Annotated in this window: 64 protein-coding genes and 2 other annotated features; all 64 genes read right to left on the minus strand. The window is 41.7% G+C overall.

Features of this window, described 5'->3' with window-relative positions; genetic code table 11:
• Positions 1–301: 301 nt before the first annotated feature.
• Positions 302–1,048, minus strand: a complete 747-nt coding sequence (gene truA / locus IE222_RS20005) for a tRNA pseudouridine(38-40) synthase TruA (RefSeq protein ID WP_191275914.1) — start codon at positions 1,046–1,048, stop codon at positions 302–304.
• Between the two features lie 11 nt (positions 1,049–1,059).
• The gene (locus tag IE222_RS20010; protein WP_191275916.1) at positions 1,060–1,857 is read right to left on the minus strand and encodes an energy-coupling factor transporter transmembrane component T family protein; all 798 of its coding nucleotides are present in this window, start codon (positions 1,855–1,857) and stop codon (positions 1,060–1,062) included.
• Positions 1,854–2,723, minus strand: coding sequence for an energy-coupling factor ABC transporter ATP-binding protein (locus IE222_RS20015; RefSeq protein ID WP_191275918.1), 870 nt, complete (start codon positions 2,721–2,723; stop codon positions 1,854–1,856). Before IE222_RS20015 ends, IE222_RS20010 begins: the two co-directional genes overlap by 4 nt.
• On the minus strand, positions 2,699–3,538 hold the full coding sequence (locus tag IE222_RS20020; RefSeq protein ID WP_191275920.1) for an energy-coupling factor ABC transporter ATP-binding protein: 840 nt from the start codon (positions 3,536–3,538) through the stop codon (positions 2,699–2,701). The genes IE222_RS20015 and IE222_RS20020 overlap by 25 nt, the downstream gene beginning before the upstream one ends.
• Positions 3,539–3,982: 444 nt before the next feature.
• Positions 3,983–4,345 carry a 50S ribosomal protein L17 gene (rplQ, locus tag IE222_RS20025; RefSeq protein WP_191275922.1) on the minus strand — a complete coding sequence of 121 codons (363 nt, stop codon included), beginning with the start codon at positions 4,343–4,345 and terminating at the stop codon, positions 3,983–3,985.
• Between the two features lie 52 nt (positions 4,346–4,397).
• Positions 4,398–5,342 carry a DNA-directed RNA polymerase subunit alpha gene (locus IE222_RS20030; protein ID WP_191275924.1) on the minus strand — a complete coding sequence of 315 codons (945 nt, stop codon included), beginning with the start codon at positions 5,340–5,342 and terminating at the stop codon, positions 4,398–4,400.
• A 177-nt stretch (positions 5,343–5,519) separates the two neighbouring features.
• A complete protein-coding gene (gene rpsK / locus IE222_RS20035; RefSeq protein ID WP_191275926.1) occupies positions 5,520–5,909 on the minus strand; it encodes a 30S ribosomal protein S11 in 390 nt (129 codons plus the stop codon).
• A gap of 22 nt (positions 5,910–5,931) precedes the next feature.
• Complete coding sequence (rpsM, locus tag IE222_RS20040; RefSeq protein ID WP_191275928.1) at positions 5,932–6,297, minus strand: 30S ribosomal protein S13; 366 nt, start codon at positions 6,295–6,297, stop codon at positions 5,932–5,934.
• Positions 6,298–6,321: 24 nt separating this feature from the next.
• The gene (rpmJ, locus tag IE222_RS20045) at positions 6,322–6,435 is read right to left on the minus strand and encodes a 50S ribosomal protein L36 (protein WP_000868344.1); all 114 of its coding nucleotides are present in this window, start codon (positions 6,433–6,435) and stop codon (positions 6,322–6,324) included.
• Between the two features lie 36 nt (positions 6,436–6,471).
• Positions 6,472–6,690, minus strand: coding sequence for a translation initiation factor IF-1 (infA, locus tag IE222_RS20050; protein ID WP_007085268.1), 219 nt, complete (start codon positions 6,688–6,690; stop codon positions 6,472–6,474).
• Positions 6,691–6,963: 273 nt separating this feature from the next.
• Entirely contained in the window at positions 6,964–7,614 is a 651-nt protein-coding gene (locus tag IE222_RS20055) for an adenylate kinase (protein WP_191275930.1), read from the minus strand.
• A 77-nt stretch (positions 7,615–7,691) separates the two neighbouring features.
• Positions 7,692–8,987, minus strand: a complete 1,296-nt coding sequence (secY, locus tag IE222_RS20060) for a preprotein translocase subunit SecY (protein WP_191275932.1) — start codon at positions 8,985–8,987, stop codon at positions 7,692–7,694.
• Positions 8,987–9,427, minus strand: a complete 441-nt coding sequence (gene rplO, locus IE222_RS20065; RefSeq protein ID WP_191275933.1) for a 50S ribosomal protein L15 — start codon at positions 9,425–9,427, stop codon at positions 8,987–8,989. Before rplO ends, secY begins: the two co-directional genes overlap by 1 nt.
• A 32-nt stretch (positions 9,428–9,459) precedes the next feature.
• Positions 9,460–9,642 (minus strand): 50S ribosomal protein L30, encoded by a 183-nt coding sequence (gene rpmD / locus IE222_RS20070; RefSeq protein ID WP_191275935.1) that lies wholly within the window; start codon positions 9,640–9,642, stop codon positions 9,460–9,462.
• 14 nt (positions 9,643–9,656) lie between these two features.
• On the minus strand, positions 9,657–10,157 hold the full coding sequence (rpsE, locus tag IE222_RS20075; RefSeq protein ID WP_191275937.1) for a 30S ribosomal protein S5: 501 nt from the start codon (positions 10,155–10,157) through the stop codon (positions 9,657–9,659).
• Positions 10,158–10,182: 25 nt separating this feature from the next.
• Positions 10,183–10,545: a 50S ribosomal protein L18 gene (gene rplR / locus IE222_RS20080; RefSeq protein WP_191275939.1), complete on the minus strand. Its 363-nt coding sequence runs from the start codon at positions 10,543–10,545 to the stop codon at positions 10,183–10,185.
• Positions 10,546–10,577: 32 nt separating this feature from the next.
• Positions 10,578–11,114 carry a 50S ribosomal protein L6 gene (gene rplF / locus IE222_RS20085; protein ID WP_191275941.1) on the minus strand — a complete coding sequence of 179 codons (537 nt, stop codon included), beginning with the start codon at positions 11,112–11,114 and terminating at the stop codon, positions 10,578–10,580.
• A 32-nt stretch (positions 11,115–11,146) separates the two neighbouring features.
• Positions 11,147–11,545, minus strand: a complete 399-nt coding sequence (gene rpsH / locus IE222_RS20090) for a 30S ribosomal protein S8 (protein ID WP_191275943.1) — start codon at positions 11,543–11,545, stop codon at positions 11,147–11,149.
• Between the two features lie 30 nt (positions 11,546–11,575).
• Positions 11,576–11,761, minus strand: a complete 186-nt coding sequence (rpsN, locus tag IE222_RS20095) for a 30S ribosomal protein S14 (RefSeq protein WP_001085700.1) — start codon at positions 11,759–11,761, stop codon at positions 11,576–11,578.
• Positions 11,762–11,785: 24 nt separating this feature from the next.
• Positions 11,786–12,325, minus strand: coding sequence for a 50S ribosomal protein L5 (rplE, locus tag IE222_RS20100; RefSeq protein ID WP_191275945.1), 540 nt, complete (start codon positions 12,323–12,325; stop codon positions 11,786–11,788).
• A 26-nt stretch (positions 12,326–12,351) separates the two neighbouring features.
• Positions 12,352–12,660, minus strand: a complete 309-nt coding sequence (rplX, locus tag IE222_RS20105) for a 50S ribosomal protein L24 (protein WP_191275946.1) — start codon at positions 12,658–12,660, stop codon at positions 12,352–12,354.
• Positions 12,661–12,695: 35 nt separating this feature from the next.
• Positions 12,696–13,064, minus strand: a complete 369-nt coding sequence (rplN, locus tag IE222_RS20110) for a 50S ribosomal protein L14 (RefSeq protein ID WP_191275949.1) — start codon at positions 13,062–13,064, stop codon at positions 12,696–12,698.
• A gap of 38 nt (positions 13,065–13,102) precedes the next feature.
• Positions 13,103–13,366 carry a 30S ribosomal protein S17 gene (gene rpsQ / locus IE222_RS20115; RefSeq protein ID WP_009336589.1) on the minus strand — a complete coding sequence of 88 codons (264 nt, stop codon included), beginning with the start codon at positions 13,364–13,366 and terminating at the stop codon, positions 13,103–13,105.
• 23 nt (positions 13,367–13,389) lie between these two features.
• Positions 13,390–13,590 carry a 50S ribosomal protein L29 gene (rpmC, locus tag IE222_RS20120; protein ID WP_191275951.1) on the minus strand — a complete coding sequence of 67 codons (201 nt, stop codon included), beginning with the start codon at positions 13,588–13,590 and terminating at the stop codon, positions 13,390–13,392.
• Positions 13,580–14,014: a 50S ribosomal protein L16 gene (gene rplP, locus IE222_RS20125; RefSeq protein WP_127484416.1), complete on the minus strand. Its 435-nt coding sequence runs from the start codon at positions 14,012–14,014 to the stop codon at positions 13,580–13,582. The genes rpmC and rplP overlap by 11 nt, the downstream gene beginning before the upstream one ends.
• Before the next feature lies 1 nt (position 14,015).
• Entirely contained in the window at positions 14,016–14,672 is a 657-nt protein-coding gene (gene rpsC / locus IE222_RS20130; RefSeq protein ID WP_191275953.1) for a 30S ribosomal protein S3, read from the minus strand.
• Positions 14,673–14,675: 3 nt separating this feature from the next.
• The gene (gene rplV, locus IE222_RS20135; RefSeq protein WP_042453964.1) at positions 14,676–15,017 is read right to left on the minus strand and encodes a 50S ribosomal protein L22; all 342 of its coding nucleotides are present in this window, start codon (positions 15,015–15,017) and stop codon (positions 14,676–14,678) included.
• 17 nt (positions 15,018–15,034) lie between these two features.
• Positions 15,035–15,313 (minus strand): 30S ribosomal protein S19, encoded by a 279-nt coding sequence (gene rpsS, locus IE222_RS20140; protein ID WP_191275954.1) that lies wholly within the window; start codon positions 15,311–15,313, stop codon positions 15,035–15,037.
• A 60-nt stretch (positions 15,314–15,373) separates the two neighbouring features.
• A complete protein-coding gene (rplB, locus tag IE222_RS20145) occupies positions 15,374–16,204 on the minus strand; it encodes a 50S ribosomal protein L2 (RefSeq protein ID WP_191275956.1) in 831 nt (276 codons plus the stop codon).
• A 28-nt stretch (positions 16,205–16,232) separates the two neighbouring features.
• Positions 16,233–16,517: a 50S ribosomal protein L23 gene (gene rplW, locus IE222_RS20150; RefSeq protein ID WP_240009790.1), complete on the minus strand. Its 285-nt coding sequence runs from the start codon at positions 16,515–16,517 to the stop codon at positions 16,233–16,235.
• On the minus strand, positions 16,517–17,140 hold the full coding sequence (gene rplD, locus IE222_RS20155; protein WP_191275958.1) for a 50S ribosomal protein L4: 624 nt from the start codon (positions 17,138–17,140) through the stop codon (positions 16,517–16,519). The genes rplW and rplD overlap by 1 nt, the downstream gene beginning before the upstream one ends.
• Positions 17,141–17,168: 28 nt before the next feature.
• Positions 17,169–17,795, minus strand: coding sequence for a 50S ribosomal protein L3 (gene rplC, locus IE222_RS20160; RefSeq protein ID WP_191275960.1), 627 nt, complete (start codon positions 17,793–17,795; stop codon positions 17,169–17,171).
• A 38-nt stretch (positions 17,796–17,833) separates the two neighbouring features.
• Positions 17,834–18,142 (minus strand): 30S ribosomal protein S10, encoded by a 309-nt coding sequence (rpsJ, locus tag IE222_RS20165; protein WP_007085291.1) that lies wholly within the window; start codon positions 18,140–18,142, stop codon positions 17,834–17,836.
• Between the two features lie 377 nt (positions 18,143–18,519).
• Entirely contained in the window at positions 18,520–19,707 is a 1,188-nt protein-coding gene (gene tuf, locus IE222_RS20170) for an elongation factor Tu (protein WP_191275962.1), read from the minus strand.
• A 132-nt stretch (positions 19,708–19,839) separates the two neighbouring features.
• The gene (gene fusA / locus IE222_RS20175) at positions 19,840–21,921 is read right to left on the minus strand and encodes an elongation factor G (RefSeq protein WP_191275964.1); all 2,082 of its coding nucleotides are present in this window, start codon (positions 21,919–21,921) and stop codon (positions 19,840–19,842) included.
• Positions 21,922–21,969: 48 nt separating this feature from the next.
• Positions 21,970–22,440: a 30S ribosomal protein S7 gene (gene rpsG / locus IE222_RS20180; RefSeq protein ID WP_191275965.1), complete on the minus strand. Its 471-nt coding sequence runs from the start codon at positions 22,438–22,440 to the stop codon at positions 21,970–21,972.
• A gap of 39 nt (positions 22,441–22,479) precedes the next feature.
• A complete protein-coding gene (gene rpsL / locus IE222_RS20185) occupies positions 22,480–22,902 on the minus strand; it encodes a 30S ribosomal protein S12 (protein ID WP_191275966.1) in 423 nt (140 codons plus the stop codon).
• A gap of 103 nt (positions 22,903–23,005) precedes the next feature.
• Positions 23,006–23,254: a 50S ribosomal protein L7ae-like protein gene (locus IE222_RS20190; protein WP_191275967.1), complete on the minus strand. Its 249-nt coding sequence runs from the start codon at positions 23,252–23,254 to the stop codon at positions 23,006–23,008.
• 138 nt (positions 23,255–23,392) lie between these two features.
• A complete protein-coding gene (gene rpoC, locus IE222_RS20195) occupies positions 23,393–26,992 on the minus strand; it encodes a DNA-directed RNA polymerase subunit beta' (protein WP_191275968.1) in 3,600 nt (1,199 codons plus the stop codon).
• Between the two features lie 158 nt (positions 26,993–27,150).
• Positions 27,151–30,711 carry a DNA-directed RNA polymerase subunit beta gene (gene rpoB / locus IE222_RS20200; RefSeq protein ID WP_191275969.1) on the minus strand — a complete coding sequence of 1,187 codons (3,561 nt, stop codon included), beginning with the start codon at positions 30,709–30,711 and terminating at the stop codon, positions 27,151–27,153.
• Positions 30,712–30,960: 249 nt separating this feature from the next.
• Positions 30,961–31,566: a class I SAM-dependent methyltransferase gene (locus IE222_RS20205; RefSeq protein WP_191275970.1), complete on the minus strand. Its 606-nt coding sequence runs from the start codon at positions 31,564–31,566 to the stop codon at positions 30,961–30,963.
• A 96-nt stretch (positions 31,567–31,662) separates the two neighbouring features.
• Positions 31,663–32,025: a 50S ribosomal protein L7/L12 gene (gene rplL, locus IE222_RS20210; protein ID WP_191275971.1), complete on the minus strand. Its 363-nt coding sequence runs from the start codon at positions 32,023–32,025 to the stop codon at positions 31,663–31,665.
• Positions 32,026–32,082: 57 nt separating this feature from the next.
• Complete coding sequence (gene rplJ, locus IE222_RS20215; RefSeq protein WP_191275972.1) at positions 32,083–32,583, minus strand: 50S ribosomal protein L10; 501 nt, start codon at positions 32,581–32,583, stop codon at positions 32,083–32,085.
• Between the two features lie 33 nt (positions 32,584–32,616).
• Positions 32,617–32,761, minus strand: a sequence feature (ribosomal protein L10 leader region).
• 64 nt (positions 32,762–32,825) lie between these two features.
• Complete coding sequence (rplA, locus tag IE222_RS20220; RefSeq protein WP_191275973.1) at positions 32,826–33,515, minus strand: 50S ribosomal protein L1; 690 nt, start codon at positions 33,513–33,515, stop codon at positions 32,826–32,828.
• Between the two features lie 114 nt (positions 33,516–33,629).
• Positions 33,630–34,055, minus strand: coding sequence for a 50S ribosomal protein L11 (rplK, locus tag IE222_RS20225; RefSeq protein ID WP_042353722.1), 426 nt, complete (start codon positions 34,053–34,055; stop codon positions 33,630–33,632).
• 204 nt (positions 34,056–34,259) lie between these two features.
• Positions 34,260–34,793 carry a transcription termination/antitermination protein NusG gene (gene nusG, locus IE222_RS20230; protein WP_191275975.1) on the minus strand — a complete coding sequence of 178 codons (534 nt, stop codon included), beginning with the start codon at positions 34,791–34,793 and terminating at the stop codon, positions 34,260–34,262.
• A 221-nt stretch (positions 34,794–35,014) separates the two neighbouring features.
• Positions 35,015–35,197: a preprotein translocase subunit SecE gene (gene secE, locus IE222_RS20235; protein WP_191275977.1), complete on the minus strand. Its 183-nt coding sequence runs from the start codon at positions 35,195–35,197 to the stop codon at positions 35,015–35,017.
• Between the two features lie 47 nt (positions 35,198–35,244).
• On the minus strand, positions 35,245–35,391 hold the full coding sequence (rpmG, locus tag IE222_RS20240; RefSeq protein ID WP_191275979.1) for a 50S ribosomal protein L33: 147 nt from the start codon (positions 35,389–35,391) through the stop codon (positions 35,245–35,247).
• An 82-nt stretch (positions 35,392–35,473) separates the two neighbouring features.
• Complete coding sequence (gene sigH, locus IE222_RS20245; RefSeq protein WP_240009791.1) at positions 35,474–36,124, minus strand: RNA polymerase sporulation sigma factor SigH; 651 nt, start codon at positions 36,122–36,124, stop codon at positions 35,474–35,476.
• Between the two features lie 69 nt (positions 36,125–36,193).
• Positions 36,194–36,703: an NYN domain-containing protein gene (locus IE222_RS20250; protein ID WP_191275981.1), complete on the minus strand. Its 510-nt coding sequence runs from the start codon at positions 36,701–36,703 to the stop codon at positions 36,194–36,196.
• A 4-nt stretch (positions 36,704–36,707) separates the two neighbouring features.
• Positions 36,708–37,451 (minus strand): 23S rRNA (guanosine(2251)-2'-O)-methyltransferase RlmB, encoded by a 744-nt coding sequence (gene rlmB, locus IE222_RS20255; RefSeq protein WP_191275984.1) that lies wholly within the window; start codon positions 37,449–37,451, stop codon positions 36,708–36,710.
• Positions 37,448–37,876, minus strand: a complete 429-nt coding sequence (locus IE222_RS20260; protein WP_191275986.1) for a Mini-ribonuclease 3 — start codon at positions 37,874–37,876, stop codon at positions 37,448–37,450. Before IE222_RS20260 ends, rlmB begins: the two co-directional genes overlap by 4 nt.
• Positions 37,877–37,879: 3 nt before the next feature.
• Entirely contained in the window at positions 37,880–39,277 is a 1,398-nt protein-coding gene (gene cysS, locus IE222_RS20265) for a cysteine--tRNA ligase (protein WP_191275987.1), read from the minus strand.
• A complete protein-coding gene (cysE, locus tag IE222_RS20270) occupies positions 39,258–39,926 on the minus strand; it encodes a serine O-acetyltransferase (RefSeq protein ID WP_191275988.1) in 669 nt (222 codons plus the stop codon). The genes cysS and cysE overlap by 20 nt, the downstream gene beginning before the upstream one ends.
• Before the next feature lie 113 nt (positions 39,927–40,039).
• Positions 40,040–40,298: a binding site (T-box leader), on the minus strand.
• Positions 40,299–40,345: 47 nt separating this feature from the next.
• Complete coding sequence (gltX, locus tag IE222_RS20275; RefSeq protein ID WP_191275989.1) at positions 40,346–41,803, minus strand: glutamate--tRNA ligase; 1,458 nt, start codon at positions 41,801–41,803, stop codon at positions 40,346–40,348.
• 71 nt (positions 41,804–41,874) lie between these two features.
• Positions 41,875–42,357 carry a 2-C-methyl-D-erythritol 2,4-cyclodiphosphate synthase gene (gene ispF / locus IE222_RS20280; protein WP_191275990.1) on the minus strand — a complete coding sequence of 161 codons (483 nt, stop codon included), beginning with the start codon at positions 42,355–42,357 and terminating at the stop codon, positions 41,875–41,877.
• Between the two features lie 3 nt (positions 42,358–42,360).
• Positions 42,361–43,047: a 2-C-methyl-D-erythritol 4-phosphate cytidylyltransferase gene (gene ispD, locus IE222_RS20285; protein ID WP_191275991.1), complete on the minus strand. Its 687-nt coding sequence runs from the start codon at positions 43,045–43,047 to the stop codon at positions 42,361–42,363.
• Positions 43,048–43,070: 23 nt separating this feature from the next.
• Complete coding sequence (locus tag IE222_RS20290) at positions 43,071–44,159, minus strand: PIN/TRAM domain-containing protein (protein ID WP_191275992.1); 1,089 nt, start codon at positions 44,157–44,159, stop codon at positions 43,071–43,073.
• A 204-nt stretch (positions 44,160–44,363) separates the two neighbouring features.
• Entirely contained in the window at positions 44,364–45,437 is a 1,074-nt protein-coding gene (gene disA / locus IE222_RS20295) for a DNA integrity scanning diadenylate cyclase DisA (RefSeq protein WP_191275993.1), read from the minus strand.
• Positions 45,438–45,440: 3 nt separating this feature from the next.
• Complete coding sequence (gene radA / locus IE222_RS20300) at positions 45,441–46,820, minus strand: DNA repair protein RadA (RefSeq protein WP_191275995.1); 1,380 nt, start codon at positions 46,818–46,820, stop codon at positions 45,441–45,443.
• Between the two features lie 130 nt (positions 46,821–46,950).
• Positions 46,951–49,395 (minus strand): ATP-dependent protease ATP-binding subunit ClpC, encoded by a 2,445-nt coding sequence (gene clpC, locus IE222_RS20305; RefSeq protein ID WP_191275996.1) that lies wholly within the window; start codon positions 49,393–49,395, stop codon positions 46,951–46,953.
• 5 nt (positions 49,396–49,400) lie between these two features.
• The gene (mcsB, locus tag IE222_RS20310; RefSeq protein ID WP_191275998.1) at positions 49,401–50,486 is read right to left on the minus strand and encodes a protein-arginine kinase McsB; all 1,086 of its coding nucleotides are present in this window, start codon (positions 50,484–50,486) and stop codon (positions 49,401–49,403) included.
• Between the two features lie 2 nt (positions 50,487–50,488).
• Positions 50,489–51,037 carry a protein-arginine kinase activator protein McsA gene (mcsA, locus tag IE222_RS20315; RefSeq protein ID WP_191276000.1) on the minus strand — a complete coding sequence of 183 codons (549 nt, stop codon included), beginning with the start codon at positions 51,035–51,037 and terminating at the stop codon, positions 50,489–50,491.
• Between the two features lie 67 nt (positions 51,038–51,104).
• On the minus strand, positions 51,105–51,566 hold the full coding sequence (locus tag IE222_RS20320; RefSeq protein ID WP_191276002.1) for a CtsR family transcriptional regulator: 462 nt from the start codon (positions 51,564–51,566) through the stop codon (positions 51,105–51,107).
• Between the last annotated feature and the right edge of the window lie 249 nt (positions 51,567–51,815).

The raw sequence follows: 51,815 nt of genomic DNA on the forward strand, positions 1-51,815 counted from the left end.
ATACCTCTTATTGGCTACCGTGGGATCATTTTTTTCCCTCGCTCGGGCGCCAATACCTCTTATTGGCTACCGAAGGACCTTTTTTTCCGCTCGCTCGGGCGCTAATAACCTGTATTGGCTACCGAGAGACCTCTTTTTCCACTCGCTCGGGCGCCAATAACCTGTATTGGCTGCCGAGGGACCGGTTTTTCCACCTGCCCGGGCGCCAATAACCTATATTGGCTACCGTAGCACTGTACTTCCATTTTTCCAAGCGTCAATAAGCGATTATCACTAGATTCCAGCAACTCATGAACCAAATTCACTTATCGTAAAACACTTCCCACAAATACAACCCATGTGCGGGTGCGGTTTTTCCGGCAAAACGACGGTCTTTCTTCTCCAAAATTTCAGCCATTTCCTGAGGATGACGATCGCCAGAGCCGACTTCTAGCAGCGTTCCTGTCAAAATACGAACCATATTATACAAAAAGCCATTCCCTACGAATCGAATCGTCAGAAAATCCTCATCCAGCAAAAAATCAATGGTTTCTATTGTCCGGACCTTGTCAGCCACCTCCGTCTTTGCAGAGCAAAAACTTGTAAAGTCCAGCGGCCGGCCAACCAAATATTGGCTTGCTGCTTGCATTGCCTCAAGATCCAAAGTATAGGGGTAACGGTAGGCGTACCGGCGAACAAACGGGTCCCGCCTCTTCGACAAAAGCAGACGGTAGCGATACTCTTTCCCTTCTGCATCAAATCGGGCATGAAACGACTCGCTCACCTTTTCAACAATAAGAATGGAAAGATCCTCCGGAAGCAGTGCATTCAGAGCGGTCACCCACTTCTCTTCTGGAATCGCAAGCGGTGAATCAAAATGAATTACCTGCCCTATCGCATGAACACCGGCATCTGTTCTGCCAGAAGCCGTCACTTTCACTTCATGGCCCTTATGCATCTTTGCTAAAACAGCTTCTAGAACAGACTGAACTGTCCGCTTGTTAGGCTGGATCTGATAACCGGCAAACTCGGTGCCATCATACGTAATGATTGCTTTATACCTTTGCATAATTCTCTCCATTAGGACCGAAATAAGATTAATAGAACGGTGATGATTGCCAAAAAGACAAGCTGCAGGGTATCAACCATTTTCCAGCTTAACTGCCGGTATTTAGTCCTGCCCTCACCGCCGCGGTACCCACGTGCTTCCATTGCAATTGCCAGTTCTTCCGCGCGCTTAAACGAGCTGACAAATAGCGGTATTAACAATGGGATGATAGCCTTAATCCGTTCCTTTACTGGGCCGCTGGCAAACTCAACACCTCTGGCAATTTGCGCTTTCATAATTTTATCGGTTTCCTGCATCAGCGTTGGAATAAACCGTAGTGATATGGACATCATTAATGCCATTTCATGTACAGGAAAACGGACTTTTTTTAACGGCCCCAAAAGGGTTTCTAGTCCATCTGTAATTTCAATCGGCGTCGTTGTTAGTGTTAACAGCGACGTCATTAAGATTAGAAAGAAAAAGCGGAAGGAAATATAAAAGCCCATTTTCATTCCTTCTTCATATATTTTCAACGGTCCTAAATGAAACAAGACTGTTCCTTCCCTTGTAAAAAATATCTGCAGAAGAAATGTGAAAATTACCAGCCATAAGACCGGCTTCAACCCTCCATATAAAAAGCGAGCTGGGATCCTGGATAAACCAATCATGAAAAAAGTATAAATTCCAATAATTGCATAAGTCTGCCAATTGTTAGCAAGAAAAATAACACATACGAACAAGAAAATAATCGTCAGTTTTGATCGTGGATCCATTTTATGAACGAGCGAATCTGCAGGGACATAGCGGCCGAAAATCATTTTTTCCATCATAATCTGACACCTCGCTTTAACTTGTTAGCGAAGGCAGAAGATAATTGCTCAATCGATAGATAGATTTGCTCAAAATTCATGCCCCATTTTTCCTCAAGCTTCAGTTGGAAACGAACAACCTCGGGAACATCTAACCCCATTTGTACCAATTCTCCAGGTGAAGAAAAAATTTCTTCGGGTGTTCCCTTTTTAGCGACCTTGCCATGCTGCATGATAACGATTTGGTCTGCATACCTTGCGGCGTCTTCCATGCTATGGGTAACAAGAATGGTAGATAATTGTCTTTCCTGGTGAAGCTGATAAAACATATCCATGATTTCCTTGCGGCCGCGGGGGTCTAGACCAGCCGTGGGCTCATCAAGGACAATGACATCCGGTTCCATAGCTAACACCCCGGCAATCGCCACCCGGCGCATTTGACCACCTGATAAATCAAATGGCGACTTTTCTAAAATTTCTTCAGCTAGTCCTACTTGCTTTAGAGCAACACGTGCACGCTTTTTTGCATCCGCTTCAGTAACACCAAAATTCATCGGTCCGAAAATAATGTCTTTCTCAACTGTTTCTTCAAACAATTGGTGCTCAGGAAACTGAAATACAATGCCAACCCGTTGACGTACCTTGCGTAAATCTTTATTTTTTTGATGTGCTTTAATTTCTTTATCGCCAATGGCTACAGTGCCCTCCGAAGGGACGAGCAAAGCATTTAAATGCTGTAAGACAGTTGACTTGCCGGATCCGGTATGACCAATTATCGCCAAATAAGTGCCGGAAGGAATATCAATGGAAACATCCTGGATAGCCAATCGTTCAAACGGTGTGTTTGCCTGATAGCGGTAATCTACATGCGAGAGCGATATGTCCATAACTCTGTCACCAACTCTTCTTCCGATAAATAGTGCTTGGATAGTTGAATACCTTCTGCCCGAAATGCCTTTGCCATTTTTACCGAGAAGGGGATATCCAACCCCAGCTGTACCAATTGCTCATCCATTGAAAAAATTTCATCAGGGGTACCTTCGCGAAATACTTCGCCTTTATTCATAACAATAATCCGGTCAGCTTTTGCAGCCTCTTCTAAATCATGGGTGATCGAAATGACAGTCAGCGACTTCTCATCCTTTAAGGTTCTGACTGTTTCTAATACCTCTTCTCGGCCTCTAGGGTCAAGCATCGATGTTGCCTCATCTAAAATAATGATTGCGGGTCTTAGCGCCAAGACGCTGGCAATGGCGACACGCTGCTTTTGTCCGCCAGATAGATGGTGGGGCTCTTGATGCAGAAACTGTTCCATTTTAACTTTTTTTAAAGAATCTTCAACCCTCTGGACCATCTCAAGCCTAGGAATGCCCATATTTTCTAAACCAAAAGCCACATCATCCTGGACTGTGGTTCCAACGAACTGATTATCAGGGTTTTGAAAAACCATGCCAATCTTACTGCGAATATCCCAAATAGTTTCCTCTTGGAGTTTCATTCCGCAAACAGTAATTTCTCCATCCTTCGGAAATTGTAGCCCATTTAATAATTTGGCCATTGTCGATTTCCCTGACCCATTATGCCCGACAATTGCAAGCCACTCCCCATCGTAAATATCAAAGGAAACATGATTTAAGGCATTTCGCTCCTGACCATCGTATTGAAACGTCACCCCTTTAAGTGACACAATCGGCGTTTTCATCGAAGTTTCTCCCCCCTAAACTAATCTCTACTATACTAAACTCTATTTAGATACAAAAAAAGCCTGCACCTCTTCCCAGGGCAGTGCTTCGAACACTTTAACTATTATTTAATAAGCTAATTGAAATGGGAGAGGTGCATGAGCTAGACGAGTCACAAAAAAGGAAACAATCCTTTCTTCCCAAAGATTGAGTCTAAGCTGAGAAGGCCCCAGAGATATGGAGTTGCGCTCATCGTAACACTCTTTTTGGCTTGCTTCACAATTTGTTTAAGAGGAGTGTGCGCAGAGCTAAGCTTTCCAATATTCAAGACTGAGAATCAATAATTCCCACTATACCTGAATATTCAGATTCACTCTTGCAGTGCTCTGCCCCAGTACAACAAAAGGGCAAAGAACAAGTTTGTTCTAAACTGTCCAGCGCCCTTGTTGTCTGTTTAGTCCATATTAAACTAACTCGATAATTACCATTGGAGCACCATCGCCGCGGCGTGGTCCAAGTTTCATGATACGAGTATAACCGCCTTGACGTTCTTGATAACGTGGTGCAATATCAGCGAATAGTTTTTGAAGTGCATCTTGGCCATTCTCTGCGTTTGCTACTTCGTTACGTACGTATGCAGCTGCTTGACGGCGAGCATGAAGGTCACCGCGTTTTCCTAAAGTAATCATCTTTTCAACTGTAGAGCGAAGTTCTTTCGCACGTGTTTCAGTTGTTTGGATGCGCTCATTGATAATTAAATCAGTTGTTAAATCACGCAGCATTGCTTTTCTCTGTGCGCTTGTACGTCCTAGCTTTCTGTATGCCATGAAGGGTTCCCTCCTTTGTTGAAGTCATTAAAACGGATTGCTCTAGTAAAGCCTAGTCGTCTTTACGTAAGCCTAATCCAAGCTCTTCTAGTTTTGCCTTCACTTCTTCGAGTGATTTGCGGCCTAAGTTACGTACTTTCATCATATCTTCTTCAGTTTTATTGGCTAATTCCTGAACAGTATTAATGCCAGCACGTTTTAAACAGTTATAAGAACGAACAGAAAGGTCAAGTTCTTCAATTGTCATTTCTAGAACTTTTTCTTTTTGGTCTTCTTCTTTTTCAATCATGATTTCAGCATTTTGTGCTTCATCAGTTAGACCAACGAAGATATTTAAATGCTCCGTCAAGATTTTTGAACCAAGAGCAATTGCTTCTTTTGGTCCAGTACTTCCGTCTGTCCAAACATCAAGTGTCAGCTTATCGAAATTAGATAATTGACCTACACGAGTATTTTCTACCTGATATGAAACACGGGAAACCGGCGTATAAATGGAATCAATCGGAATTACACCAATTGGCTGGTCCTCACGCTTATTTTGATCAGCAGGAGTATAGCCGCGTCCGCGCTTCGCAGTTAAACGCATACGTAGATGTCCATTGGATGCTAAGGTTGCAATATGCTGATCGGGATTTAATATCTCCACATCACTGTCGTGAGTAATGTTACCAGCAGTAATTGGGCCTGCACCTTGGATATCAATTTCTAATGTTTTTTCCTCGTCAGAATAGATTTTTAACGCAATCTTCTTGATGTTTAAAATAATGGATGTTACATCCTCTACGACGCCTTCAATTGTTGAGAACTCATGAAGTACCCCATCGACCTGAATCGCAGTAACAGCGGCACCTGGCAGTGAAGATAGTAGGATACGACGTAAGGAGTTACCCAAAGTGGTACCATATCCACGCTCTAGTGGCTCTACGACGAACTTACCGTATTTGGCATCATCGCTGATCTCAACCGTTTCGATTTTTGGTTTTTCTATTTCGATCATCAATTAACCCTCCTTCAAAACGTCGAAACCTCAATTAGACGTTCGCTAATCGAAATTCCCCCATGTACATGTTCCCGTTTTGTGCACAACAACTGGAATAAATCTTCTGTATAAACTTCAAATAAATTCATATCATATCCCATTATAGACGGATGATACAAATTCTATACAGAAAAATTACACGCGGCGACGTTTAGGCGGACGGCAGCCGTTATGAGGAACAGGAGTAACATCTTTAATGGCTGTTACTTCAAGACCAGCAGCTTGAAGAGCACGAATAGCAGCTTCACGACCAGCACCAGGTCCCTTAACAGTAACTTCTAAAGTTTTCATTCCATGTTCCATAGATGTCTTAGCAGCAGTTTCTGCAGCCATTTGTGCAGCAAATGGAGTAGACTTACGAGAGCCTTTAAATCCAAGAGCACCTGCACTTGACCATGAAATAGCATTACCATGAACATCAGTGATTGTTACAATTGTATTGTTGAAAGTTGAACGGATATGTGCAATCCCAGCTTCAATATTCTTTTTAACACGGCGTTTACGTGTATTTGTTTTACGTGCCATTTACTTTAACCTCCTTTGCCGATTACTTCTTCTTGTTCGCAACAGTCTTACGAGGACCTTTGCGTGTACGAGCGTTGTTTTTCGTATTTTGTCCACGAACCGGTAAACCACGGCGATGGCGCAATCCACGATAGCATCCGATTTCCATTAGACGCTTAATGTTAAGGGAAACTTCACGGCGAAGATCACCTTCAACCTTTAATTTGTCAATGATATCACGGATTTTATTAAGTTCGTCTTCAGTTAAGTCACGCACACGAGTATCTTCAGAAACGCCAGCTTCTGCCAAGATCTTTTGTGCTGTATTTTTACCAATACCATAAATGTAAGTTAATGAGATTACTACACGTTTTTCACGTGGAACATCTACACCAGCAATACGTGCCATTAAAATGTGCACCTCCCTCGAGTCTTATCCTTGTTTTTGTTTATGTTTAGGGTTTTCACAGATAACCATAACTTTACCGCGTCTACGGATAACTTTGCACTTTTCGCAGATCGGTTTAACAGATGGTCTTACTTTCATTATCCTAACCTCCTTAGTAGTACGGAGTGCAAGCAATTATTTAAACCGGTACGTAATTCTTCCGCGAGTTAAGTCATATGGAGAAAGCTCAACAGTAACTTTATCGCCCGGAAGAATACGAATGAAATGCATTCGGATTTTCCCTGATACATGAGCTAGCACTGTATGACCATTTTCTAATTCTACCTTAAACATCGCATTTGGCAAAGTTTCAATAACTTTACCTTCAATTTCAATAACATCATCTTTGGCCATCGGTCCCGTCTCCCTTCTCTTTCAAAAATAGTAATCATAATAAAGCGGTCTTCTCGTTCGTACGATGTTAGCAACCTTATGATTTTAACATATTGTACTTCTATTGTCCTCAACTAAATTTTACAAATTGAGGATTTAGCGTCCACATGTCATTCTTTCCCAACTCTCGGTCCTACATACTCAGTACAATAGAAAAGCCTTTTGCTTTTACATACTCTTGAATCTTAAGGGAGATCATCGAGAGTCGCATGCCAGTAGCCTTGGGGTTAGACATTATCTAATAACCCTTAGCAATTCTTCAATATCAGCAAATACCTTTTCAATATGCTGCTGACCATCAATTGTGCGTAAATATCCTTTAGTTTCATAGAAAGTAAGTAATGGTTCTTGCTGCTTGATATTGACATCTAGTCTGTTCTGAACAGTGTCTGCATTATCATCTGCTCTTTGATAGAGCTCACCGCCGCAGCGATCGCATACACCCTCTTTTGCAGGAGGGTTAAATACAAGATGATATGTTGATCCACAGTCTTTACAGATTCGGCGTCCAGTCAAACGCTCCATTAAAATACTTTTATCAACATTGATATTAATAACATAATCAATTTTTTTGTTCAGCTCTTCTAAAAGAGTTTCCAACGCTTCTGCTTGAGGTACTGTTCTAGGAAAGCCGTCTAATAGGAATCCTTGCTGACAGTCTTCCTTGCTTAAACGTTCACGGACAATTCCGATGGTTACTTCATCAGGAACTAATTCACCTTTATCCATGAATGATTTGGCTTGTAATCCTAGTTCTGTTCCCTCTTTCATCGCTGCACGGAACATATCTCCAGTTGAGATATGAGGGATGCCGTATTTCTCGACGATTTGTTCTGCCTGAGTACCTTTACCGGCACCTGGAAGCCCCATTAATACTAAATTCACACGTGTTCCCCCTCGTGCTTTAAAATAGGTTTTCGGGGTCCCCATAAAGTGGGAGGGGGCCCCCTCCGTAAAACCTTTTACTTAATAAAACCTTTATAATGACGTTTAACTAATTGTGCTTCAAGCTGCTTATACGTCTCTAGTGCAACACCAACAACGATGAGCAAGCTAGTTCCCCCAATTTGTGCGGATTGCGGTAGATTCGCTATTTTAATAAAGAAAACAGGAAGTACTGAAATAACCGTAAGGAAAATGGCACCAATAAATGTTAAACGATATAAGACGCGAGTTAAATATTCCTGCGTGCTCTTACCTGGGCGAATACCCGGGATATAACCGCTTTGCTTTTGTAAGTTTTCCGCTGCTTGTTCAGGGTTAACTTGAATAAAGGCATAAAAATAAGTAAACGCGATAATTAGTGCTGCATAAATGATCATCCCAATTGGATGAGAATAATCGAACACTTTCATAATCCAAAGCGTTACATCATTTTGTGGAAAAAACGATGCAATCGTTCTTGGCGTTACAATAAAGGAAACAGCAAAGATTACAGGAATAACACCGGCTGCGTTAACCTTTAACGGCATGTGCGTTGATTGACCACCAACTGGGTTACGTCCAGCAACTACGCGTTTCGCATATTGAATCGGAATTTTACGAGTTGCCTGTTGGATGAAAATAACACCCACCACAATCGCGAGAACCGCCAGCAAGATTAATGCAACGGTAACGATGCGTAAAAATAAGGCTTCACCCGCATTTTCAAACTGTTGAACATAAATTTGGTTAACAACTGTTGGGATCCCTGCGACGATACCAGCAAAGATAATGATAGAAATACCATTTCCAACACCTTTAGCCGTAATTTGTTCCCCTAACCACATTAAGAAAGCTGTACCTGCAGTCAGTACAACCGCGATTAATAAATAGGTAGTTATACCTGGGTTTTCAATTAACTGGCCGCTTGCTAAGTTGTTAAAACCGTAGGACATTCCTAATGCTTGAATAAATCCAAGCACTACAGTGAAGTAACGGGTAATTTGGGCTATCTTACGACGGCCTGATTCCCCTTGCTTGGACCATTCAGTGAATTTCGGTACAACATCCATTTGCAAAAGCTGGATAATAATTGATGCAGTAATATACGGCATAATCCCCATCGCAAAGATGGAGAATTGCTTTAATGCACCACCGCCAAATGTATTTAAAATCCCAAATACACTTAGCTTATCCTGATTTGCAAGAACCTCCGCATTAACATTTGGTACTGGAATAAACGTACCTAGTCGAAAAACGACTAACATTAAAAGGGTGAATATGATCTTACGTCGTATATCACCCACGCGCATAAAATTGGAGATTGTCTGGAACATTAGATCACCTCAGTAGATCCACCAGCAGCTTCGATTGCTTCCTTAGCAGCAGAGGAGAATTTGTGAGCTTTTACAGTCAACTTTTTCTCTACGTTCCCTTTGGCAAGAATCTTAATTCCTGACTTTTCGTTACTTACAACACCAGTTTCGATCAGAAGTTCTGGAGTAACTTCTGTACCTTCTTCAAAACGGTTTAAAGCATCAAGGTTCACAATGGCAAACTCTTTACGGCTAATGTTGGTAAATCCGCGTTTTGGTAAACGACGCATTAAAGGTGTTTGACCACCTTCGAATCCAACACGTACACCACCGCCAGAACGAGCTTTTTGACCCTTATGACCTTTACCGGCAGTTTTACCATTACCTGAACCAATACCGCGTCCTTTACGTTTACGCTCTAGACGGGAACCTTCAGCAGGCTTTAATTCATGAAGTTTCATATCGGCACCTCCTTATGAAAGAAAACAATTGATTACTGTTCTTTAACTGTTACAAGGTGAGCAACTTTATTAATCATACCGCGAATAGCAGCATTATCTTGTTGCTCAACTGTTTGATTTAATTTACGTAAACCAAGCGCTTCAACTGTTTTGCGTTGATCTTGCGGACGACCAATAACGCTTTTGCTGAGGGTAATTACAAGTTTATTTGCCATTTGATTTCCCCCCCTTATCCTAACAGTTCTTCTACTGATTTACCACGTAATTTAGCTACGTCTTCAGCACGTTTTAATTGTGTTAAACCTTCAACGGTAGCACGAATGACGTTAATTGGAGTATTTGTTCCAAGAGATTTAGAAAGGATATCCTGAATCCCAGATAGTTCAAGAACCGCACGAACTGGGCCACCTGCGATAACTCCTGTACCTTCTGCAGCAGGTTTAAGCAGGATTTCACCAGCACCAAAGCGTCCAATTACTTCGTGAGGAACAGTTGTTCCAACCATTGGTACTTCAATTAGATTTTTCTTGGCATCTTCAATTGCCTTACGAATTGCATCAGGTACTTCCTGTGCTTTACCGGTACCGAAACCGACATGGCCGTTTCTGTCTCCGACTACAACAAGAGCAGAGAAACGGAAACGACGTCCACCTTTTACAACCTTCGCAACACGGTTAACCGTAACTACACGTTCTTCTAGTTCAAGCTTGTTTGGATCAATACGACGCATTATTCTTTATTCCCTCCTTTGTCTATTAAAATTGTAGTCCATTTTCACGAGCCGCATCAGCTAATGCTTGAATACGTCCATGGTATAGGTATCCTCCACGGTCAAAGACGATAGAAGAAACCCCTTTTTCCACCGCACGTTTCGCAACTAATTCGCCAACCGCTTTAGCTGCCTCAAGATTGCTTGAAGACTCAAGGTTAAGTTCTTTATCTAGTGTAGAAGCACTTGCTAAAGTAACTCCTTTTATGTCATCGATAACCTGTGCATAAATATGCTTGTTTGAACGAAACACATTTAGACGTGGACGAGCAGAGGTTCCGCTAAGTTTCGCACGAACACGAGCATGTCTCTTACGGCGAACAGCGTTTTTATCTTGCTTCGTAATCATTTACGTCACTCCTTTCGTTTACCTATGCGGCATTACTTACCTGTTTTACCTTCTTTGCGACGAACAAATTCGCCTTCGTAACGAATTCCTTTGCCTTTATATGGCTCTGGAGGACGAACCCCGCGAATGTTAGCTGCTAATGCACCAACACGTTCCTTGTCAGTACCTTTTACTGTAACCTTTGTATTGGCAGGTACTTCAATTTCAATACCTTCCTCAGGTTCGATCTCAACTGGATGAGAATAGCCGACATTCAATACAAGCTTCTTACCTTGTTTTTGAGCACGGTATCCTACCCCGATAAGTTCTAAATTTTTCTCAAATCCTTTAGAAACACCTTCCACCATGTTTGCTAAAAGAGCACGAGTTGTACCGTGTAATGTACGGTGTTCTTTCGACTCTGATGGACGAGTAACTGTAATAACATTTTCTTCGATAGTAATATTGATTTCCGGATTAAAAGAACGTGAAAGTTCGCCTTTCGGTCCTTTAACAGTAACATCACCGTTGTTAACAGTAACTGTTACACCTGCTGGAATTTCAATAGGTTTTTTCCCTACGCGAGACATTTAGTGCACCTCCATTCATTCAAAAACTCTTCTTACCAAACGTAAGCTAATACTTCGCCGCCGATTTGTTTCGCACGAGCTTCTTTATCCGTTACAACACCTGTTGATGTTGATACTAATGCAATACCAAGACCGTTTAGGACACGTGGCACCTCATTTGATTTTGCATAAACACGTAGTCCAGGCTTGCTAATGCGTTTTAAGCCAGTAATAACACGTTCGTTATTTGCACCGTACTTTAAGAAGATACGGATAATACCTTGCTTATTGTCATCGATGAATTCTACATCACGTACGAAACCTTCACGCTTTAAGATTTCAGCGATTTCCTTTTTGATATTAGAAGCAGGTACTTCTAACTTTTCGTGACGCACCATATTCGCGTTACGAATACGAGTAAGCATATCAGCAATAGGATCTGTCATGACCATTATTTTTACCTCCTTCCACAACCTCTAGTTTTACCAGCTAGCTTTTTTTACACCAGGAATTTGTCCTTTGTATGCTAATTCACGGAAACAAATACGGCAAAGCTTAAATTTGCGATATACAGAGTGTGGACGTCCGCAACGTTCGCAGCGAGTGTACTCTTGTACTTTAAATTTAGGCGTGCGTTTTTGTTTCGCAATCATTGACTTTTTAGCCACGTTTTCGCCTCCCTTATTTAGCGATTACTTTTGGAATGGCATTCCAATTTGAGTTAAGAGCTCACGAGCTTCTTCATCAGTGTTAGCAGTTGTTACGATAACGATATCCATACCACGAACTTTGCTTACTTTATCGTAATCAATTTCAGGGAAGATTAGCTGCTCTTTAATACCTAATGTGTAGTTACCGCGACCGTCGAAAGCTTTTTTAGAAACTCCACGGAAGTCACGAACACGTGGTAAAGAAACGGAAACTAATTTATCCAAGAATTGGTACATGCGTTCGCCGCGAAGCGTAACTTTTGCACCGATTGGCATTCCTTCACGGAGACGGAAACCAGCGATTGATTTTTTAGCACGAGTGATAAGCGGCTTTTGACCAGTGATGATAGCTAGTTCTTCGACAGCATTGTCAAGAGCCTTCGCATTTTGAACTGCGTCGCCAATACCCATGTTGATAACGATTTTTTCAATCTTTGGTACTTGCATAACTGATTTATAATTAAACTTGCTCACAAGAGCTGGAGTAATTTCTTTTACATATTTGTCTTTTAGGCGGTTCATTTAGTGTACCTCCCTTCTTTTTTAAACTATTTATCTAAAACTTCACCGGATTTTGCTACGCGTACTTTTTTGCCATCAACCGTTTTGTAACCTACACGAGTTGGGTTACCAGACTTAGGATCGATAGGCATTACGTTTGATACATGAATTGGTGCCTCAAAGCTGAAGATTCCGCCTTGTGGATTCGCTTGAGAAGGTTTTGAATGTTTCTTCACGATGTTAACACCTTCTACTAAAACGCGGTTATCTTTTGGATAAGCAGATAGGACTACACCTGTTTTGCCTTTATCCTTACCAGAGATGACTCTGACTTTATCACCCTTTTTCACATGCATCTGTAAGCACCTCCTTAAAGGCAATTTAATTTATATTATAGAACTTCTGGAGCTAAAGAAATGATTTTCATAAAGTTGCTATCGCGAAGTTCGCGGGCAACTGGTCCAAAGATACGAGTGCCGCGAGGACCCTTATCGTCTTTGATAATGACACAAGCGTTTTCGTCGAAGCGAATGTAAGAACCATCTGGACGGCGTACACCGCTCTTAGTGCGAACTACAACAGCTTTAACAACGTCACCTTTTTTAACAACGCCACCTGGTGTTGCTTGTTTTACTGTGCAAACGATAATATCACCGATATTAGCAGTTTTGCGGCCAGAACCACCAAGAACTTTAATAGTAAGTACCTCACGAGCACCGGAGTTGTCAGCAACTTTTAAACGTGATTCTTGTTGAATCATGTGTGTAACCTCCCTTCGGAAAAGCGATATCCGAACAATTAAATAATAACTGCTTTTTCTACTACTTCAACTAAACGGAAGCGCTTTGTAGCTGAAAGCGGGCGAGTTTCCATAATACGGACGATATCGCCAGTTTTTGCTTGATTTTGCTCATCATGAGCTTTGAACTTTTTAGAGTACTTAACGCGTTTACCGTAAAGTGGATGCTTTTTGTATGTCTCGACAAGAACAGTAACAGTCTTATCCATTTTGTCGGAAACTACGCGTCCAGTGTAAACCTTGCGTTGGTTACGTTCACTCATTATTGTGAACCTCCTCTCGGATTTTACTTGTTAAAGCTGATTTCTCTTTCACGAACTACAGTCTTCATGCGAGCAATCGCTTTGCGTACTTCACGAATGCGAGCTGTATTTTCAAGTTGTCCAGTCGCCAATTGAAAGCGAAGGTTGAAAAGCTCTTCTTTTAAGGATTTAACTTTTTGTTCAATTTCAGCAGTGGTTAGGTCACGAATTTCATTAGCTTTCATTTGATTCACCACCAATTTCTTCACGTTTTACAAACTTACATTTTACAGGAAGTTTGTGTGATGCTAGACGAAGAGCTTCACGTGCGATTTCTTCAGAAACGCCCGCAATTTCAAACATAATTTTCCCAGGCTTAACAACAGCTACCCATCCTTCTGGAGCACCTTTACCGGAACCCATCCGCACTTCTAGAGGCTTAGCAGTGTAAGGCTTATGAGGGAAAATTTTAATCCAAACTTTACCGCCACGTTTCATGTAACGAGTCATCGCAATACGAGCAGCTTCGATTTGACGGTTAGTGATCCATGAAGCTTCTGTAGCTTGTAAACCGAATTCACCGAATGTTACTTCAGTACCGCCTTTTGCGTTACCACGCATTTTACCACGATGTTGACGACGGAATTTTACGCGTTTTGGCAATAACATATTATTTGCCTCCTTCCTCAGTTTTCTTCTTAGTAGGAAGGACCTCTCCACGATAGATCCATACTTTTACACCAAGCTTACCATAAGTAGTGTCAGCTTCAGCTGTAGCATAGTCAATGTCAGCGCGAAGTGTATGAAGTGGAACTGTTCCTTCGCTGTAGTGTTCTGCACGAGCGATATCAGCACCGCCAAGACGTCCAGATACCATTGTTTTAATACCTTTCGCACCGGCACGCATAGCACGTTGGATTGCTTGCTTTTGTGCACGACGGAATGATACACGGTTTTCTAATTGACGAGCAATGTTTTCTGCAACTAATTTTGCATCAACATCAGCTTTTTTAATTTCAAGGATATTGATGTGTACGCGTTTGCCAGTAAGTTGATTTAACGCCTTACGAAGGGCTTCAACTTCTGTACCGCCTTTACCGATAACCATACCAGGCTTAGCAGTATGGACTGTTACGTTCACACGGTTTGCAGCACGTTCGATTTCAACTTTAGAAACAGAAGCATCTTTTAAACGCTTCGTGATATATTCACGAACTTTAATGTCTTCGTGTAAAAGTTCAGCAAAGTCTTTGCCTGCGTACCATTTAGATTCCCAGTCACGGATGATCCCAATACGCAAACCGACAGGATTTACTTTTTGACCCACAGATTATCCCTCCTTCTTCTCTGATAAAACGATTGTGATGTGGCTTGTGCGTTTGTTAATTTGGCTAGCACGGCCCATTGCGCGAGGACGGAAACGTTTCAATGTTGGTCCTTCATCAACGAATGCTTGAGCAACAACTAGATTATTAACGTCCATTTCATAGTTATGCTCAGCATTGGCCATAGCAGATTTTAATACTTTTTCTACGATTGGAGAAGCCGCCTTCGGAGTGAGATTCAAAATGGCTACTGCTTCACCAACTTGCTTTCCTCGGATTAAATCAACGACTAAACGTGCTTTACGAGGAGCAATACGAACTGTTCTTGCAACAGCTTTAGCTTGCATTAGGATGCCCTCCTCTCTTAACGTCTTGTTTTCTTATCATCAGCGGCGTGACCTTTGTAAGTACGAGATGGAGCGAATTCTCCAAGCTTGTGACCTACCATGTCTTCCGTAACATATACAGGCACATGTTTACGGCCATCATAAACGGCGATCGTGTGACCGATAAATTGTGGGAATATCGTTGAACGGCGAGACCAAGTTTTAATAACTTGTTTCTTTTCCGTTTCATTTAACTTTTCGACTTTAACCATTAAATGATCATCAACAAATGGTCCTTTTTTTAAGCTGCGACCCATGAATGAACCTCCCTTCGTGATTGGTCTACGGTCCTTAACTTGAACCGTAGTTCAATCCCGTTATTTTTTGCGACGACGAATAATAAGTTTATCTGACTTGTTTTTCTTCTTACGAGTTTTGTAACCAAGAGTTGGTTTGCCCCAAGGAGTCATTGGAGACTTACGTCCGATTGGTGAACGTCCTTCACCACCACCGTGTGGGTGATCGTTAGGGTTCATAACAGATCCACGAACAGTTGGGCGTTTGCCTAACCAACGAGAACGACCTGCTTTACCAATGTGAACTAATTCATGCTGCTCGTTACCAACTTGACCGATAGAAGCACGGCACTCAGCTAAGATCATACGAACTTCGCCAGAAGTTAAACGAACTAGAACATATTTGCCTTCTTTACCAAGCACTTGAGCGCTTGTACCTGCAGAACGGACTAATTGTCCACCCTTACCTGGTTTTAATTCAATGTTGTGTACTACAGTACCAACTGGAATGTTTGCTAGTGGAAGAGCATTCCCCACTTTAATGTCAGCCTCAGGACCAGACATAACTTCCATTCCAACTTCTAAATTTTTTGGAGCTAAGATATAACGCTTTTCTCCATCAGCATAATTGATTAATGCAATATTTGCAGAACGATTTGGATCGTACTCGATAGTGGCAACGCGTCCTGGAATGCCATCTTTATTGCGTTTAAAATCAATAATACGATATTGACGCTTATGGCCGCCACCTTGATGACGAACAGTTAACTTACCTTGGTTGTTTCGGCCGCCCTTTTTGCTAAGTGGTGCCAAAAGGGATTTTTCCGGAGTGCTGGTTGTAATTTCTTCGAAACTTAAAACGGACATTCCGCGACGACCATTCGAGGTAGGTTTGTACTTTTTAATCGCCATTTTATTTCCCTCCTCTTCTTGTTAGTTTTTATGATTCAAAGTATTCGATTTCTTTGCTGTCAGCAGTTAGCTTAACGATAGCTTTACGGCGTTTGTTAGTATAACCGCCAAATTTGCCCATGCGCTTAAATTTACCTTTGTAGTTCATGATGTTAACTTTTTCAACTTCAACGCCAAAGATTTCTTGAACGGCATCTTTAACTTGAGTTTTATTAGCTCTCACATCAACTTCAAAAGTATATTTCTTTTCAGCCATTAGGTCAGTAGAACGTTCAGTGATAACGGGGCGCTTAATGATATCGCGTGCATCCATTATGCAAGCACCTCCTCTACTTTTTCAACCGCTGCTTTAGTCATGATTAATTTATCATGATTTACAACATCTAGTACGTTGATTCCTTCAGCTGTTACGACTGTTACTCCTGGGATGTTACGTGCAGATAATGCTACGTTTTCATCTAGGTCAGCTGTAACGATTAATGCTTTTTTCTCAACAGAAAGACCGTTTAAAACAGCTTTGAAATCTTTTGTTTTTGGAGCTTCTAACGCTAAGCTTTCTAATACTAAAATATTTTCATCTAATACTTTAGAAGATAATGCTGATTTGATTGCTAAGCGACGAACCTTTTTAGGTAATTTATAGCTATAGCTGCGTGGTTGTGGACCGAATACAGTACCACCTCCGCGCCATTGTGGTGAACGGATTGACCCTTGACGAGCACGGCCAGTTCCTTTTTGGCGCCACGGCTTGCGACCACCGCCTGCAACTTCTGAACGGTTTTTAACTTTATGAGTTCCTTGACGTAATGAAGCTCTTTGCATAACAATTGCTTCAAATAATACGTGTTGGTTTGGTTCAATACCAAAAACGGATTCGTTTAACTCGATATCGCCAACTTGTGAACCGCTTTGGTTAAATAATGTTACTTTCGGCATTCTTTGTTCCTCCTTTCTTATGAAATCGTTATGCCTTTACCGCACCTTTGATTTTTAGTAATGCTTTTTTCGCACCTGGTACATTACCTTTGATTAATAACAAGTTGCGTTCTGCATCAACCTTAACGATTTCAAGGTTTTGAACAGTAACTTGTTCTCCGCCCATGCGTCCTGGTAATAATTTACCTTTGAATACACGGTTTGGAGCAACTGGTCCCATTGAACCAGGACGACGATGATAACGAGAACCGTGAGCCATTGGGCCGCGTGATTGTCCGTGGCGCTTGATAGAACCTTGGAAACCTTTACCCTTTGAAATTCCTGTTACATCTACTAAATCGCCTGCTGCGAAAATATCTACTTTGACTTCTTGACCAACTTCATAGCTTGCTAAGTCGTCCCCGCGGAATTCGCGAATGAAGCGCTTAGGAGCAGTATTCGCTTTTGCAACATGTCCTTTTTCTGGTTTGTTAGCTAGCTTTTCACGCTTATCTTCGAAGCCAAGTTGAATGGATTCATAACCATCGTTTTCAACAGATTTCTTTTGAAGGACAACGTTTGGAGCTATCTCAACTACAGTTACAGGAATTAAGTTGCCGTTCTCTGCAAATACTTGAGTCATACCAATCTTTCTTCCTAAGATTCCTTTGGTCATTTCAGTCACACCTCCTAATTTAATTAACATTTATTTGATTAAAGTTTGATTTCAATATCTACACCAGATGGTAAATCTAAACGCATTAATGCATCAACTGTTTGTGGAGTTGGATTCACAATGTCGATTAGACGCTTATGTGTCCGCATTTCAAATTGCTCACGAGAATCTTTGTACTTGTGAACCGCACGAAGAATCGTGTAAACAGATTTTTCAGTCGGAAGCGGAATCGGACCTGATACTGCAGCACCTGAACGTTTTGCTGTTTCTACAATCTTTTCAGCGGATTGATCAAGAATTCTGTGATCATATGCTTTTAAGCGGATACGAATTTTTTGTTTTGCCATTATTTTCCCTCCTTTATTCGCCTATTTTAAAAATAGACATTCTCCGTGAGAATTTCCCTAACACAGCGCCATGGCAAAGCGGCCGGGTGTGTCAGCAACCTCCCACATCATCGCAGTCAAAGACCAACATTGTCTATTATACATAAAACATAAAGCAAACGCAACAATTAATTTGTTTTTTCTCTTTATGTCCTGAACACTTTTATAATTATAGCGGCTGCATTTTTGAATTTCAACACATATCATTAATATCCAACAATCTACCAATTTAACCCCGGTATATAAACAAGGATATATAATAGAAGAAAAATATATTTATGCAGTAAAAAAAGCAGCTGGATCGTCACCCAGCTGCTTTTTAATTATCTAAGTAATAATTACTCAGCAATAGTTGTGATTGAACCTGAACCAACAGTACGTCCGCCTTCACGGATAGAGAACTTTGTACCTTCTTCGATTGCAACTGGAGCGATTAGCTCAACAGTCATTTCGATGTGGTCACCAGGCATTACCATTTCAGTACCTTCTGGAAGGTGGATAATTCCAGTGATATCAGAAGTACGGAAATAGAATTGTGGACGATAGTTTGAGAAGAATGGAGTATGACGTCCACCTTCTTCTTTAGATAATACGTAAACTTGTGCTTTGAACTTTGTGTGTGGAGTGATTGATTTTGGCTTAGCCAAAACTTGTCCACGCTCGATTTCTTCACGAGATACACCACGAAGTAGGGCACCAATGTTGTCACCAGCTTCTGCATAGTCAAGAAGCTTACGGAACATTTCTACACCTGTTACAGTAGTAGATTTTGGCTCTTCAGTGAAACCAACGATTTCAATTACGTCACCGACTTTAACTTGTCCACGCTCTACACGGCCAGTAGCAACTGTACCACGACCAGTGATTGAGAATACGTCCTCAACTGGCATCATGAATGGCTTTTCAGTGTCACGAGTTGGATTTGGAATGTACTCATCAACAGCAGCCATAAGTTCAAGGATTTTTTCTTCCCATTGAGCTTCGCCTTCTAATGCTTTAAGAGCAGAACCTTTGATAACTGGAGTGTCATCGCCAGGGAAATCGTACTCAGAAAGAAGGTCACGAACTTCCATTTCTACTAATTCAAGTAATTCTTCGTCATCAACCATGTCACACTTGTTCATGAATACAACAAGGTATGGCACGCCTACCTGACGAGAAAGAAGAATGTGCTCACGAGTTTGTGGCATTGGGCCGTCAGCAGCAGATACTACAAGGATACCACCGTCCATTTGAGCAGCACCAGTGATCATGTTTTTAACGTAGTCAGCGTGTCCTGGGCAGTCAACGTGTGCATAGTGACGATTAGCAGTTTCGTACTCTACGTGAGAAGTAGAGATTGTGATTCCACGCTCTTTTTCTTCTGGAGCGTTATCGATTTGATCATATCCGCGTGCTTCAGCACCACCAGCTTTTGCAAGTACAGTAGTGATAGCAGCAGTTAAAGTAGTTTTACCATGGTCAACGTGTCCGATTGTACCAATATTAACGTGTGGCTTTGAACGGTCAAATTTAGCTTTTGCCATTTTGAAAATCCTCCTTTGGATTATGAAATTTAAGTATATTTAGAGCGGAAACTGCAGCAATAGCCCAAAAGCTTATGAAACAGTTTCCAATCTTACATAAGTAGTTATACTTTAAATAAAGGTGAAAATCAATTATTCACCTTTATTTTTTTTGATAATTTCTTCAGAGATTGATTTTGGAACCTCTTCGTAGTGATCAAAGTGCATAGAGAATACTCCGCGGCCTTGTGTACTTGAACGAAGAGCTGTTGCATAACCGAACATTTCTGAAAGTGGAACCATAGCACGAACTACTTGAGCGTTACCACGAGCTTCCATACCTTCAACACGTCCACGGCGGGCAGTCACTTGACCCATAATATCGCCAAGGTACTCATCCGGAATTACAACTTCAACTCTCATAACTGGTTCAAGAATAACTGGTTGACATTTTGAAGCAGCATTTTTAAGCGCTAGAGAAGCAGCAATTTTAAACGCCATTTCAGAGGAGTCAACATCATGGTATGAACCATCAAATAGTCTTGCTTTGATATCTACTAGTGGATACCCGGCAAGAACACCTCTATCAAGAGCATCTTTCAAACCAGCTTCAACTGCTGGGATGTATTCACGAGGAACAACACCACCTACAATGCCGTTTTCAAACTCAAAGCCTTTACCTTCTTCGTTTGGAGAGAATTCAATCCAAACGTGTCCGTATTGTCCGCGACCACCAGACTGACGAGCAAACTTACCTTCAACTTGTGCAGAAGCACGGAATGTTTCACGGTAAGCAACCTGCGGTGCACCAACATTAGCTTCAACTTTGAATTCACGGCGCATACGGTCAACGATGATGTCTAGGTGAAGCTCACCCATACCAGCGATGATTACTTGTCCAGTTTCCTGGTCAGTATGTGCACGGAATGTTGGATCTTCTTCTTGAAGCTTTTGAAGTGCAGTTGTCATTTTGTCTTGGTCTGCCTTTGATTTTGGCTCAACAGACAATTGGATTACTGGCTCAGGGAATTGCATAGACTCTAGAATAACAAGGTTTTTATCATCACATAGAGTGTCACCAGTAGTTGTATCTTTTAAACCTACAGCTGCAGCAATGTCACCGGAATGAACGATAGAGATTTCTTGACGGCTGTTTGCGTGCATTTGCAGGATACGTCCGATACGCTCACGCTTTCCTTTAGTAGAGTTTTGAACATAAGATCCAGACTCTAAGGTACCAGAGTAAACGCGGAAGAACGTTAATTTACCAACGTAAGGGTCAGTCATAACTTTGAATGCAAGAGCTGCGAATGGCTCTTCATCACTTGAATGACGTTCAACAACTTCTTCTTCTGAACCAGGTACATGCCCTTTAATGGATGGTACATCTAGTGGAGATGGAAGATAATCGATTACGGCATCAAGCATTGGCTGAACACCCTTGTTTTTGAATGCTGAACCGCAGACAACTGGATAAAATTCAACGTTTACAGTACCTTTACGAATAGCTGCTTTAAGCTCTTCTTTAGTGATTTCTTCACCGCCAAGGTACTTCTCCATTAATTCTTCATCAAGTTCTGCAACAGCTTCAACTAACTTTTCACGCCATTCCTCAGCTTGAGCTTGATACTCTTCTGGGATTTCAACTTCTTGAACATCAGTTCCTAAGTCGTTCCCATAGATTCGTGCATTCATTTCGATCAAGTCAATGATACCATTGAATTGATCTTCAGCACCGATTGGCAGCTGAATTGGGTGAGCGTTAGCTTGTAAGCGTTCGTGTAATGTTTTAACAGAGTATAAGAAATCTGCTCCAATTTTGTCCATCTTGTTGACGAACACAACGCGAGGTACACCATAAGTTGTAGCCTGGCGCCAAACTGTTTCAGTTTGTGGTTCAACTCCTGATTGTGCATCAAGAACAGCTACAGCGCCATCTAATACACGAAGAGAACGTTCAACTTCAACAGTGAAGTCTACGTGTCCTGGAGTGTCAATAATATTAACGCGGTGGTTCTTCCATTGTGCTGTTGTTGCAGCAGATGTGATAGTGATTCCGCGCTCTTGCTCTTGCTCCATCCAGTCCATCTGAGAAGCACCTTCGTGAGTTTCACCGATTTTATGAATCTTACCAGTGTAATAAAGGATACGCTCAGTGGTCGTAGTTTTACCGGCGTCAATGTGAGCCATGATGCCGATATTACGAGTCTTTTCTAAGGAGAACTCTCTTGCCATTTAAGTCTTTCTCCTTCCTAGTATGAAAGTATTTTTTTTAAGGTTATTTTACCAACGATAGTGAGCAAATGCTTTGTTTGCTTCAGCCATTTTGTGTGTATCTTCACGCTTCTTAACAGATGCACCAGTGTTGTTTGCTGCATCCATGATTTCGTTAGCTAGACGCTCTTCCATCGTCTTTTCTCCGCGAAGACGAGCGTAGTTTACTAACCAGCGAAGACCTAAAGTTGTTCTGCGGTCAGGGCGCACCTCAACTGGAACTTGGTAGTTAGCACCACCTACACGGCGGGCTCTTACTTCAAGTACAGGCATGATGTTTTTCATCGCTGCTTCGAACACTTCCATTGGCTCTTTGCCAGAGCGTTCACGAATTGTATCAAATGCTGAGTAAAGAATTTCTTGAGATTTACCTCTTTTACCGTCGATCATCATTTTGTTGATCAAACGTGTAACTAATTTTGAATTATAAATCGGATCTGGTAACACGTCTCTTTTTGCTACAGGACCTTTACGTGGCATATTTCTTCCTCCTTTCAAAGAAGCTTCTATTTAGTGTGATTATTTCTTAGCTGCTTTTGGTCTCTTAGTACCATATTTAGAACGGCCTTGCATACGGTTGTTAACACCAGCAGTATCAAGCGCTCCACGAACGATGTGATAACGTACCCCTGGTAAGTCTTTTACACGTCCGCCACGGATTAGAACAACGCTGTGTTCTTGTAGGTTGTGGCCGATACCAGGAATGTATGCAGTCACCTCGATACCATTTGTCAAACGTACACGAGCATATTTACGTAACGCTGAGTTTGGTTTCTTCGGTGTCATCGTACCAACACGAGTACATACCCCGCGTTTTTGTGGTGATGATACGTTTGTTTGTGATTTTTTGAAGCTGTTATAACCTTTGTTAAGCGCAGGAGATTTTGACTTCTCTGTCACTGATTGACGTGGCTTGCGCACTAATTGGTTAATTGTAGGCATGTGTATTTCCTCCCTTCGTTATTGTTAAGTCCACACATCCAGGTGGTTCATTTTTTTGCAAAAACAAAGTTTTTGCAGATTGCTCGATCTACAAAAACAGTTTTTAACGGATAATAGCGACAGCTGCTGCACCAACTTGTATCCTGCATGCCTTCCCTAATCTTTTCATAGATTCAGCATAATGGATTGGAACATCTCGTTCTTTGGCTTCGTTTATCACCTGTGCCGTAATTTTCGGGTCGGCATCATTGGCAACGATCAGCTCTAGAACTTTTCCTTCCTGTAGTGCTTTCACTGCTTGTTTTGTTCCTATAATGAATTGCTTCGCCTGCAATACTTTTTCATAAGACATTTGATATCCTCCAAAGTATCAGGTGTATAGGAGCACCTTTGATATATTACCATCTTAAAAATAAGTTGTCAACAAATCTTTTAATTTATTTTGTCTTAAAATACGGTACTTGCCGTAAAGCAAGTACCGTTTATTCATTTAATCAACTGTTATTGGCTCTTCTGATGTTGTATCACGCAGAACCGGTTCAGCCTTGCGATAACGCTGCATACCCGTACCAGCTGGTACAAGTTTCCCAATGATAACATTTTCTTTCAAGCCGAGTAATTCATCCCGCTTACCTTTAATAGCTGCATCGGTAAGAACCCTTGTGGTTTCTTGGAAGGATGCTGCAGATAAGAACGAATCTGTTTCAAGAGATGCTTTGGTAATACCGAGTAATACAGGACGTCCAGTTGCTGGTAATTTACCTTCTAATAATGCCTTTTCGTTAGCATCAGTAAATTGGTGAATATCCAGAAGTGTGCCTGGCAGTACCTCTGTCTCACCTGCATCACTTACACGGATTTTACGGAGCATTTGACGTACCATTACTTCGACGTGCTTATCCCCGATTTCAACCCCTTGCATGCGGTAAACTTTTTGTACTTCACGCAGCAAATATTCTTGAACAGAAATTACGTCTTTAACCTTAATCAATTCTTTCGGGTCAATCGAACCTTCTGTTAACTCCTGCCCTGGTTCAATATTGTCGCCGACAGCTACCTTCACTCGGGCAGTATATGGCGCGTTGTAAGTGCGTGACTCGACTTCACCCTGTACCACAATTTCATGCTGACGATCACGGCCTTCGTTAATACCGACAACGACACCGTTAATTTCGGAAATGACCGCCACCCCTTTAGGGTTACGCGCTTCGAAGATTTCCTGGATACGCGGTAAACCTTGGGTAATATCGTCTCCCGCTACACCACCTGTATGGAATGTACGCATTGTTAACTGAGTACCCGGTTCACCGATGGACTGAGCGGCAATAATTCCGACTGCTTCACCCACTTCAACCTCTTGCCCAGTTGCCAAGTTACGGCCATAACATTTTTTACATACTCCATGACGCGTATTACATGTAAAGGCGGAACGAATTTTTACCTCTTCAATACCTACACCAACAATAATCTCAGCGAGATCTTCCGTAATCAATTCATTTTCATGTACCAAGACTTCATTTGTCTCTGGATGTTTGATCGCAACACGGGCATAACGGCCGATTAAGCGTTCATCAAGAGCTTCGATAATTTCTGTACCATCCTTTAATGCGCGAATAGAGAAACCACGGTCGGTTCCACAATCGTCTTCACGGACAATTACATCCTGTGCAACATCGACAAGACGACGAGTCAGGTATCCAGAGTCGGCAGTTTTCAGCGCTGTATCGGCTAGACCTTTACGCGCACCGTGTGTAGAGATAAAGTACTCTAATACTGTTAACCCTTCACGGAAACTTGATTTGATCGGTAACTCAATGATTCGACCAGCCGGGTTGGCCATCAAACCACGCATACCAGCAAGCTGTGTAAAGTTAGAGGCGTTACCACGGGCACCGGAATCACTCATCATAAAGATTGGGTTTGTCTTATTCAAGGATTTCATCAATTTGCCTTGAATTGTATCCTTAGCTTGGCTCCAGATCGAGATAACACGATCATAACGCTCATCCTCAGTAATAAGACCACGTCTAAATTGCTTTTGTACGTTATCTACCTTCGACTGAGCTTCATGGAGAATTTGTTCTTTTTCACCAAGCACGACGATATCCGCTACACCAACGGTAATACCCGCTTTAGTTGAATATTTAAATCCAAGGTCCTTCATGCGGTCAAGCATTTTTGATGTTTCAGTAATTTTGAAACGCTTGAACACTTCGGCAATGATGTTTCCAAGGATTTTCTTTTTAAATGGGTCGACTAAAGGCATATCCTTAATTTTCGCCTTAATATCTTCACCTTTTTCAACGAAATACTTTTCAGGAGTCTTCTCCTCTAAATTGCTTCTAGTAGGTTCATTGATATAAGGGAAAGATTTTGGAAGAATTTCATTAAAAATAAGTTTTCCCACTGTTGTAATGAGCAGTTTATTATTCTGTTCTTCCGTAAATGTTTCATTCTTTAATGAACCTGCATGAACCGCAACGCGGGTGTGAAAATGAACAAAGCCATTTTGATAAGCAAGGACTGCTTCATCTGTGTCCTTAAAAATCATACCCTCGCCCACAGCACCTTCACGTTCTAATGTTAAGTAATAGTTACCTAATACCATGTCCTGAGATGGCGTTACAACTGGTTTTCCATCTTTAGGGTTTAGAATGTTCTGAGCTGCAAGCATCAAAAGCCGTGCTTCTGCTTGCGCTTCGGCAGACAGCGGTACGTGAACAGCCATTTGGTCACCATCGAAGTCCGCATTGTAAGCTGTACATACGAGCGGATGAAGACGAATTGCCCGTCCTTCAACAAGTGTTGGTTCAAACGCCTGAATTCCTAATCTATGCAATGTTGGGGCACGGTTTAAAAGAACAGGATGTTCTTTAATCACGTCTTCTAGTACATCCCAAACATCCGGAGAAACACGTTCGATTTTACGTTTAGCAGATTTAATATTATGTGCTAAACCTTTTTCTACAAGTTCTTTCATAACGAATGGCTTAAATAGTTCAAGGGCCATTTCTTTCGGAAGACCGCACTGATACATTTTTAAGTATGGACCTACAACGATAACTGAACGTCCTGAGTAGTCAACCCGTTTACCAAGTAAGTTTTGACGGAAACGCCCTTGTTTACCTTTTAACATATGGGAAAGCGACTTCAATGGACGGTTACCAGGTCCTGTAACCGGGCGGCCGCGGCGGCCGTTATCAATCAACGCATCAACTGCTTCTTGCAGCATCCGCTTTTCGTTTTGCACAATAATGCTTGGTGCTCCTAAATCTAACAAACGCTTTAACCGGTTGTTACGGTTAATAACGCGGCGATATAGATCATTAAGATCCGATGTTGCAAATCTTCCGCCATCGAGCTGTACCATTGGACGGAGCTCTGGAGGAATAACAGGAAGCACATCAAGTACCATCCAAGAAGGTTCGTTCCCTGAATTACGGAACGCTTCTAATACTTCCAAGCGTTTAATCGCACGAGTACGACGCTGTCCTTGCGCTGTCTTTAATTCTTCTTTTAAGATATCAACTTCTTTTTCTAAATCAATATCAGAAAGAAGACGCTTGATTGCTTCTGCACCCATAGATGCTTGGAACTTATTGCCATATTTTTCACGATAGGCACGATATTCTTTCTCCGATAATAACTGCTTCTTTTCAAGAGCAGTATCACCAGCTTCAGTTACTACATAAGAAGCAAAATAGATTACCTCTTCTAATGCTCTAGGGGACATATCTAAAACAAGCCCCATCCGGCTAGGAATTCCTTTAAAATACCAAATATGCGAAACAGGTGCTGCCAATTCGATATGACCCATACGTTCACGGCGCACTTTTGCTCGTGTTACTTCAACACCGCATCGGTCACACACAACACCTTTATAACGCACACGCTTGTATTTACCGCAGTGACATTCCCAATCCTTAGTTGGACCGAAAATTCTCTCACAAAATAATCCGTCCTTCTCAGGCTTTAACGTACGATAGTTAATGGTTTCTGGTTTTTTGACCTCTCCGAAAGACCATGAGCGAATCTTATCCGGTGAAGCAAGGCCAATTTTCATATACTCAAAATTATTAACGTCAAGCATAGGGCCTATCCTCCCTTTTGATTGAAGAAATCAGTTAATATGCCGATTCCTTCTGACATCCAGCCTCTGACTGTAGAAAAACGCTAAAGCGTTCTGGGCTTTACCCTTTAATAATAAAACAAGCGCACGCACAATGCCGTGCGCTTGACGACTGATCATTATTCTTTTGTACCAACCTTTTCAGATTCCATGCTTGGGGTATCAGGAACAATGTTTAATGTATCGACCTGCTGCAAGTCCTCATCGTCCTCCGTATCCCGCATTTCGATTTCTTCTTCATCACCTGAGAGAATCTTTACATCCATACCAAGGCTTTGAAGCTCTTTAATTAATACTTTAAATGATTCTGGGACACCCGGTTCTGGGACATTTTCACCTTTTACAATGGCTTCATATGTTTTTACACGACCCACAACATCATCTGATTTAACAGTTAGAATTTCTTGAAGCGTATAGGCTGCACCGTAAGCTTCAAGGGCCCAAACTTCCATCTCACCAAAACGCTGTCCGCCGAATTGGGCTTTACCGCCAAGAGGCTGCTGCGTAACAAGTGAGTAAGGTCCTGTTGAACGGGCATGCAATTTATCATCAACCATGTGTGCCAGTTTGATCATATACATGACACCGACAGATACACGGTTATCAAATGGTTCACCAGTGCGACCATCATAAAGGATCGTTTTAGCATCACGCGCCATGCCTGCCTCTTCAATGGTACCCCACACATCTTCCTCAGTGGCTCCATCAAATACAGGGGAGGCTACATGAATGCCAAGAGCTCTAGCTGCCATCCCAAGATGGAGTTCAAGCACCTGTCCGATATTCATCCGTGATGGTACCCCTAGTGGGTTTAACATGATATCAACAGGTGTTCCGTCTGGCATAAACGGCATATCTTCTTCAGGTAAAATCCTAGAGATAACCCCTTTATTACCATGTCGTCCGGCCATCTTGTCACCTTGGTGAATCTTACGTTTTTGAACGATATAAACGCGGACAAGCTGGTTTACACCTGGTGGAAGTTCATCCCCATCTTCACGGTTAAAGACTTTAACATCGTGGACGATTCCTTCCCCGCCATGTGGCACACGTAAAGAAGTATCACGTACTTCACGTGCTTTTTCACCAAAAATAGCATGGAGAAGTCTTTCTTCAGCTGTTAGTTCTGTAACTCCTTTTGGCGTAACTTTACCAACTAGCAGATCACCGTCTTTCACTTCAGCACCGATGCGGATAATCCCGCGTTCATCTAAATTCCTCAGTGCATCTTCACCGACGTTTGGAATATCACGGGTAATTTCTTCTGGTCCAAGCTTCGTATCACGCGATTCGGATTCGTATTCCTCAATATGAATCGAAGTATATACATCATCTTTAACAAGACGTTCGCTCATGATAATCGCATCTTCGTAGTTATAACCATCCCATGTCATGAAGGCAACAAGAACATTGCGTCCAAGAGCTAATTCCCCTAATTCCATTGAAGGGCCATCAGCTAAAATTTCACCTTTTACCACATGGTCGCCAGTTTTAACAATCGGCCGTTGATTATAGCATGTTCCTTGGTTAGAACGGATAAATTTGAGCATCCGGTATTTATCCAGATCCCCTTTCACCTCTTGCCCATCAACTTCTTTGACACGACGTACCCAAACTTCGCGGGCTTCTACATGTTCAACAATACCATTATGCTTACAGATAACAGCTGCACCGGAGTCTTTACCAGATACATATTCCATACCAGTACCAACTCTTGGAGCTTCTGGCTGCATAAGCGGAACGGCTTGTCGCTGCATGTTCGCACCCATCAACGCACGGTTGGAGTCGTCGTTTTCAAGGAACGGAATACATGCGGTTGCTGCTGATACAACCTGCTTCGGTGATACGTCCATGTAATCAATCCGTTCACGTTTAACAGTGGTGTTCTCACCACGGAAACGAGCAACAACTTCCTCATCCAAAAATGAGCCATCATCATCAAGACGAGAGTTTGCCTGAGCTACTACATAGTTATCTTCTTCATCAGCCGTCAAATAATCAATACGGCTTGTAACTTTTCCTGTATCAGGATCAACCCGGCGGTAAGGTGTTTCGATAAAACCAAAACGGTTCACCTTTGCATAGGATGATAACGAGTTAATCAGACCAATGTTCGGACCTTCCGGCGTTTCAATCGGACACATACGTCCATAGTGGGAATAGTGAACGTCACGTACTTCCATACCCGCACGTTCACGGGTTAAACCACCCGGTCCAAGCGCAGATAGACGGCGCTTATGTGTTAATTCCGCAAGCGGATTGGTTTGGTCCATGAACTGCGATAACTGGGAGCTTCCGAAGAATTCCTTAATCGAAGCAATTACAGGACGAATATTAATTAACTGTTGAGGCGTAATTGTTGCTGTGTCTTGAATTGACATTCTTTCACGAACCACGCGCTCCATTCGGGACAATCCAATCCGGAATTGGTTTTGCAATAGTTCACCAACAGAACGCAGACGTCTGTTTCCTAAATGGTCAATATCGTCTGTATCACCTACTCCATGCAGCAAATCAAAGAAATAGCTAATGGAGGCAATAATATCTGCCGGAGTTATATTCTTGATTGGTTCAGCCACGTAGGCATTCCCTAATACATTAATAACCTTTTCATTTTCATCTCCAGGTGCATAAATTTTAATCCCTTGGAGAATAATTTCGTCTTCAACTACACCGCCAACAGGATTATAGCCTTTAAAGTTAATATTTTTCTCAAGCGCAGGCAGAATTCGATCTAGGTTTCTGCGATCAAGAATAATACCCTTTTCAGCAATAACTTCACCTGTCTCAGGATCTGCTAAAGTTTCAGCTAAACGTTGATTGAACAAGCGGTTTTTAATATGAAGCTTTTTATTTATTTTATAACGCCCTACATTCGCAAGGTCATAGCGCTTAGGGTCGAAGAAACGAGAAATTAACAAGCTCCTCGCATTTTCTACTGTAGGAGGTTCACCTGGACGAAGACGCTCGTAAATTTCAAGCAATGCTTTATCTACGCCTTCAGTGTTGTCCTTTTCTAGTGTGTTGCGTAAATATTCATTATCACCGATCAATTCGATGATTTCTTGATCAGAGCCGAACCCTAATGCACGCAAAAGAACCGTAACGGGTAGTTTCCGAGTACGATCAATCCTGACATATACGACATCTTTGGCATCAGTTTCATATTCCAGCCAAGCGCCGCGGTTCGGAATTACCGTTGCTGTAAATCCTTTTTTACCATTCTTATCGACTTTTCCGCTAAAGTAAACACTTGGTGAACGTACTAACTGGGAAACAATAACACGCTCTGCTCCATTAATAACAAACGTACCTGTTTCCGTCATAAGTGGAAAATCACCCATGAATACATCTTGATCTTTCACTTCGCCTGTTTCTTTGTTTACAAGACGTACTTTTACACGCAATGGAGCAGAATATGTAACGTCCCGTTCTTTTGATTCTTCAACAGAATACTTTGGATCGCCAAGACTGTAATCAATAAATTCTAGTGATAGGTTACCAGTAAAGTCCTCAATCGGTGAAATATCCTGGAACATTTCACGTAATCCCTCATCAAGAAACCACTGATATGAAGAGGTTTGGATTTCGATTAGATTTGGTAATTCTAAAACCTCACTGATTCGTGCGTAACTTCTTCGTTGGCGGTGTCGTCCATACTGAACTAGTTGACCTGTCAACTGATTCACCCCTCAAATCAAGCGTTATTTAAAAAATCTATTATCTTTCGAGAAGGAGTAAAACTCATTTTCAAAAGACAAAAAGAAAAAGGGTTTTTTGCTCAAAAACCACATTTTCACATTTTTACTATTATTTTGTCATCATTTCCTTTTTACCCTGTTTTTATACTGAAAAATAAGTATTTATAGGAATAAACCGGAAAATATTATGATGGCATTTTATAATGCTACCACAGTGAGAATCCTGAGTCAACTATTTTTTACGGCCTTAAGAATAAAATAGCCTTTTGACTTGTCTACAGTTTCTACTTGGGCAAAAATAGTCTTTAGTTTTTCTACTGCAGATGGCGCGCCTTGTTTCTTTTGAATGACGACCCAAAGCTCCCCGTTAGGAACAAGATGTAGAGCGCTTTGTTCAAAAATATCATGAACAATCTTTTTTCCTGCTCGAATCGGCGGATTTGTTAAAACAGCAGCATAGTTGTTTCCTTTGACGGATAGCAGCCGATCACTTTCATAGATCTCAACATTATCAATCCGATTAAGGGCGGCATTTTCTTTTGCAAGCTGTATAGCCCTCGCGTTCACATCAACCATGTGAACCAACCGGTCCGGATTGTCTTTCGCAACAGAGAGACCAATTGGACCATAACCGCAGCCTACATCGAGCACTGCCCCTTTAACCGAGGGCAACACAAAAGACTCAATGAGTAAACGTGAGCCAAAATCTACTTCTCTTTTTGAAAAAACACCGTTATCGGTTTTAAAACGAAAAGGATGATTTCTTAAGGTATAATCCCAATATTTTGGATCACTTTCAACCTTTTGAACTTGAGAATAGTAGTGTTCAGTCACCTGACTCACCCCCTGGGGAGTTTATTTTTGAAGATTTAATGAGGATATAGTCAAAAAAAGCCCGCTATTTAAGCGAGCTTTTTTGTATCGTTTAAATTACTTAACTTCGACGTTAGCTCCAACTTCTTCAAGTTTAGCTTTGATTGCTTCAGCATCTTCTTTAGAAACGCCTTCTTTAAGTGGTTTTGGAGTGTTGTCAACAAGGTCTTTTGCTTCTTTAAGTCCAAGACCAGTGATTTCACGAACAACTTTGATAACCTTGATTTTTTGGTCGCCAGCGCCAGCTAGGATTACATCAAATTCAGTTTTTTCTTCAGCTGCAGCAGCACCTGCACCACCAACAACTGCTACTGGAGCAGCTGCAGTTACGCCGAATTCTTCTTCGATTGCTTTTACAAGATCGTTAAGTTCTAAAACAGTCATATTTTTAACTGCTTCAATGATTTGTTCTTTAGTCATGATTAAGTTTCCTCCTTAATTTTCGTTCAAATATTTTAAATTTCAATTATGATTAGCTTACGCGCCTTGTTCTTCTTTTTGATCTGCAACAGCTTTTGCAGCAAGAGCAAGATTGCGGATTGGAGCTTGAAGTACGCTGAGTAACATAGAAAGCAAGCCTTCGCGTGAAGGAAGTTCAGCAAGAGCTTTAACCTCTTCAACTGTTGCAATGTTACCTTCGATCACACCTGCTTTGATTTCAAGCGCTTCGTTCTTCTTCGCAAAATCGTTTAGGATTTTAGCTGGTGCTACTACATCTTCAGCACTGAACGCAATAGCGTTAGGACCTGTTAATGCATCGTTTAGACCAGAAAGCTCAGCTGCTTCAGCAGCACGGCGAGTCATAGAGTTTTTGTAAACTTTAAATTCTACCCCAGCTTCACGAAGTTGTTTACGAAGTTCAGTTACCTGTGCAACTGTAAGTCCACGGTAATCAACAACAACTGTTGACACGCTGTTTTTTAATTTGTCAGAGATCTCATCGACAATTTGTTTTTTAGCTTCGATTGCACTGCTCATCTTTACACCTCCTGTAGAATGTCTACATTTATACCAGGCATTAAAAATCCTCCATATCAAACGCGAGACATGGAGGATGCATAAATAGCCGACAATTTCAGCTTATTCTATACGCTAACCTCGGCAGGAAATTAAGCCTGTTGGCACCTGCTGTCTACGGTACAAATGTTAATATTTTAAACAACAAAACTTATTATAGTTAACGTTGTCTAATTTGTCAATTAGTAATAATTACCTTTTAATTAAACAGAAGAAGGATCCACCTTCACGCCAGGGCCCATTGTTGAAGTAACTGTAACGTTCTTCATGTAAGTTCCTTTTGCAGCAGAAGGTTTTACTTTTAACATTGTTTCAAAAACAGTAGCAAAGTTTTCAACAAGCTTTTCATTTTCGAAAGATGTCTTACCGATTGGCACGTGGATGTTTCCAGCTTTGTCAACGCGGTATTCAACTTTACCTGCTTTGATTTCGTTGATTGCTTTTGTTACATCAAATGTAACAGTACCAGTTTTAGGGTTTGGCATTAAGCCTTTAGGTCCTAATACACGGCCTAGTTTACCAACTTCACCCATCATGTCAGGAGTTGCTACGATTACATCGAAATCAAACCAACCTTGTTGGATTTTGTTGATATATTCTGCATCGCCTACATAATCAGCGCCAGCTGCTTCAGCTTCCTTCACTTTTTCACCCTTCGCGAATACTAATACGCGTTGAGTTTTACCAGTTCCGTTTGGAAGTACAACAGCACCACGGATGTTTTGGTCAGCTTTCTTAGGGTCAACGCCTAAACGGAAAGCAACCTCAATTGTTGCATCAAATTTAGCGTAGTTTGTTTTCTTTGCAAGGTCAATTGCTTCTGCAACTGGATAAGCCTTCGCGCGGTCAACAAGCTTCGCAGCTTCTATATACTTCTTGCCTTTTTTAGCCATTTCAAATTTCCTCCTTAAAATGTGGTTTTAACGTTTGAATAACTCCCACGAAAAAGGTTGCGAGTATATTAAAACTACGCAACCCCCTCATTACACTTTAACAGTTTACATGGATTAGTCTTCGATGTTGATACCCATGCTGCGTGCAGTACCTTCAACCATGCGCATTGCTGCTTCAACGCTAGCTGCGTTAAGGTCAGGCATTTTTTGTTCCGCAATCTCGCGTACTTTATCACGCTTTACTGTTGCTACTTTATTACGGTTAGGCTGGCCTGAACCAGACTGAATTCCAGCTGCTACTTTCAAAAGAACTGCAGCAGGAGGAGTTTTCGTAATAAATGTAAATGAACGGTCTTCAAATACCGTAATTTCAACAGGAATAATCAATCCAGCTTGATCTGCTGTACGAGCGTTAAATTCTTTACAGAATCCCATGATATTAACACCCGCTTGACCTAGTGCAGGACCAACCGGCGGCGCTGGGTTAGCTTTACCAGCAGGGATTTGTAATTTAACAACTTTAATTACTTTTTTAGCCACGAGACACACCTCCTTAAAGTCCGTGATGTGGTTAACAGGGTTTCCATTCCTCTAATTGGATTGGGGCCCCCTCCCACTCAACTATCTTCTTTATATAAAAAATAAAGAACTTTGCAAAAGTCCTGTCTCAAAAACTGAGACATACTGACCTATGAAATATTAACACTTTTTATCGATGATTTCAAGTTTTTTTACAATATAGATTTAGATTTTGTCAATTTGTGAAAAATCAAGCTCAACTGGGGTGTCGCGTCCAAACATATTTACAAGCACTTTCAGCTTTGCTTTATCCTTGTCCATTTCTTCGATATTACCAGTAAAGTTTGCAAACGGACCTTCCTTCACGCGCACGGTTTCTCCAATTTCATAGTTTGCGTCAACACGTTTTTCTTCGACGCCCATCCGTTTCAGTAGTGTCGTTACTTCTTCCGGCAGTAACGGAGTCGGTTTTGACCCTGAACCAGCAGATCCAACAAATCCTGTTACACCTGGTGTATTCCTTACGACATACCAAGAATCGTCTGTCATCACCAGTTCCACTAATACATATCCAGGAAACACCTTTCGTTTTACTACTTTTTTCTTACCATTTTTAATTTCTGTTTCTTCTTCCTCAGGCACAACCACACGAAAAATTTTATCTGCCATACCCATGGACTCTACACGTTTTTCTAAATTCGCTTTTACTTTATTTTCATAACCCGAATACGTATGAACAACATACCAGTTCTTTTCCATTTTAAGAGGACTTGATCGTCCGTCCCTCCCTGTATTTAAATGTGTATACTTGCAAGTTGATTCGCGCTCCAATCAACATTGTTATAAAAAGTAACGATTACCTTTAGAAACAAACAATTGAAAAGCGGTTATACTTTTTGACAAATTAAAAAACCCGTGAAAACGGGCTTTTAGATAAAATTTCCTGTATTGATTACCATTATACCATGAACTATTACTAATTATTCAAGAATTAAACGAATCAATTTTGAAATCCCTAAATCTAACACCGTAAAGAAAATAGCGAAAAAAGCAACGGTCGTTATCACGGTAACTGTCGAACGAGTAAGTTCGCTTCGTCTTGGCCAACTAACCTTTCTCATTTCACGAACAACATCACTGAAGAACTTATTTATGCGTTGCATTCTTTGTAACCCCCAACTTTGGCAGATAGCATGCTAAAACCTATACCTTACTTTGTTTCTCGGTGAATTGTATGGGTTGCACAAGTTTTACAAAATTTTTTCAATTCTAATCTAGCAGTTTGAGTCTCTTTGCTTATAGTTGAGTAGTTTCTTGAACCGCATTCAACACAAGCAAGAATCACCTTTTTACTCATTCTAACACCCTCAAATATATCCCTAAAAATGTAACACGACACCCAAATTATTGTCAATAACGGATATTTCCGCCCTTCATTTCTATAAGGAAAATTCACGGATTTCCAAATAGCGCTCAAGCTTTCGCTTGACTCTTTGCAGGGCATTATCAATTGATTTCACATGACGATTAAGCTCTTCGGAGATTTCCTGATAGGATTGCCCGTCTAAGTAAAGTGCGAGGACTTTTCGTTCCAAATCACTTAATAACTCCGTCATTTTAATTTCAATATGATCAAATTCTTCTTGATTAATAATCAACTCTTCAGGGTCAAGCACCTTGGCACCTGACAGCACGTCCATCAGCGTCCGGTCAGATTCCTCATCATAAATAGGCTTGTCCAATGAAACATACGAGTTTAATGGTATATGCTTTTGTCTTGTGGCCGTTTTAATAGCCGTGATGATTTGGCGGGTAATGCATAACTCTGCAAATGCTTTAAAAGAAGTGAGCTTGTCCTCCCGGTAATCACGAATGGCCTTATAAAGACCTATCATTCCTTCTTGGACAATATCTTCCTTATCAGCCCCTACCAAAAAGTAGGATCTTGCCTTGGCACGTACAAAATTTCGATACTTATGGATTAAATAATCCAAAGCTTCACTATCACCCTTATGCACTAGATCAACAATTTCTTCGTCTTCCATAACAAACAACTGCTTATCGACCATTGTTCCGAAGTCCGTACTCAAGCGCGATCCCCTCCACCGAACAAGCATAGATAGCATTATTATACATTAGAAATTTTTTGAAGTCGAGGCTCATTTGTGTCCTCTGCGCCACTTTTCAAAAATTTCTGCCATTTCATCACTAATCGGAATTTTAGAGACCGGTTTTTTTTCCTGAATGGTTTTTACCTTTTTTTCAATACCTTTTTCAATCGACGACATTTCATTCAGCAGCTCCCGGGCTGATTTTCTTAAAGCTCCTTGTCCAAAAATAGCCCATTGCTCCGTGTAATCGGATGTAGCTACATGAATTTGTGTTTTTCGATTGCTTAAACTGATAGCCATCTTTTCAATCCGCTCATCAGCTGTTTCGTTCTTGCTTGTAAAAATAACTTCCACTTGATGATTTTTATACTTCTTTGCCGTTCCTTGTACATAATAGGCATCAAAAACAACAATTACGCGGTAGCCTGAAAAGGCCTGATACTCAGCCATTCTTTCAATTAGGCGATCCCTTGCTGCAGCTAAATCATGATCCTTTAGCGCTTTTAATTCAGGCCACGCCCCGATAATGTTATAGCCATCTACAAGCAGGATATCCATATGCCTATTCCCCAAGTGGGTGTCGGTTTCGATATACCTCATACATAAGTATAGCTGCAGCAACAGAAGCATTTAATGAAGTGACCTTTCCTGCCATTGGCAGCTGAATAAGGAAATCACATTTATCCCTAATAAGCCGCCCCATACCTTTCCCTTCACTGCCAATTACTAACCCAAGCGGCAGTGTGCCATCAAGCTGGCGATAATCCTGCGTTCCTTTTGCATCTGTTCCAGCAATCCAAATGCCCCGTTCCTTTAATTCATCAATTGTACGGGCCATGTTTGTCACCCGGACAACAGGGATATATTCAATTGCTCCAGTCGAAGCCTTTGCTACTGTTGCTGTTAACCCTACTGCCCGCCGCTTCGGAATAATAATTCCATGGGCGCCGACGGCATCAGCCGTTCTCATAATCGATCCAAGATTGTGCGGGTCTTCAATTTCATCCAACAATAAGAAAAAGGGAGTCTCCTTTTTCTTTTCAGCTGCAGCAAACAAATCATCAATTTCTGCATATTGGTAAGCTGCCACATATGCCAGGACACCTTGATGATTTTGGTCAGTAATCAAGTCTAGCTTTTTCTTCGGTACAAATTGAACGAGGACATTTGCCTCTTTAGCTAATTGGGTAATCTGCTGCATTTGTCCGCGCTGTGATCCCTCTGCAATTAAGACTTTATTGATATCCCGGCCTGATTTTAGCGCTTCAATCACCGGATTTTTACCGACGATATATTCCTGGTTCATTGCGATGCTCCTCCTTTCTTCAGTTCTTCAACATATAAAAATGCCTTTTGTACAAGCTCTTCCAGCCGCTCTATTTTGCCTGATAAATATAAATACCCCATTAACGCTTCAAAAGCCGTACTGTAATGATACGTTTGTACATCGGTGTTTTTCGGTACTGTTCCTGACTTCGCATTTCTGCCGCGCATGACAACGGCTAGTTCATCCTCAAGCAAAATGCCATCATTCATCATCTGAAGAAGTATTTGACATTGCGCTTTCGCCGAGACGTACCTTGTTCCAGCACGGTGTAACTGGTGCGGTCGAACTTGCCCGCTGTAAAGGAGATGCCGGCGGACATATATTTCAAATACCGCATCCCCCATATAGGCAAGAGCAAGGGCTTTTAATTGATATGCATCTATTGTGTTATTGTAATCAAGCATGAACTAGCCTCTTTTCCACCTTGTGCCCTGCGGCGTATCTTCTAAAATAATATTCATTTCCTTTAACTGGTCGCGAATTTGGTCTGCCAATTGGAAGTTGCGGTCTTTCCTTGCCTGTATCCGCTGTTCAATTAATGCATCGATTTCTTCATCGAGCATTTCTTCCTGCCCCGGTGTTAAACCAAGGACCCCGAACAGTTCCTCAAATTCCGAAGTAAACGCGTCAATAACCTCTACAGCTGTATTCTTTTCTAAAAGATAATAATTAGCCAATTTGGATAGCTCGAATAATACAGAAATAGCTAATGCCGTATTAAAGTCGTCATCCATCGCCTCAATAAATTGTGTACGCAAAGCTGTGATCTTATCAATCCACTCTTGATTATGTTCGGTTAAATTTGTGCTCGCCTCTTTACGGTGCTTTAAATTTTGGTACGAGGTGGTTAACCGCTCAAAGGCCGCTCTGGTGCTTTCAAGTAATTCTTCACTATAGTTAATCGGGTTACGGTAATGAACTGACAGCATAAAGAACCTAAGCACTTGCGGATTATGTTTTTGAATAATATCGTGAACTAGAACAAAATTCCCAAGCGACTTTGACATCTTCTCATTATCAATATTGATATAGCCGTTATGCATCCAGTAGTTGGCGAATGTCTTGCCTGACAGTGCTTCAGATTGTGCGATTTCATTTTCATGATGAGGGAAGGTCAAGTCCTGGCCGCCAGCGTGAATATCAATTGTTTCGCCAAGGTATTTTTTCGCCATTGCCGAGCATTCAATATGCCATCCCGGCCGTCCTAGACCCCATGGGCTTTCCCAATAGATTTCCCCTTCCTTTGCCGCTTTCCATAAGGCAAAGTCTAAGTCATCTTCCTTTTTATTGCCCACTTCAATTCTGGCACCTACTTGTAACTCGTCAATCGATTGGTGTGACAGCTTTCCATAATCATCAAAGCTGCGTGTCCGGAAATAGACATCTCCTTCTGATTCATAGGCATAACCTTTCTCAACCAATTGTTTGATAAAATCAATGATGATGTCCATATTTTCCATAACCCGCGGATGAACATCCGCTCTTTTGCATCCTAATGCCGATACATCCTCAAAATAGGCATCGATAAACCTGCTGGCAATCGTTGGGACATCTTCCCCCAGTTGATTGGCAGCCCGGATTAATTTATCATCGACATCGGTAAAATTCGAAACATATTTCACATCATACCCGCGAAATTCAAAATAGCGGCGGACCGTATCAAATACGATGGCAGGGCGGGCATTACCAATATGAATATAATTATAGACAGTAGGACCGCAAACATACATTTTCACTTTACCCTCTACTAGGGGTACGAATGCTTCCTTCTTTCTTGTAAGTGTATTATACAGTTGAATGGCCATTGACTTTTGTCCTTTCCTGTTTTAATTCTCTAAGTTCTTGCTTTAAACCGTCCATTTCGGCCTGCAGCTCTTTGAAACGATCCGCAACCGGGTCTGGCAGGTCACAGTGGTTTAAATCGCGAATAATCTTCTTTCCATCCTGGATAACAACTTTTCCCGGAATTCCTACGACAGTTGAGTTTGGCGGCACTTCTTTTAGCACGACTGACCCACCGCCAATTTTGGAGTTCTCGCCAATTGTAATCGAACCAAGGACTTTTGCCCCTGTAGAAATAAGTACATTATCCTTTATGGTTGGGTGACGTTTACCTTTTTCTTTTCCTGTTCCGCCTAATGTTACCCCTTGATAGATCGTTACGTTATCACCTATTTCACACGTTTCCCCGATAACAACCCCCATCCCGTGGTCAATAAAAAATCTCCTGCCTATTTTTGCCCCGGGATGAATTTCAATTCCCGTGAAAAAGCGGCTTATTTGTGAAATGGCCCGTGCAAGGAAAAATAATTTTCGCTTATAGAGGGCATGGGCGAATCGATGAGACCAAATCGCATGCAATCCAGAATACGTTAAAATCACCTCTAAGTACGTCCTCGCAGCTGGGTCCTGATCAAACACAACATCAACATCTTCTTTTAACATTTTAAACATTTCCATCCCCCCTAAAACTTCTGACAAATAAAAAAGCTGTATTAGATTGTCTGATGATTGACGCTCCAGGTGCTTCAATCATCAGTCTAATAAAAAAGCGCCCCTGTCATATTGACAGAGACGCTTGTGCGTGGTTCCACTCTGATTAGGCACTTATCTGATTTCAGCTAAACGAAAAGCAGCTGAAACAAACATGCCTCACTCTAACTTGTTAACGGAAAGGTTCCGCCCAAATCTACTCAAGTACAACTCTCTTTTGAAATGGGGCTCGGAGGTGCATTTCAAACAATGAGCGGCCTGAACCACTTTCAGCCGGTGATGGTTCTCTCTTTAAGGCATCATTCTTTTACTTATCCTCTTCGACGTTTTAGCTCATATAAAATATTGTATATTTACTATATTACATTTTCATCCGAATGTTAACTAATAATTTGCCCGATTCGCTGTTGAACTTTCTCTTTTCCTAAAAGTTCAATTGATTTAGGAAGGTCTGGCCCGTGTGTTTGTCCCGTTACAGCGGCACGAATTGGCATGAACAAGTTCTTACCCTTTTGGCCGGTGGATTTTTGGACAGCTTTCATTGCAGCCTTAATTCCTTCCGCCTGGAAGCCTTCCAGCTGATCCAACTCTTCTGAAAATGCCTTTAACACTTCCGGTACCTGCTCTCCAGCAAGAACCTCTTTTGCTTCATCCTCAAAATCCACTTGTTCTTTAAAGAACAAGTCAGAAAGTTCAACGATTTCAGCTCCGAAGCTCATTTTCTCCTGCAATAATTCCACTAAGCTGCGCACCCAATCTCTTTCTTCAGCAGACAAGTTCTCCTGAACGCGTCCCGCTTTCATTAGGTGGGGAAGAGCAAGCTCAACAACACGGTCAAGGTCCACCTTTTTCATGTATTGGTTGTTCATCCATGTAAGCTTTTGCTTATCAAATAATGCTGGTGATTTAGACAAGCGGTTTGCATCAAATAGCTGAATGAACTCTTCCTTAGAATAAAGCTCTTCTTCACCAGCAGGTGACCAGCCAAGTAAAGTAATAAAGTTAAAGATTGCCTCTGGCAAATAGCCTAATTCTTCGTACTGCTCAATAAATTGAATAATTGATTCATCGCGCTTGCTTAACTTTTTCCGGCTTTCATTTACAATTAGCGTCATGTGGCCAAAAATTGGCGGTTCCCAGCCTAATGCTTCGTACACCATCAACTGCTTAGGTGTATTTGAGATATGATCATCCCCGCGAAGGACATGGGAGATTTTCATGAGATAATCATCGATTGTTACAGCAAAGTTATAAGTAGGGGTGCCGTCCTTTTTCACAATGACCCAGTCGCCCATACCTTCTGATTCAAAAGACACTACACCCTTTACCATATCATCAAATGTATAAGTCTTGCCTTCCGGAACAAGGATACGGATGCTCGGCTCACGGCCTTCACTTTCTAAACGAGCTCTGTCTTCTGCAGTCAAATGACGGCATTTGCCGGAATATTGCGGGGTCTCACCACGTTCCATCTGTGCTTCCCGCTCTGCCTCCAGCTCCTCTTCCGTACAATAACATTTATAGGCTTGTCCATTTCCTAACATTTGTTTGTAGTACGTTTCGTAAATCTCATTGCGTTCTGACTGCCGGTACGGACCGTATTCACCGCCGACATCAACACTTTCATCCCAATCCATTCCAAGCCATTTTAAATATTTTAATTGGCTCTCTTCTCCACCTTCAATATTCCGCTTCTTATCCGTATCTTCAATCCGGATAATGAATTTCCCGCCTTTATTGCGGGCAAATAAATAGTTAAATAACGCCGTGCGGGCATTTCCAATATGTAAATGTCCGGTTGGACTAGGAGCATATCTTACACGAATTTCGTTTGACATTATAATGCCTCCATTTTCCCAGTTGGTTTCATCCTGATACATTTTACCACTATGGTTTTACCGGATAAAGTCTAAACGTTTACCTTTTTTAAAAGGACAACTGCTTGAGCGGCAATACCCTCGCCCCTGCCGGTAAAGCCCAACTTTTCGGTTGTTGTTGCCTTTACATTAATTTGTTCTGTGTCCGCCTCTAAAAGCTCCGCAATCCGTACCCGTATTTGTTCAATAAATGGAGCCATTTTTGGTTTTTGGGCGATAATCGTACAATCCGCATTGACTAATTCATAGCCTTTATCTTTGACCAGCTGCCACACATGCTCCATCAGCTTGGCGGAGTCGGCATCTTTGAATTCGGGGTCCGTATCAGGGAAATGTTTGCCGATATCCCCCTCGCCAATCGCACCAAGGCAGGCATCAGACACTGTATGTAATAACACATCTGCGTCAGAATGCCCCAGTAAGCCCTTCTCATAGGGGATGGTAATACCCCCAATAATGAGCGGCCGCCCCTCCGTTAATTGATGAACATCAAAGCCTTGTCCAATTCGAAACATTATTTATAACCCCTTCCGCTTTTTTAAGATCGCTTCCGCAAAAAATAAATCCTCTGGTGTGGTAAGCTTTATATTATCGTAATCTCCCTCTATCATCGTCACAGGATGCCCTAAGCGCTCGATTAGACTGGCATCATCTGTACCAAGAAAGTGATCCCTTTCTGCCTTTTCATACGCCTCTACAAGGAGAGAAACGCGAAAAGCTTGTGGGGTTTGCACTGCCCACAAGCTTGAACGTTCAACAGTCGCTTCGACAACACCATTTTCCACCTTTTTCATCGTGTCTTTGGCCGGAACCCCCATTATGGCTGCACCCGTTTTCGCTGCCGCTTCTGTTAATACGTGAATATGCTTTTTTAGAATAAACGGTCTTGCTGCATCATGTACAAGAATAATGCCATCATTACTGACGGTCTTTAAGGCATTATAAATGCTGTGCTGGCGCTCTTTTCCGCCTGGCACCAAACCCTTTACCTTACATAAATGATGCATGTTAATCAGTGCATTAAATTCCGCTTCATCTTGGGGATGAATAGCTAAAATGATTCCTGTACAGGCATCGTCCGCTTCAAATACTTGTAACGTATGAACAAGTACAGGAATTCCATCAAGTTCAAGCAACAGTTTATTTTTCCCCGCTCCCATTCTCTTTCCCTGACCAGCAGCAGGAATAATGACCTGATAAGTCATACTAAAAACCTCATTTTCTCTCTCTATAGTGCTTTTTCTAATAATTTCGGCTTGGCAAAAATCATTCTGCCGGCAGATGTCTGAAGCACACTGGTCACAAGAACCTCGATTCTTTTTCCAATGTATTCCCTGCCTTCCTCCACAACAATCATCGTGCCATCATCTAGGTAGGCAACTCCCTGATGATGCTCTTTTCCGTCCTTAATGACCTGCACCGTTAATTCCTCACCCGGCAAAACAACCGGCTTTACGGCATTAGCGAGATCATTGATATTGAGAACAGACACATTTTGTAATTCACATACTTTATTCAGATTAAAATCGTTCGTAACGAGTACGCCATTCGTTAACTTAGCTAGCTTTACCAGTTTAGAATCTACCTCTTGGATTTCCTCGAAATCCCCTTCATAGATTTCCACCTTAATGGCCAGTTCTTTTTGAATCCGGTTTAAGATATCAAGGCCCCTTCTGCCGCGGTTCCGTTTTAATACATCGGAAGAATCAGCAATATGCTGTAATTCCTCAAGAACAAACTGTGGTATGACAATGGTCCCTTCTAAAAATCCCGTTTGGCAAATATCTGCAACACGCCCGTCAATAATGACACTCGTATCCAAAATCTTTAGTTCCTTTCCGGATGGTTTCTCATTTTCCTCTTCAGCAGGTTTTTTCTTGCTGCTACCTCTGCCAAACAGACCAAGCAGCTCATCTCGTTTTTTGAAGCCCACCTGGAAGCCAAGATAACCAAATAGCAATGTCAATACGATTGGGGCAACAGCATTTAAGATTGGCACTTGTACAGCGTTAAGTGCAAACCCAATTAAAAAAGCAACCAATAAACCAAAAATCAAACCAACGCTGCCAAACAGCACATCGGTTACTGGGATTTTGACTAAGGAATCCTCAGCCCATTTAATAAAATTAAACACGTAATCTACTGCCCAAAAGGTAAGAAGATAAAAAATAATAGCACCTAAAATCGCAGTAACATAGGAATTATTTATAAGCGCGGTTGTATCTAAACCCATTACTTTTAATAATTCCGGCAGAAATAAGATTCCAAGCGTACCACCAATAATGAGGAAGCAAGCCTGCACAATTCGTTTTAACATTTCTTCACCTCCTCTAATTAATTATAAACATATTTACAAAAATGAAACCGCGTTTTTCCAATAATTTTTCCAGAATGTAAACATTTTGAAATTCCTACGTTATGTTGTTACCTTATTTCTCATAGGGTAGCATCAGAGGAAATTTGTGTCAAATAAATTGAAACTTACAATTTTAACATAGTTCAAAAGTTCTATCAATATTTTTTATAGATAACGATGTGTATACAGTCGCTCCCTAATTAATTTAAAGCCCTCTTTAATTTTCTTTGCCCTAACCTCACCAATTCCCTCAACATCATCCAAGTCCTCAACAGTCGCTGCAATGATGCTGCACAGGTCGCCAAAAGTTCCAATTAAGTTTTCAATGATGACCGCTGGCAGCCTTGGAATTTTATGAAGAATGCGATAACCGCGTGATTTTTTATTCTCGTCAAGATGAACATAACCGTTATAGCCTAATAGTTTGAGGAGTGCCATATCCTCAATGTTTGTGCTATTAACCGCGGCCTGAATCCGCTGCAGTACCTCTTCTGGCTTTACCTCCCTGTCAAAAGCATAATCCTTGATGATTAACATTATTTCTTCTTCAAGTTCCGTTAAAATTTCATTCATCTGCAGACGGATAAGCCTTCCCTCTGTTCCAAGCTCATACAGATAGGTTAACAGTTCATTCTTAATTTTTAACACCATTTCAAACCGATGAAGCACAAGTAAAAAATCGTTATATGTAACGGACTCCTCAAATTCTAAAATACTAAAATTCGTAATCGTCTGTTCCATCACTGCTTTATATTTTTCCAATGTTTGAATCGCCTGATTGGCTTTCGTTAAAATAACGGCAATGTCTTTTAAAGCATAACGGTGATTTCCTTGATATAAGGTAATTACATTTCTTCGCTGGGAAATGGCAATCACAAGCGCCTTTGTTTGTTTGGCTACCCGTTCAGCTGTACGGTGCCGCATTCCTGTCTCTGAAGATGGAATGAGCGGGTCCGGAGCCAGCTGGCCATTGGCAATCAGAATCTTACTTGCTGAGTCATTAAGAATAATGGCACCGTCCATTTTTGCCAGTTCATATAAAAAGCTTGGTGAAAAGGCACAATTGATAGCAAAGCCGCCATCTACAACGCTTTTCACTTTATCATTATAGCCAATGACAATCAGCCCGCCGGTATTCGCCCGAAGGACATTATCAAGCCCCTCACGGATTGGTGTACCTGGGGCAATTAATTGTAATAAATCAGTTATGGTCTGTTCACTAGGCTTTTTATGCTCCATCTGTTATCCTCCTAATGCTGCCCTTAATGCCTCGCTGACTGAGGAAACACCGATTAATTCTACTCCTCTAGGGCCCTTCCAGCCGCTTAGATTATTGGCCGGGAGAATAACCCGTTCAAAGCCTAGTTTTGCGGCTTCTTGGACACGCTGTTCAATTCTGGACACACGTCTTACTTCCCCGGTTAAACCAACCTCGCCAATAATGCAATCTGTCGGCTTTGTTGGCTGATCTCTAAAGCTTGAGGCAATACTGACCGCCACCGCTAAATCGATTGCAGGTTCATCTAATTTTACCCCGCCAGCAACCTTCACATAAGCATCTTGATTTGCCAGCAGCAGCCCTACCCGCTTTTCCAACACAGCCATTAATAGCGGTACACGGTTATGATCAATTCCCGTTGCCATTCTTCTTGGATTCCCAAAGCTTGTCGGAGAAATTAATGCTTGGATTTCTACCAGAACCGGCCGCGTTCCTTCCATTGAAGCAACGACTGTGGAGCCGGCTGCCCCGCGTGACCGTTCTTCGAGGAAAATCTCTGATGGATTTTCTACCTCTTCCAAGCCAAATTCCTTCATTTCAAAAATACCCATTTCATTTGTGGAACCAAAGCGGTTTTTCACGGCCCTTAGGATCCGGTAAGTATGGTGTCTTTCTCCTTCAAAATAAAGCACGGTATCGACCATATGCTCTAATAAACGAGGCCCGGCAATCGACCCTTCCTTTGTGACATGTCCTACTATAAAAATAGCAATCCCCTTTGTTTTCCCGATTCTCATTAATTCCGCCGTACATTCCCGAACTTGGGAGACACTGCCCGGTGCTGACGTTACATCCGGGTGAAAGACTGTTTGAATCGAGTCAATAATGACAAAGCTCGGGGCTGTCTGCTCAATCGTACGATTGATTTCCTCTAAATTTGTTTCCGCATAAACAAGCAGGTTTTCAGAGGAGATTCCTAATCGTTCTGCCCTTAGTTTTGTCTGCCTTAACGATTCCTCTCCCGATATGTATAAAACCTGATGACCCTTCACCGCAAGCTGTGAGGAGACCTGCAAAAGAAGTGTAGACTTGCCAATCCCCGGGTCACCGCCGATTAGTACTAGCGAGCCTTTTACTACACCACCGCCAAGAACCCGGTTTAGTTCGGCTAAATCCGTATGAATTCTTGGTTCACTGACCATTTCAATTGAAGTAATAGGTGTAGGCTTAGAAGCAATCGCCCCTCCTTGAGAATGGGCAAACGCTCCCCTTCTCGCAGCTCCGGTTACCTCGACTTCCTCAACCATTTTATTCCAAGCGCCGCAGCCCGGGCATTTCCCCATCCATTTTGGCGATTCGTACCCGCACTCCTGACACATAAATTTCGTTTTCCGTTTAACCATGTGATTCTTCCTCTCTAGTCCTGCAGAGAATTCGATCCATATGTAAAAAAGAGGTACACGATTCAATAGTATTCACGTGTACCTCTCATCTTTTAAAAAAAATGGTAAACTTCGCTTGAGCTATAACCGTTTATTTTGTTACAGTCTCTTTCTCTGCTGTTTTAACAGTAAATTCCCCATTTTCCACATCAATTATAGCATGCTGTCCTGCGGAAAAAGTCCCCTTTAAGAGCTCCTCGGAAAGCCGGTCTTCAATATGCTTTTGAATGGCTCTTTTCAGCGGTCTTGCCCCGTACTCAGGATCATATCCCTCATCAGAAATTTTGTCCCTTGCTGCAGGGGTTAATTCAATCGAAATATGCTGCTCTTTGAGACGCTTGATTAATTGGTCTGATAATAGGGTGACAATTTCATTCAAGTGCTTTCTTTCAAGTGAATGGAAAACAATGATTTCATCAATCCGATTCAGGAATTCAGGACGGAACGCCTTCTTCAGCTCCTCCATTACTTTCCCTTTCATATCTTTGTAATTCTGGTCAGCTGTATCTTGAATATTAAAGCCGACAAACTTATTCCGCTTTAATGCCTCTGCTCCAACATTGGATGTCATAATTAAAACGGTATTGCGGAAATCTACTGTACGTCCTTTAGAATCCGTTAAACGCCCGTCCTCAAGCACTTGAAGCAGGATATTAAATACATCTGGATGGGCCTTTTCAATTTCGTCAAGCAATACAACAGAATACGGCTTTCTCCGTACCTTTTCGGTTAACTGACCGCCCTCCTCATAGCCTACATAGCCTGGAGGTGAACCTACTAAACGAGAAGTGGAGTGCTTCTCCATATACTCGGACATGTCGATACGGATCATCGCATCTTCATCACCAAACATGGCTTCAGCTAATGCGCGGGCTAATTCTGTCTTACCAACACCTGTAGGACCAAGGAAGATAAAGGAACCGATTGGACGCTTCGGATCTTTTAATCCTGCTCGAGCACGGCGGACAGCTTTCGCAACAGCTACAACCGCTTCATCCTGACCAATAACACGGGAATGCAGGATTTCCTCTAAATTAAGCAGCTTAGCAGTCTCTGTTTCTGCTAGTTTGGAAACTGGAATTCCCGTCCAGCTGGAAACAACACTTGCAATATCCTCAACGGTCACTTCGCTGTTTTCTTTACCTTGCTTTTCCTTCCACGTTTTCTTTGTCTCTTCTAACTGTTCACGCAAACGCTGTTCAGAATCTCTTAGGGAGGCTGCTTTTTCAAATTCCTGGCTTTGAACAGCTGCATCTTTTTCTTTTCTGACTTCCTCTAGCTTAACCTCGAGCTCTTTTAAATTAGGAGGTGTAGTATAAGAACGAAGTCTTACCTTTGAACCGGCTTCATCGATTAGATCGATAGCTTTATCAGGCAGGAAGCGGTCAGAAATGTAACGGTCTGACAGTTTAACAGCTGCTTCAATCGCTTCATCCGTTATCGATACGCGGTGGTGTGCCTCATATCGGTCACGCAAGCCTTGTAAAATCTGAATTGATTCTTCCGCAGTCGGTTCATCCACGCGAATCGGCTGAAAACGGCGTTCAAGCGCTGCATCTTTTTCAATATATTTACGGTATTCATCAAGTGTCGTTGCCCCAATACATTGCAGCTCACCTCGGGCAAGCGATGGTTTCAAGATATTTGAAGCATCGATTGCACCCTCTGCTCCACCTGCTCCAATTAAAGTATGGAGCTCGTCGATAAACAGAATAATATTTCCTGCTTGACGGATTTCATCCATTACCTTTTTCAGGCGGTCCTCAAATTCACCGCGGTATTTTGTACCTGCGACAACTGTCCCCATATCAAGAGTCATAACACGTTTATCGCGAAGAATCTCTGGTACTTCATTATTCACAATTTGCTGGGCTAGCCCCTCTGCAATCGCTGTTTTACCGACGCCAGGCTCCCCAATTAACACAGGGTTATTTTTCGTTCTGCGGCTTAACACTTCTATTACACGCTGAATTTCCTTGCTGCGCCCAATCACGGGGTCAAGGCTGCCTTCTCTAGCAATCGCCGTTAAATCACGGGCAAGACCATCAAGTGTTGGGGTGTTAGCATTCGCCGAAGCTCCGCCTTGATGTCCGCCAGATTCATTGCTGCCTAGCAGCTGAAGCACTTGCTGGCGTGCTTTATTTAAGCTGACACCTAAATTATTTAAGACGCGGGCGGCTACTCCTTCTCCTTCACGAATCAAACCAAGCAGAATATGCTCCGTGCCTACATAGGAATGACCTAATTTTCTAGCTTCATCCATAGAAAGTTCAATGACCTTTTTTGCTCTAGGTGTATAATGAATGATTTGCGAAGATTCTTGGCCTTTGCCAATTAGATTTTCAACTTCCTTTTGAATTTTATCGGAGCCTAATCCTAGTCCATAAAGGGCTTTAGCAGCAATCCCTTCCCCTTCACGAATTAATCCTAAAAGGATATGCTCTGTACCAATATTATTGTGTCCAAGGCGGATTGCCTCTTCTTGTGCTAAAGCTAAAACCTTTTGTGCTCTTTCAGTAAAACGGCCAAACATCATAGCGCTCACTCCTCACCTTTTATTTTTTCAGATTCCATTTTCAGACGTTCGCGAATTAATGCAGCACGTCTTATATCCCTTTCATGCGGCCTTAGCTGCCCCCCGGCATACTGCTGCAGGAAACCAGGCTGGGTAAGAATCATTAATTCATTAAGAATATTTTTAGACATTTGAACAATGTAGCCCATATCAATGCCCAGGCGGACATCGGATAAACAACGGGCCGCTTCCTTTGATTCAATAATCCTGCTATTGGTTAACACTCCTAAAGAGCGGAATACCCTGTCTTCTAATTGTATGTTAGAAGTCTTTCGTAATGCTTCCCTGGCTGACCTTTCTTGTGAAATTAACTGGCTGACAACCCCCATCAAATCGCGGCAAATATCTTCTTCAGATTTTCCCAAGGTAATTTGATTGGAAATTTGAAAAATATTCCCCAGCGCCTCGCTGCCTTCACCATAAATTCCCCTTACGACCAACCCTAATTGGTTGATGGCAGGGATAATACGATTCATTTGCTGCGTTAAAATCAATCCTGGAAGATGCATCATCACGGAGGCACGAATCCCTGTGCCGACATTCGTCGGACAGCTGGTTAAATAACCATACTTTTCATCAAACGCAAATTGAATATGACTTTCAAGCCAATCATCAATTTCATTTGCAGCCTGTAATGCATTCGATAACTGCAGCCCTGGGAACAAGCACTGAATCCGAATATGATCCTCTTCATTAATCATAATACTAATTTCTTCATTTTCGGTTAACAGTACAGCACCATCCGGCGAGTCTTCCGCAAGATGCGGACTAATTAAATGCTTTTCCACTAAAACTCTTTTTTGAAGCGGCTGCATTTCATCAATTTTTAATAACTCCATTGGCCCGAATTTTTGCAAACTTGTGGTTTTCAAAAGCTGTTCCATTTCTGCAATAATCTTTTTCGCCTCTTCATGGGAAAATAAAGTTGGAAATTTATATTGTTCAAAGTTTCGGGCCAGTCGGATTCGAGTACTTAAGACGATGTCGGAATCCGGTCCTTCCTCACTCATCCACGAGCTCACCGCTTGATGTAAAAAATGTTCGAGTGACACAGTTATTTCCCTCCCTCAACATTGCCGGCAAGCTTCCTTTCCATACTGCGAATTTCATCACGAATTTTCGCTGCCTTCTCAAACTCTTCATGCTGAATGCATTCTTGCAGACTCACCTTTAACTCATCAATTTGTTTGCGTAAATGCAAATCGCCGCCAATTCTTTTTGGTATCTTCCCATTATGTGAAAAATTTCCTCCATGAAGTCTTCTTAATACCGGCTGAAGCTGGTCTTTAAATGTTTCATAGCAATGCGCACAGCCAAACTTGCCTAGTTTCAAAAACTGTGGAAAGGTCATTGAACAGTGTCCACAGTGGAGAACCTCTTCCTGCTGAAATGGACTTTGACTTGGTTTTTGAAAAGATGGGTCAATTTTTAATAATCCAGCTAGCAAATTATTAAAGTTAAATCCTGATTGTCCGCTAAACATAAACATCTCACTTTTTTCCTGAGCACATACTTCACATAGATTTACTTCTGTCTTTTCACCATTAACAATTTTGGTAAAATGAAGTGCCGCAGGTCTTTGATTACACTCTTGGCAAATCATATTTTCACCTCTCCTAAAGCTTCGTATCTCTCCACGGTGGCAGGAGAGTCATTCGTAATATTCAGCTTTATTTATATTTCAAAGTGGTCAGCATAGCTTTAAGCATTCTTGCTCTTAATTCGTCACGATAAGGAAGATCAATATACAATACGGAACGGTCAATCACACTTAACATAATTTTGGCTTCCCTTTTTGTTATGATTTCCTCCTGAACAAGCCTCCCAATAACATCTTCGGCACTCGCTTGACTAATCCTGCTTTGAAAAAGTGACAATAAATGATTAATTAAGCTGGCAGAATCATGAGACTCTACTTTCATAATACGTATATACCCGCCTCCGCCGCGTTTACTCTCAACAATATAACCTCTTTCGATCGTAAATCGGGTATTTATAACATAATTTATCTGTGAAGGAACACACTGGAATTTATCTGCAATTTCGCTTCGTTTAATTTCCACATGATCTGCTTCACTCATTTCTAAAACCTGTTTTAAGTACCTTTCAATAATATCGGAGATGTTCCTCATCTTCCCACCCCCCATTATCATCTGACTTTGACTATATTTGACTTTAATTATACTTAAATTTTTTTCAAGATGCAACGGTTCACTACATTATGATTTTCTCCAAATTCTGCGGTTGCAAAACATAAGATTTGTGGGAAAAAACTACTATTTATTTTTACCGATTATTTTTATCAGCGGAAATCGTCAAAAAAAGCAAAAAAAAGACAATCTTTTTCAGATTGTCTTTTTTTTGCCCGGCAGCGTCCTACT

The organism is Neobacillus kokaensis (assembly GCF_014656545.1).
In the GTDB taxonomy this organism is placed as follows: Bacteria; Bacillota; Bacilli; order Bacillales; family Cytobacillaceae; genus Neobacillus; species Neobacillus kokaensis.

What these genes read in the sequence shown, in the direction of transcription:
- rpsK (WP_191275926.1), bottom strand. Translation starts at nt 5,909, where the DNA reads ATGGCACGTAAAACAAATACACGTAAACGCCGTGTTAAAAAGAATATT.
- rplN (WP_191275949.1), bottom strand. Translation starts at nt 13,064, where the DNA reads ATGATTCAACAAGAATCACGTTTAAAAGTTGCTGACAACTCCGGTGCT.
- rpsH (WP_191275943.1), bottom strand. Translation starts at nt 11,545, where the DNA reads ATGGTCATGACAGATCCTATTGCTGATATGCTTACTCGTATTCGTAAC.
- rlmB (WP_191275984.1), bottom strand. Translation starts at nt 37,451, where the DNA reads ATGAACCAGGAATATATCGTCGGTAAAAATCCGGTGATTGAAGCGCTA.
- IE222_RS20020 (WP_191275920.1), bottom strand. Translation starts at nt 3,538, where the DNA reads ATGAAAACGCCGATTGTGTCACTTAAAGGGGTGACGTTTCAATACGAT.
- disA (WP_191275993.1), bottom strand. Translation starts at nt 45,437, where the DNA reads ATGGAGCATAAAAAGCCTAGTGAACAGACCATAACTGATTTATTACAA.
- secY (WP_191275932.1), bottom strand. Translation starts at nt 8,987, where the DNA reads ATGTTCCAGACAATCTCCAATTTTATGCGCGTGGGTGATATACGACGT.
- rpsJ (WP_007085291.1), bottom strand. Translation starts at nt 18,142, where the DNA reads ATGGCAAAACAAAAAATTCGTATCCGCTTAAAAGCATATGATCACAGA.
- rpsE (WP_191275937.1), bottom strand. Translation starts at nt 10,157, where the DNA reads ATGCGTCGTATTGATCCAAACAAGCTTGAACTAGAAGAACGTGTAGTT.
- rplF (WP_191275941.1), bottom strand. Translation starts at nt 11,114, where the DNA reads ATGTCTCGCGTAGGGAAAAAACCTATTGAAATTCCAGCAGGTGTAACA.
- rpsG (WP_191275965.1), bottom strand. Translation starts at nt 22,440, where the DNA reads ATGCCACGTAAAGGTCCTGTAGCAAAAAGAGACGTGTTACCAGATCCG.
- IE222_RS20190 (WP_191275967.1), bottom strand. Translation starts at nt 23,254, where the DNA reads ATGTCTTATGAAAAAGTATTGCAGGCGAAGCAATTCATTATAGGAACA.
- rplC (WP_191275960.1), bottom strand. Translation starts at nt 17,795, where the DNA reads ATGACCAAAGGAATCTTAGGAAGAAAGATTGGTATGACTCAAGTATTT.
- rplA (WP_191275973.1), bottom strand. Translation starts at nt 33,515, where the DNA reads ATGGCTAAAAAAGGCAAGAAGTATATAGAAGCTGCGAAGCTTGTTGAC.
- rpoC (WP_191275968.1), bottom strand. Translation starts at nt 26,992, where the DNA reads ATGCTTGACGTTAATAATTTTGAGTATATGAAAATTGGCCTTGCTTCA.
- rplW (WP_240009790.1), bottom strand. Translation starts at nt 16,517, where the DNA reads ATGGATGCACGCGATATCATTAAGCGCCCCGTTATCACTGAACGTTCT.
- clpC (WP_191275996.1), bottom strand. Translation starts at nt 49,395, where the DNA reads ATGATGTTTGGCCGTTTTACTGAAAGAGCACAAAAGGTTTTAGCTTTA.
- rplD (WP_191275958.1), bottom strand. Translation starts at nt 17,140, where the DNA reads ATGCCGAAAGTAACATTATTTAACCAAAGCGGTTCACAAGTTGGCGAT.
- rplO (WP_191275933.1), bottom strand. Translation starts at nt 9,427, where the DNA reads ATGAAACTTCATGAATTAAAGCCTGCTGAAGGTTCCCGTCTAGAGCGT.
- rplJ (WP_191275972.1), bottom strand. Translation starts at nt 32,583, where the DNA reads ATGAGCAGTGCAATCGAAGCTAAAAAACAAATTGTCGATGAGATCTCT.
- rplB (WP_191275956.1), bottom strand. Translation starts at nt 16,204, where the DNA reads ATGGCGATTAAAAAGTACAAACCTACCTCGAATGGTCGTCGCGGAATG.
- rplP (WP_127484416.1), bottom strand. Translation starts at nt 14,014, where the DNA reads ATGTTATTGCCAAAACGCGTAAAATTCCGTCGTCAACATCGTGGTAAA.
- secE (WP_191275977.1), bottom strand. Translation starts at nt 35,197, where the DNA reads ATGCAACGCATAAATAAGTTCTTCAGTGATGTTGTTCGTGAAATGAGA.
- rplQ (WP_191275922.1), bottom strand. Translation starts at nt 4,345, where the DNA reads ATGGCATACAGAAAGCTAGGACGTACAAGCGCACAGAGAAAAGCAATG.
- rpmJ (WP_000868344.1), bottom strand. Translation starts at nt 6,435, where the DNA reads ATGAAAGTAAGACCATCTGTTAAACCGATCTGCGAAAAGTGCAAAGTT.
- infA (WP_007085268.1), bottom strand. Translation starts at nt 6,690, where the DNA reads ATGGCCAAAGATGATGTTATTGAAATTGAAGGTAAAGTTATTGAAACT.
- rplV (WP_042453964.1), bottom strand. Translation starts at nt 15,017, where the DNA reads ATGCAAGCTAAAGCTGTTGCAAGAACAGTTCGTATTGCTCCTCGTAAA.
- cysS (WP_191275987.1), bottom strand. Translation starts at nt 39,277, where the DNA reads ATGGCCATTCAACTGTATAATACACTTACAAGAAAGAAGGAAGCATTC.
- rplE (WP_191275945.1), bottom strand. Translation starts at nt 12,325, where the DNA reads ATGAACCGCCTAAAAGACAAATATGTAAAAGAAATTACTCCAGCTCTT.
- IE222_RS20290 (WP_191275992.1), bottom strand. Translation starts at nt 44,159, where the DNA reads ATGTTAAAACGAATTGTGCAGGCTTGCTTCCTCATTATTGGTGGTACG.
- nusG (WP_191275975.1), bottom strand. Translation starts at nt 34,793, where the DNA reads ATGGAAAAGAACTGGTATGTTGTTCATACGTATTCGGGTTATGAAAAT.
- gltX (WP_191275989.1), bottom strand. Translation starts at nt 41,803, where the DNA reads ATGTCAAACGAAATTCGTGTAAGATATGCTCCTAGTCCAACCGGACAT.
- rpsL (WP_191275966.1), bottom strand. Translation starts at nt 22,902, where the DNA reads ATGCCTACAATTAACCAATTAGTGCGCAAGCCACGTCAATCAGTGACA.
- rpmD (WP_191275935.1), bottom strand. Translation starts at nt 9,642, where the DNA reads ATGGCAAATAAACTTGTAATTACCCTCAGCAAAAGCGTTATTGGTCGT.
- rpsQ (WP_009336589.1), bottom strand. Translation starts at nt 13,366, where the DNA reads ATGAGTGAACGTAACCAACGCAAGGTTTACACTGGACGCGTAGTTTCC.
- rplR (WP_191275939.1), bottom strand. Translation starts at nt 10,545, where the DNA reads ATGATTACGAAGCAAGATAAAAACGCTGTTCGCCGTAAGAGACATGCT.
- rpmG (WP_191275979.1), bottom strand. Translation starts at nt 35,391, where the DNA reads ATGAGTAAAAAGGTGATTCTTGCTTGTGTTGAATGCGGTTCAAGAAAC.
- tuf (WP_191275962.1), bottom strand. Translation starts at nt 19,707, where the DNA reads ATGGCAAAAGCTAAATTTGACCGTTCAAAGCCACACGTTAATATTGGT.
- ispD (WP_191275991.1), bottom strand. Translation starts at nt 43,047, where the DNA reads ATGACTTATCAGGTCATTATTCCTGCTGCTGGTCAGGGAAAGAGAATG.
- IE222_RS20260 (WP_191275986.1), bottom strand. Translation starts at nt 37,876, where the DNA reads ATGCTTGATTACAATAACACAATAGATGCATATCAATTAAAAGCCCTT.
- radA (WP_191275995.1), bottom strand. Translation starts at nt 46,820, where the DNA reads ATGGTTAAACGGAAAACGAAATTTATGTGTCAGGAGTGCGGGTACGAA.
- rplL (WP_191275971.1), bottom strand. Translation starts at nt 32,025, where the DNA reads ATGACTAAAGAACAAATCATTGAAGCAGTTAAAAATATGACTGTTTTA.
- rpsM (WP_191275928.1), bottom strand. Translation starts at nt 6,297, where the DNA reads ATGGCACGTATTGCTGGTGTAGATGTTCCACGTGAAAAACGTGTAGTA.
- IE222_RS20030 (WP_191275924.1), bottom strand. Translation starts at nt 5,342, where the DNA reads ATGATCGAAATAGAAAAACCAAAAATCGAAACGGTTGAGATCAGCGAT.
- rpsS (WP_191275954.1), bottom strand. Translation starts at nt 15,313, where the DNA reads ATGGGTCGCAGCTTAAAAAAAGGACCATTTGTTGATGATCATTTAATG.
- mcsA (WP_191276000.1), bottom strand. Translation starts at nt 51,037, where the DNA reads ATGATTTGCCAAGAGTGTAATCAAAGACCTGCGGCACTTCATTTTACC.
- cysE (WP_191275988.1), bottom strand. Translation starts at nt 39,926, where the DNA reads ATGTTTAAAATGTTAAAAGAAGATGTTGATGTTGTGTTTGATCAGGAC.
- fusA (WP_191275964.1), bottom strand. Translation starts at nt 21,921, where the DNA reads ATGGCAAGAGAGTTCTCCTTAGAAAAGACTCGTAATATCGGCATCATG.
- ispF (WP_191275990.1), bottom strand. Translation starts at nt 42,357, where the DNA reads ATGTTTCGAATTGGACAAGGCTTTGATGTTCATCAATTAACGGAGGGG.
- IE222_RS20010 (WP_191275916.1), bottom strand. Translation starts at nt 1,857, where the DNA reads ATGATGGAAAAAATGATTTTCGGCCGCTATGTCCCTGCAGATTCGCTC.
- rplX (WP_191275946.1), bottom strand. Translation starts at nt 12,660, where the DNA reads ATGCATGTGAAAAAGGGTGATAAAGTCAGAGTCATCTCTGGTAAGGAT.
- IE222_RS20320 (WP_191276002.1), bottom strand. Translation starts at nt 51,566, where the DNA reads ATGAGGAACATCTCCGATATTATTGAAAGGTACTTAAAACAGGTTTTA.
- rpmC (WP_191275951.1), bottom strand. Translation starts at nt 13,590, where the DNA reads ATGAAAGCTAATGAAATTCGTGACCTAACCACTGCTGAAATTGAACAA.
- truA (WP_191275914.1), bottom strand. Translation starts at nt 1,048, where the DNA reads ATGCAAAGGTATAAAGCAATCATTACGTATGATGGCACCGAGTTTGCC.
- IE222_RS20015 (WP_191275918.1), bottom strand. Translation starts at nt 2,723, where the DNA reads ATGGACATATCGCTCTCGCATGTAGATTACCGCTATCAGGCAAACACA.
- IE222_RS20250 (WP_191275981.1), bottom strand. Translation starts at nt 36,703, where the DNA reads ATGGATATCCTGCTTGTAGATGGCTATAACATTATCGGGGCGTGGCCT.